Annotated in this window: 47 protein-coding genes and 3 tRNA genes (2 of these 50 running past the window's edge); 21 read left to right on the forward strand and 29 right to left on the reverse strand. The window is 66.5% G+C overall.

Going from position 1 to position 56,841, the window contains the following annotated elements:
- Positions 1-203, forward strand: the 3' portion of a protein-coding gene (locus tag LPA45_RS06095) for a hypothetical protein (RefSeq protein ID WP_116317736.1). Its footprint begins 175 nt before the window's first position; the window shows 203 of its 378 coding nt (coding positions 176-378); its start codon lies beyond the left edge, outside the window; it ends in the stop codon at positions 201-203.
- A 51-nt stretch (positions 204-254) separates the two neighbouring features.
- Here LPA45_RS06095 and LPA45_RS06100 read toward each other — a convergent pair whose 3' ends face one another.
- On the reverse strand, positions 255-5,123 hold the full coding sequence (locus LPA45_RS06100) for an NAD-glutamate dehydrogenase (protein ID WP_367394989.1): 4,869 nt from the start codon (positions 5,121-5,123) through the stop codon (positions 255-257).
- 207 nt (positions 5,124-5,330) lie between these two features.
- Complete coding sequence (locus LPA45_RS06105) at positions 5,331-5,924, reverse strand: MarR family transcriptional regulator (protein WP_317921248.1); 594 nt, start codon at positions 5,922-5,924, stop codon at positions 5,331-5,333.
- Between the two features lie 411 nt (positions 5,925-6,335).
- On the opposite strand from LPA45_RS06105, the gene LPA45_RS06110 reads away from it, so the two are divergent.
- Positions 6,336-7,853 carry an acetyl-CoA hydrolase/transferase family protein gene (locus tag LPA45_RS06110; protein WP_317921249.1) on the forward strand — a complete coding sequence of 506 codons (1,518 nt, stop codon included), beginning with the start codon at positions 6,336-6,338 and terminating at the stop codon, positions 7,851-7,853.
- 66 nt (positions 7,854-7,919) lie between these two features.
- On the opposite strand, the gene LPA45_RS06115 is transcribed toward LPA45_RS06110, so the two are convergent.
- The 3 genes from LPA45_RS06115 to LPA45_RS06125 all read right to left on the reverse strand — a co-directional run bounded on the left by LPA45_RS06115 (position 7,920) and on the right by LPA45_RS06125 (position 10,040).
- Positions 7,920-8,282, reverse strand: coding sequence for a hypothetical protein (locus LPA45_RS06115; RefSeq protein WP_116317740.1), 363 nt, complete (start codon positions 8,280-8,282; stop codon positions 7,920-7,922).
- Between the two features lie 321 nt (positions 8,283-8,603).
- Positions 8,604-9,584, reverse strand: coding sequence for a tripartite tricarboxylate transporter substrate binding protein BugE (locus tag LPA45_RS06120; RefSeq protein WP_116317741.1), 981 nt, complete (start codon positions 9,582-9,584; stop codon positions 8,604-8,606).
- Between the two features lie 380 nt (positions 9,585-9,964).
- Positions 9,965-10,040: transfer RNA gene (locus LPA45_RS06125), tRNA-Lys, on the reverse strand.
- 131 nt (positions 10,041-10,171) lie between these two features.
- Between LPA45_RS06125 and LPA45_RS06130 the strand changes: the two genes are divergently transcribed.
- Together LPA45_RS06130 and LPA45_RS06135 are read left to right on the forward strand one after the other, a co-directional pair.
- Positions 10,172-11,080, forward strand: coding sequence for a LysR family transcriptional regulator (locus tag LPA45_RS06130; RefSeq protein ID WP_317921991.1), 909 nt, complete (start codon positions 10,172-10,174; stop codon positions 11,078-11,080).
- Positions 11,081-11,201: 121 nt separating this feature from the next.
- On the forward strand, positions 11,202-12,590 hold the full coding sequence (locus tag LPA45_RS06135; RefSeq protein ID WP_317921993.1) for an 8-oxoguanine deaminase: 1,389 nt from the start codon (positions 11,202-11,204) through the stop codon (positions 12,588-12,590).
- A gap of 132 nt (positions 12,591-12,722) precedes the next feature.
- On the opposite strand, the gene LPA45_RS06140 is transcribed toward LPA45_RS06135, so the two are convergent.
- Positions 12,723-12,798: transfer RNA gene (locus LPA45_RS06140), tRNA-Lys, on the reverse strand.
- Positions 12,799-13,024: 226 nt separating this feature from the next.
- Here LPA45_RS06140 and LPA45_RS06145 point away from each other — a divergent pair.
- The gene (locus tag LPA45_RS06145; protein ID WP_029047712.1) at positions 13,025-13,288 is read left to right on the forward strand and encodes a DUF1488 domain-containing protein; all 264 of its coding nucleotides are present in this window, start codon (positions 13,025-13,027) and stop codon (positions 13,286-13,288) included.
- A 206-nt stretch (positions 13,289-13,494) separates the two neighbouring features.
- Here the strand turns inward: LPA45_RS06145 and LPA45_RS06150 are convergent, their stop codons facing one another.
- The 4 genes from LPA45_RS06150 to folD form a co-directional block, all read right to left on the reverse strand.
- A complete protein-coding gene (locus tag LPA45_RS06150; RefSeq protein ID WP_376790634.1) occupies positions 13,495-15,339 on the reverse strand; it encodes a SulP family inorganic anion transporter in 1,845 nt (614 codons plus the stop codon).
- Positions 15,340-15,509: 170 nt separating this feature from the next.
- Positions 15,510-16,340 carry an exodeoxyribonuclease III gene (gene xth, locus LPA45_RS06155; RefSeq protein ID WP_199414510.1) on the reverse strand — a complete coding sequence of 277 codons (831 nt, stop codon included), beginning with the start codon at positions 16,338-16,340 and terminating at the stop codon, positions 15,510-15,512.
- A complete protein-coding gene (locus tag LPA45_RS06160) occupies positions 16,337-18,451 on the reverse strand; it encodes a M3 family metallopeptidase (RefSeq protein ID WP_116317744.1) in 2,115 nt (704 codons plus the stop codon). Before LPA45_RS06160 ends, xth begins: the two co-directional genes overlap by 4 nt.
- 133 nt (positions 18,452-18,584) lie before the next feature.
- Complete coding sequence (gene folD / locus LPA45_RS06165) at positions 18,585-19,436, reverse strand: bifunctional methylenetetrahydrofolate dehydrogenase/methenyltetrahydrofolate cyclohydrolase FolD (protein WP_116317745.1); 852 nt, start codon at positions 19,434-19,436, stop codon at positions 18,585-18,587.
- A gap of 184 nt (positions 19,437-19,620) precedes the next feature.
- On the opposite strand from folD, the gene LPA45_RS06170 reads away from it, so the two are divergent.
- Entirely contained in the window at positions 19,621-20,301 is a 681-nt protein-coding gene (locus LPA45_RS06170; RefSeq protein ID WP_116317746.1) for an energy-coupling factor ABC transporter permease, read from the forward strand.
- Between the two features lie 102 nt (positions 20,302-20,403).
- Here LPA45_RS06170 and LPA45_RS06175 read toward each other — a convergent pair whose 3' ends face one another.
- Positions 20,404-21,036, reverse strand: a complete 633-nt coding sequence (locus tag LPA45_RS06175; RefSeq protein ID WP_116317747.1) for a response regulator transcription factor — start codon at positions 21,034-21,036, stop codon at positions 20,404-20,406.
- 149 nt (positions 21,037-21,185) lie between these two features.
- The gene (locus LPA45_RS06180; RefSeq protein ID WP_317921995.1) at positions 21,186-23,771 is read right to left on the reverse strand and encodes a PAS domain S-box protein; all 2,586 of its coding nucleotides are present in this window, start codon (positions 23,769-23,771) and stop codon (positions 21,186-21,188) included.
- A 422-nt stretch (positions 23,772-24,193) separates the two neighbouring features.
- On the opposite strand from LPA45_RS06180, the gene aceE reads away from it, so the two are divergent.
- From aceE to lpdA, 4 genes are all read left to right on the forward strand, one after another.
- Complete coding sequence (gene aceE, locus LPA45_RS06185) at positions 24,194-26,881, forward strand: pyruvate dehydrogenase (acetyl-transferring), homodimeric type (RefSeq protein WP_116317749.1); 2,688 nt, start codon at positions 24,194-24,196, stop codon at positions 26,879-26,881.
- Between the two features lie 166 nt (positions 26,882-27,047).
- A complete protein-coding gene (gene aceF, locus LPA45_RS06190; protein ID WP_317921997.1) occupies positions 27,048-28,715 on the forward strand; it encodes a dihydrolipoyllysine-residue acetyltransferase in 1,668 nt (555 codons plus the stop codon).
- A 59-nt stretch (positions 28,716-28,774) separates the two neighbouring features.
- Positions 28,775-29,404 carry an MFS transporter gene (locus LPA45_RS06195; RefSeq protein ID WP_116317751.1) on the forward strand — a complete coding sequence of 210 codons (630 nt, stop codon included), beginning with the start codon at positions 28,775-28,777 and terminating at the stop codon, positions 29,402-29,404.
- 33 nt (positions 29,405-29,437) lie between these two features.
- On the forward strand, positions 29,438-31,216 hold the full coding sequence (gene lpdA / locus LPA45_RS06200; protein ID WP_317921998.1) for a dihydrolipoyl dehydrogenase: 1,779 nt from the start codon (positions 29,438-29,440) through the stop codon (positions 31,214-31,216).
- 501 nt (positions 31,217-31,717) lie between these two features.
- On the opposite strand, the gene phaP1 is transcribed toward lpdA, so the two are convergent.
- Entirely contained in the window at positions 31,718-32,296 is a 579-nt protein-coding gene (gene phaP1, locus LPA45_RS06205) for a TIGR01841 family phasin PhaP1 (protein ID WP_063238608.1), read from the reverse strand.
- A 363-nt stretch (positions 32,297-32,659) separates the two neighbouring features.
- Here phaP1 and LPA45_RS06210 point away from each other — a divergent pair, with 363 nt between their 5' ends.
- From LPA45_RS06210 to pbpG, 5 genes are all read left to right on the forward strand, one after another.
- Positions 32,660-33,580, forward strand: coding sequence for a histone deacetylase (locus tag LPA45_RS06210; RefSeq protein WP_116317753.1), 921 nt, complete (start codon positions 32,660-32,662; stop codon positions 33,578-33,580).
- Entirely contained in the window at positions 33,577-34,503 is a 927-nt protein-coding gene (locus LPA45_RS06215) for a DMT family transporter (RefSeq protein WP_317922000.1), read from the forward strand. Before LPA45_RS06210 ends, LPA45_RS06215 begins: the two co-directional genes overlap by 4 nt.
- A gap of 97 nt (positions 34,504-34,600) precedes the next feature.
- Complete coding sequence (locus LPA45_RS06220; RefSeq protein ID WP_116317755.1) at positions 34,601-35,047, forward strand: thioesterase family protein; 447 nt, start codon at positions 34,601-34,603, stop codon at positions 35,045-35,047.
- 25 nt (positions 35,048-35,072) lie between these two features.
- A complete protein-coding gene (locus tag LPA45_RS06225) occupies positions 35,073-35,786 on the forward strand; it encodes a nitroreductase (RefSeq protein WP_116317756.1) in 714 nt (237 codons plus the stop codon).
- Between the two features lie 251 nt (positions 35,787-36,037).
- On the forward strand, positions 36,038-37,252 hold the full coding sequence (pbpG, locus tag LPA45_RS06230; RefSeq protein ID WP_317922001.1) for a D-alanyl-D-alanine endopeptidase: 1,215 nt from the start codon (positions 36,038-36,040) through the stop codon (positions 37,250-37,252).
- A gap of 65 nt (positions 37,253-37,317) precedes the next feature.
- Here pbpG and LPA45_RS06235 read toward each other — a convergent pair whose 3' ends face one another.
- From LPA45_RS06235 to LPA45_RS06245, 3 genes are all read right to left on the reverse strand, one after another.
- Complete coding sequence (locus tag LPA45_RS06235; RefSeq protein WP_317922002.1) at positions 37,318-38,730, reverse strand: FAD-binding oxidoreductase; 1,413 nt, start codon at positions 38,728-38,730, stop codon at positions 37,318-37,320.
- Positions 38,731-38,745: 15 nt separating this feature from the next.
- Positions 38,746-39,474 (reverse strand): FadR/GntR family transcriptional regulator, encoded by a 729-nt coding sequence (locus LPA45_RS06240; protein WP_317922003.1) that lies wholly within the window; start codon positions 39,472-39,474, stop codon positions 38,746-38,748.
- A gap of 146 nt (positions 39,475-39,620) precedes the next feature.
- On the reverse strand, positions 39,621-40,406 hold the full coding sequence (locus LPA45_RS06245; protein ID WP_029047693.1) for an IclR family transcriptional regulator: 786 nt from the start codon (positions 40,404-40,406) through the stop codon (positions 39,621-39,623).
- A gap of 233 nt (positions 40,407-40,639) precedes the next feature.
- On the opposite strand from LPA45_RS06245, the gene LPA45_RS06250 reads away from it, so the two are divergent.
- The 3 genes from LPA45_RS06250 to LPA45_RS06260 are packed head-to-tail and all read left to right on the forward strand — an operon-like array spanning position 40,640 to position 43,061.
- Positions 40,640-41,365, forward strand: coding sequence for a (Fe-S)-binding protein (locus tag LPA45_RS06250; RefSeq protein WP_317922005.1), 726 nt, complete (start codon positions 40,640-40,642; stop codon positions 41,363-41,365).
- 17 nt (positions 41,366-41,382) lie between these two features.
- Positions 41,383-42,795: a LutB/LldF family L-lactate oxidation iron-sulfur protein gene (locus LPA45_RS06255; RefSeq protein ID WP_317922006.1), complete on the forward strand. Its 1,413-nt coding sequence runs from the start codon at positions 41,383-41,385 to the stop codon at positions 42,793-42,795.
- Positions 42,792-43,061, forward strand: coding sequence for a hypothetical protein (locus tag LPA45_RS06260; RefSeq protein WP_116317762.1), 270 nt, complete (start codon positions 42,792-42,794; stop codon positions 43,059-43,061). The genes LPA45_RS06255 and LPA45_RS06260 overlap by 4 nt, the downstream gene beginning before the upstream one ends.
- Positions 43,062-43,109: 48 nt before the next feature.
- On the opposite strand, the gene LPA45_RS06265 is transcribed toward LPA45_RS06260, so the two are convergent.
- Complete coding sequence (locus LPA45_RS06265) at positions 43,110-43,997, reverse strand: LysR substrate-binding domain-containing protein (RefSeq protein ID WP_317922007.1); 888 nt, start codon at positions 43,995-43,997, stop codon at positions 43,110-43,112.
- A gap of 126 nt (positions 43,998-44,123) precedes the next feature.
- Here LPA45_RS06265 and LPA45_RS06270 point away from each other — a divergent pair, with 126 nt between their 5' ends.
- The 3 genes from LPA45_RS06270 (at position 44,124) to LPA45_RS06280 (ending at position 47,087) form a co-directional block, all read left to right on the forward strand.
- Positions 44,124-45,125: an ornithine cyclodeaminase family protein gene (locus tag LPA45_RS06270; RefSeq protein ID WP_317922009.1), complete on the forward strand. Its 1,002-nt coding sequence runs from the start codon at positions 44,124-44,126 to the stop codon at positions 45,123-45,125.
- Complete coding sequence (locus LPA45_RS06275; RefSeq protein ID WP_317922011.1) at positions 45,122-45,955, forward strand: phosphate/phosphite/phosphonate ABC transporter substrate-binding protein; 834 nt, start codon at positions 45,122-45,124, stop codon at positions 45,953-45,955. The genes LPA45_RS06270 and LPA45_RS06275 overlap by 4 nt, the downstream gene beginning before the upstream one ends.
- Before the next feature lie 97 nt (positions 45,956-46,052).
- Positions 46,053-47,087: a tripartite tricarboxylate transporter substrate binding protein gene (locus LPA45_RS06280; protein WP_317922012.1), complete on the forward strand. Its 1,035-nt coding sequence runs from the start codon at positions 46,053-46,055 to the stop codon at positions 47,085-47,087.
- Between the two features lie 72 nt (positions 47,088-47,159).
- Here the strand turns inward: LPA45_RS06280 and LPA45_RS06285 are convergent, their stop codons facing one another.
- The 12 genes from LPA45_RS06285 to boxA form a co-directional block, all read right to left on the reverse strand.
- A complete protein-coding gene (locus LPA45_RS06285; RefSeq protein ID WP_116317767.1) occupies positions 47,160-47,954 on the reverse strand; it encodes an ABC transporter ATP-binding protein in 795 nt (264 codons plus the stop codon).
- A gap of 1 nt (position 47,955) precedes the next feature.
- Positions 47,956-48,852, reverse strand: coding sequence for an ABC transporter permease (locus tag LPA45_RS06290; protein ID WP_116317768.1), 897 nt, complete (start codon positions 48,850-48,852; stop codon positions 47,956-47,958).
- 169 nt (positions 48,853-49,021) lie between these two features.
- A complete protein-coding gene (locus LPA45_RS06295; RefSeq protein WP_116317769.1) occupies positions 49,022-49,999 on the reverse strand; it encodes an ABC transporter substrate-binding protein in 978 nt (325 codons plus the stop codon).
- A gap of 275 nt (positions 50,000-50,274) precedes the next feature.
- Positions 50,275-51,333 carry an aldo/keto reductase gene (locus tag LPA45_RS06300; RefSeq protein ID WP_367394990.1) on the reverse strand — a complete coding sequence of 353 codons (1,059 nt, stop codon included), beginning with the start codon at positions 51,331-51,333 and terminating at the stop codon, positions 50,275-50,277.
- 30 nt (positions 51,334-51,363) lie between these two features.
- Entirely contained in the window at positions 51,364-52,398 is a 1,035-nt protein-coding gene (locus tag LPA45_RS06305; protein ID WP_116317880.1) for a quinone-dependent dihydroorotate dehydrogenase, read from the reverse strand.
- Positions 52,399-52,479: 81 nt separating this feature from the next.
- Entirely contained in the window at positions 52,480-53,277 is a 798-nt protein-coding gene (locus tag LPA45_RS06310; RefSeq protein ID WP_317922019.1) for an arginyltransferase, read from the reverse strand.
- 57 nt (positions 53,278-53,334) lie between these two features.
- The gene (gene aat / locus LPA45_RS06315; protein WP_116317772.1) at positions 53,335-54,087 is read right to left on the reverse strand and encodes a leucyl/phenylalanyl-tRNA--protein transferase; all 753 of its coding nucleotides are present in this window, start codon (positions 54,085-54,087) and stop codon (positions 53,335-53,337) included.
- Between the two features lie 46 nt (positions 54,088-54,133).
- Positions 54,134-54,718 (reverse strand): NUDIX hydrolase, encoded by a 585-nt coding sequence (locus LPA45_RS06320; RefSeq protein WP_116317773.1) that lies wholly within the window; start codon positions 54,716-54,718, stop codon positions 54,134-54,136.
- A 326-nt stretch (positions 54,719-55,044) separates the two neighbouring features.
- A tRNA-Met gene (locus LPA45_RS06325) sits at positions 55,045-55,120 on the reverse strand.
- A gap of 122 nt (positions 55,121-55,242) precedes the next feature.
- Complete coding sequence (locus LPA45_RS06330) at positions 55,243-55,995, reverse strand: RES family NAD+ phosphorylase (RefSeq protein WP_116317774.1); 753 nt, start codon at positions 55,993-55,995, stop codon at positions 55,243-55,245.
- The gene (locus LPA45_RS06335) at positions 55,955-56,344 is read right to left on the reverse strand and encodes an MbcA/ParS/Xre antitoxin family protein (RefSeq protein ID WP_116317775.1); all 390 of its coding nucleotides are present in this window, start codon (positions 56,342-56,344) and stop codon (positions 55,955-55,957) included. Before LPA45_RS06335 ends, LPA45_RS06330 begins: the two co-directional genes overlap by 41 nt.
- Before the next feature lie 184 nt (positions 56,345-56,528).
- A protein-coding gene (gene boxA / locus LPA45_RS06340) for a benzoyl-CoA 2,3-epoxidase subunit BoxA (RefSeq protein WP_317922025.1) crosses the window boundary here: on the reverse strand, positions 56,529-56,841 show its 3' portion. It continues 926 nt past the right edge of the window; 313 of the gene's 1,239 nt are visible here — the last part of the coding sequence; its start codon lies off the right edge, out of view; it ends in the stop codon at positions 56,529-56,531.

Below are 56,841 nucleotides of genomic sequence, written 5' to 3' on the forward strand. Positions count from 1 at the left end.
AGCGCGCCGCGCACCAGTCGATCTACGACATGCCCTATGCCAGCCTGCTGCCCCGGCAGAAGCACCTGTTGTCAGATGCCTTCGACCTGCTGGTGCTGCTCGGGCTGGAGTTGCGCGCCCGCGGGGCCGATGATGGCCTCGACACGGACATCGAAGAAGACAGCGACGACGATGCCGCGCATGCCGCGGACGCTGGCGAGTAAGCCCGGCGCGCCCGCCGCGCTCGCCGACTTGCCCGCCCCACGGCTGGCGCGCTAGCCGCGCTCCAGCATCCCGATCTCGCGCACCGCGACCGACAGCATCGACAGCCCCGCCGCGCCCGACGCGCGCTGGTCGGCCAGCATGCGCGTAAAGCGTTCCAGCGCACCATGGCGGCTGGTACGCCAGGCATCGATCATTGCTTCCGGAGACTCCAGCTCGCCGGGCTGCGACAACACGCTGACCGTCAATGCACGCTTGAGCCGGCCCAGGTCTTCCAGCGTGGTCGTGCGCGCCAGCAGGTCCCAGTGCGTGTCCGAAGGCAGCGCCAGCGCACGCTCGCGCAGCCAGCTGAAGCTCAGGTGGCTGTCCAGCGCGAAATACACCCCCGCGACCAGGTCGAGGCTGCGCTCGCACGCATTCGCCACTTCGGCGATATCCAGTGCCGCCGCGGAAATCTCGCTGCCGGCCACGCGCAAGGCCAGCACCTCGTCGACACCGGCATCGGAGAAGGTCCTGGCATGTTCCGCCAGCGCCGCCGCATCGGCCGGCGGCAGCAGTTGCGGCAACTGCGGCACCAGCCACTGCGCCGCCTGCGTAAAGCGCGCCAGTTGGGCGCCGGCCTGGCCGCCGCCGCGCAGATAGCGGATAAACCACAGGCAGGCTCGCTCCAGCAGCACCGCCACCTCGCCGAACATGCGCGCCTGCTCGGCATCGGGCACGCGGTTGTCCAGCGCATCGATCTCCTGCCACAGTGCGGTCAGCCCGAACACGTCGCGCGCAATCAGGCAGGCCCGCACGATGTCGGCCGGGCGCGCGTCGGTTTCTTCCATGATCCGGTGCACGAAGGTCGCGCCGATGCGGTTGACCAGCATATTGGTCAGGTGCGTCGACAGGATCTCGCGCCGCAGCGGATGGCGATGCATGGCTTCGCCATGGCGCTGGCGCAGCGGCACCGGGAAGTAGTCGGCCAGCAGGCCGCCGACCAGCGGGTCTTCGGGTACGTCGGAATCGAGCAGCGCGTCGTACAGCCACATCTTGCTGTACGCCAGCAGCACCGCGCGCTCGGGCGACGTGAGCCCTTCGCTGGCCAGCTTGCGCTCGGCGATCTCTTCGTCGGACGGCAGGAATTCCAGCGCGCGGTTCAGCCGCCCGGCGCGCTCCAGCCAGCGCACCAGCCGCGCCTCGCCATCGAGCAGCGGCGCGGCGTGGCGCCCGGCCACCGACAAAGCCTGGGTCTGGTAGTAGTTGTCCTGCAGCACCAGCAGGCCGACCTCGTCGGTCATCTCGGCCAGCAGCTTGTTGCGCTGCTTCTCGGTCATCTCGCCGTCGGCCATCACCAGGCCCAGCAGGATCTTGATATTGACCTCGTGGTCGGAGCAGTCCACGCCGGCGGAGTTGTCGATCGCATCGGTGTTGATGCGGCCGCCCTTGCGCGCGAACTCGATGCGCCCCAGCTGGGTAAAGCCCAGGTTGCCGCCTTCGCCGACCACCTTGCAGCGCAGTTCGTTGCCGTTGACGCGCACCGCGTCGTTGGTGCGGTCGCCGGCCTGCAGGTGTGTTTCCTGGCTCGACTTGACGTAGGTGCCGATGCCGCCGTTGTAGAGCAGGTCGACCGGCGCCATCAGGATGGCGTGGATCAGCTCGGCCGGCGACAGCGCGCTGGCCGTGATGCCGAGCACCGCCTGCACCTGCGGCGTCAGCGCGATGGTCTTGGCCGTGCGCGGGAAGATGCCGCCGCCAGCGGAGATCAGCGTGGCGTCGTAGTCGGCCCAGCTCGAGCGCGGCAGGCTGAACAGCCGCGTGCGTTCTTCCAGCGTGCGCGCGGGATCCGGATCGGGGTCGAGGAAGATGTGACGGTGGTCGAAGGCGGCTACCAGCTTGATATGCGGCGACAACAGCATGCCGTTGCCGAACACATCGCCCGACATGTCGCCGACGCCGGCCACGGTGAAGTCCGTGGTCTGGATATCGACGCCCATCTCGCGGAAATGCCGCTTGACCGACTCCCACGCGCCGCGCGCGGTGATGCCCATCTTCTTGTGGTCGTAGCCGACCGAGCCGCCGGAGGCAAAGGCATCGTCCAGCCAGAAGCCATACTCGGCGGAAATCGCGTTGGCGAAGTCGGAGAACGTCGCGGTGCCCTTGTCGGCGGCGACCACTAGGTAGGGATCGTTGTCGTCATGCCGCACCACGTCGGGTGGGGGCACCAGCTGGCCGCCGACAAGGTTGTCGGTCAGGTCCAGCAGCCCGCGCAGGAAGGTCTGGTAGCAGGCGATGCCTTCCTGCAGGAACGCATCGCGGTCGGTCGGCGGAGGCGGGCGCTTGACCACGAAACCGCCCTTGGAGCCCACCGGCACGATTACTGTGTTCTTGACCATCTGCGCCTTCATCAGCCCCAGCACCTCGGTGCGGAAGTCTTCGCGGCGATCGGACCAGCGCAGCCCGCCGCGCGCCACGCGGCCGCCGCGCAGGTGCACGCCCTCGACGCGCGGCGAGTAGACCCAGATCTCGAACATCGGCCGCGGCTCGGGCAGCCCCGGCACCAGCGCCGGGTTGAACTTGAACGACACATAGGGACGCGGCTGGCCGTCCTCGCTGCGGTGGAAATAGTTGGTGCGCACCGTGGCCTGGATCACGCCCAGAAAGAGCCGCAGGATGCGGTCCTCGTCGAGGTTGGGCACCTTGTCGAGCGCGGCTTCGATATCCGCCAGCAGCTTGTCGCAGCGTGCCTGGCGCGCGGTGTCGGCAGCCACCTGGCTGACGGTGTCGAAGCGCGCGATGAACAGCGCGACCAGCATCGCCGCGATGCCCGCATTGCCGGTCAGCGCGCGTTCGATATAGGCATCGCTGAAGGTCGAGCCGACCTGGCGCAAGTAGCGCGCGTAGGCGCGCAGGATGGTGACATCGCGTGCGGCCATTTCGGCGCGCAGCACCAGCCGGTTGAGGTCGTCGTTCTCGATTTCACCGTGCCAGGCGCGCGCAAAGGCGTCTTCGAACAGTGCCTTGACGCGCGCGATATCGAAATCCGCCGCGCCGCCGCTGTCCGCGATCTCCAGCCCGAAGTCATGCACCCACACCGGCGCGCCGGTATCGGGCTCGATCAGGTACGGACGCTCTTCGTCCACCCGCACGCCCAGGTGTTCGAGCATGGGCAGGCTGTGCGATAGCGCGATCGGCTCGCCTGCGCGGTAGACCTTGAAGCGGAAAGCGCCCGGCGCGGCCTCGATCGGCCGGTACAGGTTCATGGCCATGCCGCACGCGCTGTCGTTGGCGCGCAGCGCGTGCTCCATCAGCTCGATGTCGCGCACCGCGGTCCGGGCAGGGTAGTCTTCGCGGTAGCCTGCGGGAAACGAGGTGCCATAGCGCTGCAGCAGCCGGTTGCCTTGTTCTTCGCCGTGGCTCTCGTGCAGCGCTTCGGCGAGGTCGTCCTGCCAGCGGCGGCTGGCGTGGACGATACGCTGCTCCAGTTCGGCGGTATCGACATGCGGCATCGTGCCGGGCTCGCCGCGCACGGTCAGCTGGATGCGCGCCAGCGGCGATTCCGACAGCAGCGGCGTGAATTCGCAACTGGTGCCGTGGAAGGCCGCGGTCAGCAGCTTCTGGATCTTCTGGCGCAGGTCGGTGTTGTACTTGTCACGCGGCACGAACACCAGGCACGAGACAAAGCGGTCGAAGCGGTCGCGTCGCACGAACAGCCGCGTGCGCTGGTGTTCCTGCAGCCGCAGGATGCCGATGGTGATGTCGAAAAGTTCGTCCTCGCTCGCCTGGAACAGTTCGTCGCGCGGATATTGCTCGAGGATCGTGACCAGCGACTTGTACAGGTGACCCTTGGTGAGGAAGCCGGCGCGTGCCAGGATATTGGCGCACTTGCGCCGCACCAGCGGAATCTCGGCGATCGGCGCCATGTAGGCGGTAGACGTGTACAGCCCCACGAAGCGGCGCTCGCCGAACAGCTGGCCCTGTGCATCCAGCAGCTTGACGCCGACATAGTCGAGATAGCCCGGCCGGTGCACGCTGGCGCGCGAGTTGGCCTTGGTGACGAAGATAGGCGAGGGTCCCTCGATGATGGCGGTGGCCGCGGCGGGCAGCGGCGTCAGGTCCTGCGCGTCCGGCTCGCGCAGGCTCTCGCGCAGGATGCCCGCGCCAGAGCCCGGCACGCCGCGCAGGAAATAACGCCCTTCCTGCGCCACCAGCTGGTAGTCGCGCTGGCCGAGGAAGGAGAAATGGTCGTCCATCATCCATTCCAGGAAGGCGCGGGCCTCGGTGCTGTCGGGCGAGGCGGCATCCGGTGCCTGCGCCAGCGCGGCGATGGTGGCCTGGGTGATGTCGCACATTGCAGGCCAGTCTTCGACCGCGGCCCGCACGTCGCCCAGCACGCGCGCGATACCGCTGCGCAGCGCTTCCAGCCGCGCGGCCTCGCCGCTGCGGTCGACCTCGAAGTGGATGAAGGATTCCAGGCGTGAATTGTCGCCGGGCTCGCCGGCGCCGCCCAGGGCGATGCGCTCGATGCCGCCGGTGGCGCTACGCCAGACGCGGAACACCGGGTGGATCGCCGAATGCAACGCCAGCCCTTGCCGGTTGATCTCCATGGTCACGGAGTCGACCAGGAAGGGCATGTCATCGTTGACGATCTCGACCACGGTATGGTCGGAATGCCAGCCATGCTCTTCCAGGGTGGGATTGTAGATGCGGATGCGCGCGCTGCCCGGGACGAACTTCTGCGCGGTCTGCCAGTGCGCCATCACGGCGCCATACAGGTCGTCGACCTCGCGGTGCAGCAGGTCGTCGGCGTCGGCCTGGTCGTAGTAGTGCCGCAGGAAGGGCTCGGCAGCGCCAAACGTGGCCGCCGGCAGCCGCTCCCGAGCGAAGGCAAGCAGTTCGTCCAGCAGGTGCGCGACTTTGTCTTCGTTCTCCTGCGGCATGATCCCTCCTCGCGGTATCGATGGACGACGCGGCCAGTGCGGCCCGCGCGGCAACAACGCCGCCCGGTCCGGCATGTGCCGGGGCATGCTCATACTTTAGGAAAAATCAGCGGACCTGGCGGGACAAAGTCGCGAAGAAAGCGAACGATCCGGACAGTTCGGCCGGTCCACCTGCAAGGGAGGCGGCAACCGGCCCTGGCGCGCGCGTCAGAAGCGTGCGCTGGCGAGGGTAGGACAGGACGCCGGGCGATGCGCAACCGGCAACAGTCCCGTGCAGGGAACGACGGACGCCGGCACGCCGGCCGGCGTGGCGGTCCCGGCGGCATTGGCCAGCTTGTCCTGGCGCGCGGCTTCGCCGCCCACGCGGATCTGGCGCGTGGTGTGATCGTTCAGCCGGATCTTCATCCGTTCCAGCAGGCTGCCCAGCGCCACGCGCTCCTGCGGGCTGAACGGTGCCACCGACACGCTGTGCAGCGCGCTGAGCGCCTGCGAGGCGCGTTCGAGGCGGCTCACGGCGGTGTCGGCGATGCGCGGCGTAATGGCCTCGGCATACTCGATCCAGCCGTCGCGACGCAGTTCATGCAGCAGCAGTTCAGACTGCGGGACATCGATCGGCATGGCGCCCGGCAAGGGGGCGCCGCGCACGAAGTCGCCACGCCGGACCGCGCGCAGCAACAACCATTTGGCGTAAGTCAGGCCAGAGGCGGAGAGGGTCTGCTCCAGGGCGTCTTGCCAGGCGGTAACGGCGTCGACCAGTGCAAGGACGACCGGCTCGTTGGGTTCGAGAGGTCTCGGCTGCATGAATGGCGTCTCCTGATTTTTAAAAATGCCGCCACTACGATGCTGCGGGCACCCGTCACGCTGTTGCAACGGGTTGCTGGGCCGAGCATGGCCGGCCCGGGCGGCACGGTTGCAGGACCTCTCTGGCGGGCCCGTTCAACCGATGAGGCGAGACACTACCAGAAACTTTTGCCATTTTTGTGACATTGCGGGTATGTCCTGAGGCACCAGGCGCAGTGAGTGGTGCGCGCGCCCCCGGTAGCGGCAACTGCCATGAAGAAAGTGACTGGAATCCATGACTTTAAATCGCAGCCGGAATATAGGCAGCTGGCTACACTGCCAGCCGGAGACCCCGCAAGCCAGCCTGCAGTGACGCGAGGCACGGGGCGAGCGGCACGGGCAAGGGCCTGCGCCGCCAGACCGGAGATCACGATGGACAAGGAACGCATTCGCCTGGCCAGGCTGCATGACAAGGTAGTCTCGGCCGACGAAGCCGCCGCGCTGATCCGCGACGGCATGACCGTAGGCATGAGCGGGTTCACCCGCGCGGGCGACTGCAAGGAAGTCCCGTTCGCGCTGGCGCGGCGCGCGGCGACCGAGCCGCTGCGCATTACGCTGATGACGGGCGCCTCGCTCGGCAACGACATCGACCGCGTCCTGGCCGAGGCCAACGTGATCGCGCGCCGCCTGCCATTCCAGTCCGATGCCACGCTGCGCCGCAAGATCAACGCCGGCGAGGTGATGTTCATCGACCAGCACCTGTCCGAAACCGTCGAGCAGCTGCGTTCCGGCCAGATCGCGCCGGTCGACGTCGCGGTGGTCGAGGCCGTCGCGATCACCGAGCAGGGCGGCATCATCCCCAGCACCTCGGTGGGCAATTCGGCCAGCTTTGCCATGCTCGCGCGCAAGGTGATCGTCGAGATCAACATGAACATGCCGCTGGAGCTGGAAGGCCTGCATGACATCTATTTCCCGGTCCAGCGCCCGTACCGCCAGCCGATCCCGCTGATCGCCACCGAGCAACGCATCGGCCTGCCGTACATTCCGATCGATCCGGAGAAGATCGCCGCCATCGTCATCACCGCCAGGGACGACAGCCCGTCGAACGCGCTGCCGCCGGACGACGAGACGCGCAACATCGCCGGCCACCTCAATGACTTCCTGCTGCGCGAAGTGCGCGCGGGCAAGCTGTCGCCGTCGCTGCAGCCGCTGCAGGCCGGCATCGGCACCATTGCCAACGCCGTGCTGCATGGGCTGGTCGATTCACCGTTCCGCGACCTGAAAATGTATTCCGAGGTGCTGCAGGACAGCACCATCGAGTTGCTCGATGCGGGCCGGCTGTCGTTCGCCTCGGCATCGTCGGTGACGCTGACGCGCGAGGTCTACCAGCGCTTCCTGTCGAACCTGGACCGCTACCGTTCGCGGCTGCTGCTGCGCCCCCAGGAAATCAGCAACCATCCCGAGATCCTGCGCCGGCTGGGGCTGATCACCATCAACACGGCGCTGGAGTGCGACATCTACGGCAACGTCAATTCCACGCACGTGGGCGGCACGCACATGATGAACGGCATCGGCGGCTCCGGCGACTTTGCGCGCAATGCGCACCTGTCGGTGTTCGTGACCAAGTCGGTGGCCAAGGGTGGCGATGTCTCGAGCATCGTGCCGATGGTGGCGCACGTGGACCACACCGAGCACGACGTCGACATCATCGTCACTGAGCATGGCCTGGCCGACCTGCGCGGGCTGGCGCCGCGCGAGCGCGCCTGCACCATCATTGCCAATTGCGCCGATCCGCAATACCGTGAGCTGCTCGGCGACTATTTCCGCCGCGCCAGCGCCCACGGCGGCCAGACGCCGCACCTGCTGGAAGAGGCGCTGTCCTGGCATGTCGGCTTCCGCGATCGCCGCACGATGCAGCCCGCACGGCCGGCGCAGGCGCTGGCTGCCTGACAGAGACCGCCAAGCCAAAGTAAAACAGCCCGCCGAAGCGGGCTGTTTTACTTGGCAACTGCAGGCTTACTGCGCCTTGCTGCCCTGGCTGGCGGGCGCCTTGGCGCCATCGGTGTACGTGTCGAACTTGCCGGCCTTGGCACCGTCGGTGTACGGATCATACTTGCCGGCCTTGGCACCATCGGTGTTCGGGTCGAACTTCTTGCCCGAACTGGTCAGGTCGGAGCGGGTCGACTTCTTGGCGCCGTCGGTGTAGGGGTCGAACTTGCCCGACTTAGCAGGGTTCTGGTTCGGACTGGCCTGCTTCTTGGTGTGGCTGCCGCCGTAGAGGTCGCCGCCCTCGGTGTAGTTCTTCTGCGCATAAACCTGCGTCGCGCCCACAGCGGCGAGTGCTGCAATGATCAGGGTCGAAACGGTCTTCTTCAGCATCTGTCTTATCCTCGCGAATATCGGCAGCGCAGCGCCTGTGCGATGCCGGGTTTGGGGCCGAGCGTGGTCCGGCATGCGGCCGGCCGTGTGGCGGATCACCCAGCTAATGTACCGAGTTGGCGCGTGTCCGCAAAGTGAAAGTTTCTTCCAGGGATATTGAAACGCTTGGGTGGGCGTAGCGTCCTGTCCTGGATCAAGATCCGGCCGATGGGTCAGAACTTTCGAGCCAGGCAGTGTCGCTATCGGCACCTTTGGTGGCGTCCGGATGAAAAAACGGCTGCCATGCGGCAGCCGTTCGATGGCCCCTCGTCCTGGCGCCGGTTATTCCAGCGTGATGTTCTGGTCATGCGCAATCTTCTTGCGCAGGTCGAGTTCGCGCTTGATCTGCGCGGTGTACTGGGCCGAGGTATTGCCGTCGGTGTAGGCGCCGCTTTCAGCCAGGCGGCGCTTCACGTTCGGGTCCTGCAGTGCCTTGACCGCGGCAGCGTGCACGCGCGTGAGGATGGCCGCGGGCGTGCCGGCCGGCGCTACCAGGCCGTACCAGGCCATGTTGTTCATGTCCTTCATGCCGGCTTCGGCAAAGGTCGGCACGTCGGGCAGGCCCTCGACGCGCTTGGGTGCCGCCACCGCCAGCGCACGCAGCTTGCCGGCCTGGATATGGGGCATCGACGACGGCAGGTTGTCGAACTGCGCGTTGACCTGGCCGGCCAGCGTGTCGTTCAGCGCCGGGCCCGATCCGCGATAGGGGATATGGACCATGTCGGTCTTGGTGATGTCCTTGAACAGCTCGCCATCCAGATGCGAGATGCTGCCCTTGCCGGCGGAAGCGTAGCTGTATTTGCCCGGGTTGGCCTTCAGCAGCGCAACGAATTCCTTCAGCGTCTTGGCCGGCACCTTCGGGTTCACCGTCAGCACGTTTGGCACGTTGACCAGGTTGGTGATCGGCGCGAAATCCTTGAGCGGGTCGTACGGGTTCTTCGGATTGGTGGCCGGGTTGGTCGCCATGGTGCTGACCGTGGCGATGCCCAGCGTGTAGCCGTCCGGTGCGGACTTGGCCAGCGCGTCGGCACCGATCGCGCCACCGCCGCCGCCGCGGTTTTCCACCACCACCGGCTGGCCCAGTTCACGGCCCAGGGCGTCGGAGACCGAGCGCGCGACGATGTCGGTGGTGCCGCCGGCCGCGAACGGGACGATCAGGCGGATCGGCTTGGTGGGGTAGGACTGCGCCTGGGCAAAGCCGGCGTACGCCAGGCCGATGGCTGCGACGCAGGCGGCTGCGCCTGCTTTGTTGACTGCTTTCAAGGATGCCTCCGTTCTTCTTTCACTGATTGCTTGCCAGGCGGGCTGCAGGCGTTTTCTCGGGCGCAGATTTATCGCGCGCCCCGCGCCGTCAGTCTTCCCGCGCCGGCCGACCCGGCCGCGCCAGGGTGCGGCAGCGGCCTGCACGCCGCCATCGTTCCGCGATACGGAACTATGTTCCACGACGTGTGCGGGAGCGATTCAACCGGGAAAGCGCGCGCAATGGAATTGGTGACAACCCGCGTATCAAGAAAACGGCGGCCGTGCCGTATGGGTGAACCCGGCTTGCACAAGCGTAGGTGGGGCCTGGAACGGACTGGCGAGCGGAAACAAAAAGAAATGAAAAAAGCCGGAAGCAAGCTTCCGGCTTTTCATGAATTCGCTGGTGGGGCGTGAGTGACTCGAACACTCGACCTACGGATTAAGAGTCCGCTGCTCTACCAACTGAGCTAACGCCCCAACGAAGAAAAAGATTGTAGCAAGGTATCTGATGCGACGCAAGACCCTTTCGCCATTTTTTGCGAAGGCGGGCTGCGGCAGGGCACACGCCCGCCGCTACAATGCGGCACGTCCCGATACCCTGCCAGCCCATGCACGCCAGAGTCCTGCGCTACCTCGACGAGGTTGTCCGCCGCGGTTCGATCCGCAAGGCGGCCGAGCACCTGCACGTGGCGCCGACGGCCGTGAACCGGCAGATCCTCGACCTCGAAGCCGAACTGGGGGCGCCACTGTTCGAACGCATCAACAAACGGCTGCGCCTGACGCCGCTGGGCGAGATGGTGCTGGCCCACGTCCGTCAGACGCTGCGCGAGCATGATGCCCTGCGCGAGCGCATCGAAGAGTTCAAGGGCGCTCGCCGCGGCGACGTCACCGTGGCGGTCACCGCGGGGCTGGCCGGCTCGCTGATGCCGTCGCTGGTGCATGCCTTCCGCCAGCGCTACCCGGGCATCGTCGTGCGCGTGAACGACCTGCCGGTTGCCGATATCGTCGCGGCGGTCGAGCAGGGCGATGCCGATCTCGGGCTTGGCTACGATTTGCCGGAGCTGCCCGCCTTTCGTGCGCTGGCCACCAGCGACTGGCAGATCGGCGCGGTGGTGCCGCCAGGCCATGCGCTGGCGGCGCAGCCGTCGGTGCTGCTGAGCGAGTGCGTCGGCTATCCGCTGATCCTGCCCGCGCCATCGCTGTCGATCCGCGCGCTGCTGGACGCCGCCTTCTCCCGCAATGCCATCGAGGTGTCGCCGGTGGCCGAATCGACCTCGACCGTGCTGATCCGCCAGCTGGTCATGCTCGGCACGGGCGTGGCGCTGCTGAATCCGCTCGATGTCATGGAGGAGCGCGCGCGGCAGGCGCTGGTGTATGTGCCGCTGCGCGACCGCCACTTGCAGGGCCAGACGCTGACGCTGGTGGCGCGTGCGCGCGGCACGCTCAGCGCGGCCGCGGAGCTGATGGCCGAACGCATCGGCGATGCACTGGCCACGTTGTTCGCCCAGGCTCGTTAGTGAGGGTGGTGCCGGTGTCCACTTTTTGTGGACACGGTGGTCGGAATTCCATGCTTAGGCGCGAGCAACCCTTCGCCTTAGACTGGCGGCATCTGTCCCCACGAACCGAAGGAATGCCACCATGACCCTGATTGCCCTGAACGCCGACGTACTCGTCACGATGGATGCGCAGCGCCGCGAGATCCGCGACGGCGCGCTGGTCGCCGAAGGGCCGGCGGTGCAATGGGTTGGCCCTACCAACGAACTGCCGCCCCAATACCGCCGCATGGTCGACGACGGCAGCGCGCAGGTGCTCGACATGCGCGGCCGCGTGGTGACGCCCGGCCTGGTCAACACGCACCACCACATGTACCAGAGCCTGACGCGAGCCGTGCCCGCCGCGCAGGATGCCGAGCTGTTCTCGTGGCTGACCAACCTGTACATGCTGTGGTCGCACCTGACGCCGGAAATGATCGCCGTGTCGACGAAGACCGCGATGGCCGAGCTGATGCTGTCCGGTTGCACCACCACCAGCGATCACCTCTACCTGTTCCCCAACGGTTCGCGCCTGGACGATTCGATCGGCGCAGCGCAGGAGATGGGCATGCGCTTCCACGCCGCGCGCGGCTCGATGAGCGTGGGCCGCAGCAAGGGCGGCCTGCCGCCCGACGTGGTGGTGGAAGACGAGGCCGCGATCCTGAGCGACAGCCAGCGGCTGGTCGAGCAATACCACGACAGCGCGCGCCATGCCATGCTGCGTGTCGTGCTGGCGCCGTGCTCGCCGTTCTCGGTATCGCGCGACCTGATGCGTGAGTCGGCCGTGATGGCGCGGCACTACGGCGTGTCGCTGCACACCCACCTGGCCGAGAACGACAACGACATCGCGTACTCGCGAGAGAAGTTCGGCCTGACGCCGGCGCAATATGCCGAGGATCTGGGCTGGGTCGGACACGACGTGTGGCACGCGCACTGCGTCAAGCTCGACGAAGAGGGTATCGCGCTGTTCGCGCGTACCGGCACCGGCGTGGCGCATTGCCCGTGCTCGAACATGCGCCTCGCCTCCGGCATTGCGCCGGTGCGGGCGATGCGCGATGCCGGCGTGCCGGTCGGGCTGGGCGTCGACGGCAGCGCGTCAAACGATGGCGCGCACATGCTGGGCGAAGCGCGCCAGGCCATGTTGCTGCAGCGCGTCGGCTACGGCCCGGCTGCGATGAGCGCGCGCGAGGCACTGGAGATCGCCACGCTGGGCGGCGCACGCGTGCTCAACCGCGACGATATCGGCGCGCTCGCACCGGGCATGTCGGCGGACTTCGTCGCCTTCGATATGTCAGGAGTGGGCTTTGCCGGCGGCGGCCACGACCCGGTCGCTTCGCTGGTGTTCTGCACCCCGGCCAATGTCGCGGCGAGCGTGATCAACGGCCGCGAAGTGGTGCGCGATGGCGTGTTGCTGACGGCGGACCTGCCCAGCGTGCTGACGCGGCATCGCGCGCTGGCGCGCACGCTGTTCGAGCGCGCCAGCGTGGGTGCCTGACCGCGCCGGGATGGACTGCCGCGGGCATGCGTTGCCTGCCCGCGGCAGTTTTCGAAGCGATCGGAACGAAAAGCGGAGCGGGGAAAAGCAAAAGGCCGGAAGCATTGCTGCTTCCGGCCTTTCTGTATTCGCTGGTGGGGCGTGAGTGACTCGAACACTCGACCTACGGATTAAGAGTCCGCTGCTCTACCAACTGAGCTAACGCCCCAACGAAGAACGAGATTCTAGCATGATTTTCGGCGCTGTCAACAGTTGGAGCAAAACCAGGCGCAACGCTTTTCGCGCATGCCGATGCTGGCAGCCATCAGGTGAACGGAACCGAACGCCAGCCTTGCAGGTCATCCATTTGAGCGCAATCGCACAAGCCGGATCCGCACGATATCGCCGGAGCCATGTTAGGATTCTTCTCCACTTGCATATGGAGGGCTGCACCGATGGATATCAAATTCCAAGAGCAAGAGCGTTACGACATCAACAATGAAGGCTTGCTCTTCCAGGCGATCGTCAATGGCGAGAAAGTGACTTGCGTAGTGACACGCGAGGCACTGTGGGAAGGCTTCAGCGCCGACCAGGTGCTGTCGCTGGAAGAGGCATTCCGTGCCGGCCGCGAAACCATTGAACGCGCCGCCGTGGTGCTGATCGAGCAGGGCGCGCCCCAGCCAATCGTCGTCAAGCGCGCCCACGTGGCGCCGATCTGATGAGGATGGATGCCCCGGCCAGCCGTCGGCATGTCGCGGGCGCCCATCCACCATCAGGCATCACCGCGTAGGGCCGTCCGGCCTTGCGTACCTGGTCCGGCAACGCCGGCGCAGGCACTACCGTCATCCCCGCTGTTTCAATTTCCGTTTGTTTAACACTGTCCTCGGCAGATTTTTATTGCTGAAGGGACGTTGTGCGCGACGCGTCAGCGTGCCGCCGTGGTGGCGCATGCCTTCGGCTGCGGTGCGCCCGCCGCATCCGTGCTGGCGGCGTCGTGCATGGATGCTCCCGGCCGTGACGCGCATTCTTCGAAGATCCTGGCGCGGCACTGTGCACAGATCTCGGGCGACAGTTTGCCAATGATCGTGTGCAGCGCCTGCCGCTTGGTCGGGAAGATATGGTCCGGCCCCAGCTTGTTGCTGAAGCCGGTCTGCTCCCATGTCTGCAGCACTTGCGTGCGCGGGCGGTGGAAGTAGAGGTCGCCACCCATGGCGCGGCGCTCGGCAAGCTCGTTTTCCCACATCTCCGCGCCCGCCAGGTCGATGAAGTTCATGCTCTTGGTCATCGCCAGCAAGTGCGTCTGGCCGGCATTGACCGTGCGCAGCCAGTGCAGGCGGTCGGTCACGTACTGCACGGCGCCGAAGTAGATCGCGCCTTCCATGCGCAGCAGCTTGAGTTGCGGGCATTCCGGCTGCGGACGGTGCAGTTCGTCCAGCGGCGTGAAGCGCCGGCCAGGGTCGTCGGCATCAGGCACCAGGCTGCGCACAGCCGGCCGGGAGGTGCGGTACAGGTAGGCCACCAGCGACAGCACGGTGCCGAGCAGCACGGCCATTTCGAGCCGGATCACCAGCGTCGCGGCGAACGTGCCGATGGCGATCGCGAACTCGGTACGGCTCAGCGTGAAGATGCGCCGCAGCCGCGCAATATCGAGCAGTCCCCACGCTACCAGCAGCAGCATGGCGCCGATCGCCGCCATCGGGATCTGCGCCAGCAGCGGCGCGCTGACAGCGACCAGCGCCACCAGCCACAGCGCCGAGAACACGCTGGCCAGCGGCGTGCGCGCGCCGGCTTCAAAGTTGGGTACCGAGCGGTTGAGCGAGCCGCACGAGATATAGCCGGAGAAAAAGCCGCCGGCGATATTGGACAGCCCCTGGCCGATGAATTCGCGGTTGGCGTCGATATGCTGCCCGGAGCGCAGCGCCACCGCCTTGGCGATCGAGATCGACTGGCCCAGCGCGACGATGGTCAGGGCGGAGGCGATGCCGAGCAGGTCGGGCAGCTTGCGCCAGTCGACGTCGGGCACGTGGAAATTCGGCAGGGCCGACGGGATCGGCCCGACCACGTTCACATGCTGGGCGAAGGTGCCGGCCTGGTTTAGCAGCAGCGCCACGCCATATCCGGCCAGCAGGCCCAGCAGCATGAACGGCAGCTTGCGCCACAGCCGCTTGCATAGCAGCGTGACCACCAGCGTCACGGCAGCGACGGCAACCGCGGACCAGTTGATGGTGTCGGCGTGTTCGGCCAGGTGGCGCAGCACGCCGAAGGCACTGGTGCCGGTCGGCACTTGCAGGCCGAACACATCCTTCAGTGCATAGAGCCCGATCAATGTCGCGGCGCCGCACGTGAAGCCGAGCAACACCGACGGCGAGATAAAGTTGGCGAGCGAACCGAGCCGCAACGTGCCGACCGCGAGCTGCATCACGCCGACCACGATGGTCACCGCCAGCGCCAGCCCGATATACGCGGGGCTGCCGGCGAATGCGAGCGGGCTCAGCATGGCGAACAACGCCAGCGAATTGGCATTGGTCGGCCCCGACATCACGTGCCAGCTCGAACCGAACAGCGCCGCGACGATGCAGGGCACCACCGCGCTGTAGATGCCGTACTGCGGCGGCAGTCCGGCCAGCGTGGCGAAGGCCACGCCTTGCGGCAGCACCAGCACCGCGCCGAGCAGGCCGGCGATCACGTCGGCGCGCAGTGTGGTGCGGTCGACGCGCTGGCGCCACGGGAACATGCGGTGCAGGAAAGAGCCTTGCGTGGATACGGACATGGGGAACAGGACAGCCTCGGCGCCCCTGTCAGCGGTCTCGCCGCGTTCAGGGGTTCATGCCGGCAGTGTAGCGGGCAGGCCGCCGCGGGGCGAGCCGGGCATGCCCGGACTTGCGTGAACGCGTGGACTGGGGCGGCGCGTGCCGCGGCAGCCGCAGCCCCTGGCGGGCGTCAGCCGCAGTGCAGCGTGGCGACCACCGGCGTGTGATCCGAGGGCTGTTCCCAGGTGCGCGGCACGCGGTCGATCGCGCAGGCGGAGCATTGCTCCACCAGCGCCGGCGACAGCAGGATATGGTCGATGCGCAGCCCGGCATTGCGGCGGAACGCCATCATGCGGTAATCCCACCAGGAGAAGCTCTTCTCCGGCTGCTCGAACCTGCGGAAAGCATCGGCCAGGCCCAGTTCCACCAGTGCGGTGAAGGCGGCGCGCTCCGGCGGCGACACGAGGTTCTGGCCCACCCACTTGGCCGGGTCGTGCACGTCACGGTCTTCGGGCGCGATATTGAAGTCGCCCAGCAGCGCGAGGCGCGGATGGCGCTGCATTTCCTCGCGCAACCACGCTGTCATCGCTTCCAGCCACTTGAGCTTGTACGTGAACTTTTCCGACTCGGGCGACTGGCCGTTGGGAAAGTAGGCGCAGACCAGCCGCAGGTCGCCATAGGTGGCGGCGATCACGCGCTGCTGCGCATCCTCGAAGCCCGGGATGTTGCGCACCACGTCAGCCGGCCCGGGCATGCTGGCGTCGCGGGCGACGATGGCCACGCCGTTGTACGTCTTCTGGCCGGTGTAGATGCTGTGGAAGCCGGCATTTTCCAGTTCGGCCAGCGGGTACTTGTCGTCCGGCAGCTTCAGTTCCTGCAGGCACAGCGCGTCGATCGGCGCGCCGGCCTGGTCCTGCTCGGCCAGCCATTGCAGCACCTGCGGCAGGCGCACCTTGAGCGAGTTGACGTTCCAGCTGGCGATGCGCAGCGGACCACTGGTGGGCAGTGCAACCGCGCTCATGCCGCCATCCCGCCGTGGCGCAGCAGCGCATCGATCTGCGGCGCGCGGCCGCGGAACGCGACGAAGGATTCCATCGCCGGGCGGCTGCCGCCCACCGACAGGATCTCGCGCTGGTAGCGCGCGCCGGTCTCGCTGTCGAGCACGGTGCCCGACAGCTGCGCCGCTTCTTCAAACGCCGCATAGACGTCGGCCGACAGCACCTCCGCCCACTTGTAGCTGTAGTATCCCGCCGCGTAGCCGCCGGCAAAGATATGGCTGAAGGTATTCGGCCAGCGCGACAGCGGATGCTGCGGCACCACGTGCACGCGGTCGTTGATCTGGCGCGAGAGCTCGAGCACCGAGGTGGCGCCGGCCGGGTCGAAGTCCGTATGCAGGTGCATGTCGAACGACGAGAACACGATCTGGCGCAGCGTCATCATGCCGTTCTGGAAGTTCTTGGCGGCCAGCATGCGGTCGAACAGCGTGCGCGGCAGCGGCGCGCCGGTGTCGACGTGCTGGGTCATGCCGGTCAGCACTTCATACTCCCAGCAGAAGTTTTCCATGAACTGCGACGGCAGTTCCACCGCATCCCATTCCACGCCGTTGATGCCCGACACGCCCAGCTCGCCCACCTGCGTCAGCATGTGGTGCAGGCCGTGACCGAACTCATGGAACAGCGTGATCACTTCGTCGTGAGTGAACAACGCGGGCTTGTTGCCCACCGGCGCGGAGAAGTTGCAGGTCAGGTACGCGACCGGCGTCTGCACGCCGCCTTGCTCCAGCACCTTGCGGCCGCGCGCATCGTCCATCCACGCGCCGCCGCGCTTGCCTTCGCGCGCGTACAGGTCGATGTAGAACTGGGCCAGCAGCGTGCCGTCGGCGGTGGTCACGCGGAAGAAGCGCACGTCCTTGTGCCAGGTCTGCGCCGGCTCGGCCTCGATACGCACCGAGAACAGCTTCTGCACCACGCCGAACAGACCTTCCAGCACCTTGGGCTCCGGGAAGTACTGCTTGACCTCGTGCTCGGAGAACGCATAGCGCTGCTGGCGCAGTTTTTCCGAGGCGTAGGCCACGTCCCAGGGCTGCAGGTCGGACAGGCCGAGTTCGGCGGCGGCGAAGGCCTTCAGTTCGGCCCAGTCCTTCTCGGCGTACGGGCGTGCCTTGACGGCGAGTTCGTCGAGGAACTTCAGTACTTCGGCCGGCGACTCGGCCATCTTCGGCACCAGCGAGACTTCGCCGTAGCACTGGTAGCCGAGCATCTGCGCTTCTTCACGGCGCAGCGCCAGCTGGTCGCGCATGTTGGCAGTGTTGTCCCAATCCGCCTGGCCCTGGCCGTACTGCTGGCCGAGTTCCGAGGCGCGCGTGACATTGGATTCGTACAGCGTCTGGCGCAGCGCGCGGTCGTCGGCGTACTGCAGCACCGGGAAGTACGAGGGGAAGTGCAGCGTGAACTTCCATCCGGCCTTGCCGTCTTTCTCGGCGGCGTGGCGGGCGGCTTCCTTCGCATCGTCGGGCAGGCCGGCGAGCCGTGCCTCGTCCTCGATGATCAGTGCGTAGGTGTTGGTGGCGTCCAGCACATGATCGGAGAAGGCCTTGGACAGCTGCGCCTGCTGCTCCTGGATTTCGGCAAAGCGCGGTTTCCGGTCTTCAGGCAGCTCGGCGCCGCCCAGGCGGAAGCCGCGCAGTTCGTTCTCGATCAGCTGGTGGCGTGCCGCGCTCATACCGGCAAACTCGGGGCTGGCGGCCAGCGCCTTGTACTTTTCATACAGCGCCAGGCTCTGGCCGAGCGACGACCAGAACTCGGTCATGCGCGGCAGGTTGTCGGCGTGCGCCTTGCGCAGCTCCGGCGTGTCGGCGACGGCGCTCAGGTGGCTGACCACGCCCCAGGCGCGGCCCAGCGGCTCGGTGGCGACTTCCAGCGCCTGCACGGCGTTGGCCCAGTCGGCCGGCGTGGCCGGATCCTCGGCGCGGGCGACGGCCTGCTGCGCGTGTTCCAGCAGCACGTCCAGCGCCGGGCTGATGTGCTCGGGCCGGATTTCGGCAAAGCGGGGCAGGTCGGAAAAGTCCAGCAGCGGGTTGCTGGTCGCGTTGGTCGCGTTGGTCGAGGTGGTGGCGTCGGCAGCTTGGTCCATGGCGTGTTCTCGGTTGGCTGGCCTCAAAGGTCGATGCCCCGCAGATGGGGGCGGGGTGCGGGCATTTCCAGCACCCCGTGTGGCGTACTGTACGTCGGATGCAAGTCCAATGTACGCCGAACGCGCAGGGGCTTCAGCCCGCGGCGCGTTCCGCTGCTTCCAGCGTGTTGACCAGCAGCATGGTGATGGTCATCGGGCCGACGCCGCCCGGCACCGGCGTGATGTAGCCGGCCACCTCGCGCACGCCGGCGAAGTCCACGTCGCCGCACAGCTTGCCGTTGTCGTCGCGGTTCATGCCGACGTCGATCACGACGGCGCCCGGCTTGACCATGTCGGCGGTGATCAGGTTGCGCCTGCCGACCGCGGCCACCACCACGTCAGCCTCGCGGGTATGGGCGCCGATATCGCGCGTCTTGCTGTTGCAGATGGTGACGGTGGCGCCAGCCTGCAGCAGCAGCATCGCCATGGGCTTGCCGACGATGTTCGAGGCGCCCACCACCACGGCACGCGCGCCGCGCAGCGGGTACTGGATCGATTCCAGCATCTTCATGCAGCCGTACGGGGTGCACGGGCGGAACAGCGGGGCGCCGGTCATCAGCGCGCCGGCGTTGGCGACGTGGAAGCCGTCGACATCCTTTTCCGGGGCAATCGCTTCCAGCACCTTGTGGCTGTCGATGTGCTTGGGCAGCGGCAGCTGGACCAGGATGCCGTGGATGCTCGGGTCCTGGTTGAGCGCGTCGATGCGGGCCAGCAATTCCGCCTCGGACAGGTCGGCCGGGTAGCGGTCGAGCGAGGAGTGGAAGCCGTTGTCCTGGCAGGCCTTGACCTTGTTGCGCACGTAGACCTGGCTGGCCGGGTCTTCACCGACCAGGACCACGGCCAGTCCGGGGCGGTGGCCGCGTTCGGTCAGGCTGGCGGCGCGCTGGGCGGCTTCGGAACGGATTTGTTTGGCAAGGGCGTTGCCGTCGATCAGTTGGGCAGACATGGGGGAAAAGACCGGTTTAGGCGGGTTTAGGCGGGTTTTGGCAGATTCTTGGCCGCGAGTGGCGTGTGCCCGGCATGCAGGCATGCGGATCAAAGGCGAATTATAAAGGGTCAGTGCGGGCTGGCGCGCGCAGCTTGACCGGCGGCAAGGGTTGGCCGGGTGCGGCGCTGGTAGCATCGGCCGCATGCACACCGCGCTCCCGTCCCTGCTGTCCGATCCGCTGCTGATTGTCGTGTCCCTCGCCGGGCTGCTGTGGGCGCTGACGCGGCGGCCGTGGCAGCTGCTGCGGCGCAATGCGCTGCAGCACGCCTGGCTGGGCGCAATGGTACTGGTGGCGCTGCTGTGGACGGTGCGTGCCACGCTGGTCGGCGGCCTGGTGATCCAGTTGATGGGCGCCACGCTGATGGTGACGCTGTTCGGGCTGCCGCTGGCGCTGCTGTCGCTGTTCGTGGTGGACCTGGTGTCGCTGTTTGGGCTGGAGTACCTCGCCGGGCACGGCTGGGAGCTGTTCGACTGGCCTTCGCTATGGGTGCGCTATACCTGGCTGGCGCTGGTGCCGGCGCTGCTCTCGGCAGGCCTGCAGGCGCTGATGCGGCGCTGGCTGCCGCGCCATCCGTTCGTCTTCATCCTGGGACACGGCTATTTCACCGCGGGTCTGGCCGCGCTGGGCGCCGGCGGGGTGCAGGCGGCGTGGCGGCACGTGATGGCGCCGGGGCTGCCGTTCACCGTGGCCGAAACGCTGACGGCAACGCTGATCCTGGCGTTTGGCGAGGCTTTCCTGACCGGTATGCTGGTGGCCATCTTTGTGGTCTACCGGCCACAATGGGTGGTCACCTTCCGGGACGAGGAATACCTGAAGAACTAGGAAGGGACCGGGCGCCAGGGAGGGACTGGACGCCTGGGTGCGCCCGGCAAGCGGCCGGCCACATGACGGAGCCAGCCTGCACGGTGCTGCCGGCCCGTCGGGTCAGCTGTTGCGCGACAGCGCCAGGCGCAGCAGGTCGGCGACCGTGTTGACGTTGAGCTTTTCCATGATGTTGGCGCGGTGCGCCTCCACCGTCTTGATGGAAATGCCCAGGTCGTCGGCGATCTGCTTGTTCAGGCGACCGGCCACGATACGCTCCAGCACCTGCTGCTCGCGCGTGGTCAGCTTGCCCAGCAGGTCCTTGGCGGCGCGCTGCTCGCGCGCGGCGGAATGGTCGGTGCGGGCCTTCTGCAGCATGCGCTCGACCAGCGCGCGCAGTTCGGATTCGTCGAACGGCTTCTCGATGAAGTCGATCGCGCCGCGCTTCATGGTCGTGACCGCCATGGGCACGTCGCCGTGGCCGGTGATGAAGACGATCGGAATATTGATGTTCTCGGCGATCATCCGCTCCTGCAGTTCCGGGCCGCTCATGCCGGGCATGCGCACGTCGAGGATCAGGCAGGACACCTGGCCGGCGTCGTAGGCGGCGAGGAACTGCTCGGCGCTGGTAAAGCTGCGAACCTGGTAGCCATTGCCCTCCAGCAGCCAGGTCAGCGAGTCGCGCATGGCTTCATCGTCGTCGACGATGAACACGGTCTCGCCGCGGTGGGGCGTGGGGTTTGGCGTTGCGGTCATGTAGTCTCCTCGGGACAACAATTCATTGCTGCGAAGTGTAACCGCCCCGGGGCCTCTGTGGCGAGACGGATCCCCCACCTGCGTAGGGGGTCTGGCGCCGGCCTTGCGGGGGTGTCCGGAATGAATCGGACAGCGGTGGAATGCGGGGATTATTGCTCGGCCATCACGGGATGCAGCGGCAGCATGATCTTGAAGGTGCAGCCGACGCCGTCGATATTGTTCTCCACCCACAGCCGGCCCTGGTGCGACTCGATGATCGAGCGGCAGATGTTCAGCCCCATGCCCATGCCGTCGGACTTGGTGCTGAAGAAGGGCTCGAACAGGCGCTCCTTGGTGGCCTCGTCGACGCCCGGGCCCTGGTCGATGACGTCGATATGGATGTTGTCACCGATCTCGCCCGGCTCCACGCGCGCATGCAGGCGCACCACGCCGCCGGCGTGCAGCGCCGGCAGGCCGGCCATGGCCTCGACCGCGTTCTTGAGCAGGTTCACCAGCACCTGCTCGATCAGCACCGGGTCGACATAGATGGTCATCGGCGGTGCCGGCAGCCGGGTCAGGATGGTGACGCGGCGCCGGGTCGCCTCCAGGTCGGCCAGGCCCACGGCATCGGCGACGATGTCGTGCAGCGACGCCTCGCGCCGTTGTGGCTGGCTGCGCTTCACGAAGCCACGGATGCGGCTGATGATGGTGCCGGCGCGCACGGCCTGCGCCGACGTCTTCTCCAGCACCGGGATCAGGTCCTCCGGCGTGCTGCGGCCCGAATGCAGTCGCGCCACCGCGCCCATGCAGTAGTTATTGATTGCGGCCAGCGGCTGGTTCAGTTCATGCGCCAGCGACGACGCCATCTCGCCCATGGTGGTCAGGCGGCTGGTGAACTGCAGGCGTTCTTCATGCTGGCGTGCCATTTCCTCGGCGGCCTTGCGCACCGTGATGTCGGTGGCGATCTGCATCTGCGCCAGGTGGCCGTCGACCCACTGGATATAGCGGCGGCGCACCTCGAACCATTTCTGCATGTCGGGTACGAACACCTCGCGCGCGTCCGACGCATAAGGCATCAGTTCCGAAGCGGGCAGGCCGGCGTAGGCATCGACATAGTCGGCGTTGTCGCTCGAGACCTGTTCCTTGTCGAGCTCGTCGCCGGCCAGCTTGAGGTGGCCCTCGGCCTCCCAGCCGAACAGCTGCCGGTAGTAGCGGTTGGCGAACAGCAGCTCGGCCTTGTCGGTGGCAAGCACCGACACCGCCGCGTCCAGGCTCTCCAGCACCGTGGTGAAGCGGTCATGCGCGGCGGCCAGTTCCTCGCGCGCGCGCTTGGGCTCGGTGATGTCCGTCATCGAGCTCATCCAGCCGGTATGGCGGCCGCGGCTGTCCACCAGCGGCGACACGTACATGCGTGCGTAGAAGCTGCTGCCGTCGCGGCGCATCGTGCGCATCTCATAGCCGCCGGCGGGCGACTTGCCCTGCAGCGTCAGGTCGATCTGCTTCTGCATCTCCTGCTGGTCGTTGGGCGGCCAGTAGGGGAAGGGCGGCAGGCGCCCGACCAGGTCGTTCTCCTGCCAGCCGGTCATGCGGCAGAAGGCGGGGTTGACGTAGGTGATGCGGCCGTTCAGGTCGAGCGCGCGCAGGCCGATCAACATCGAGTTTTCCATCGCGCGGCGGAACGAGGTCTCGGCCAGCAGCGCGCGCTGCGCCTCGGAGCGGCGGCTGGTGTGGCGCCACATGCTCCACAGGCTCCACAGCAGGAAGCAGGACAAGCCCACCACCAGCCACAGCAGCATGTTGTTGGGCAGGTTCGACGGTGGCGGGTAGGCGTCGGCGCGCAGCGACAGCGAGTGGCCCGGCGGATCGAGCAGCACCTCGTACGACAGCGCGTTGCCCGGGACCGGCCGCAGCGAGGTGCTGGCGCGGGTCTGGTTGTTCTTGTCGATCAGCGAGAAGCGGTAGCGCTCGGTCAGCTCAGGCGGCAGCAGGTGCGTGAGGATGCCGTTGATCGAGTAAAGCGCGCCGAGCGTGCCGAGGAACTCGTTGTCGCGCACGATCGGCACCTGCATCAGCATGAAGCTGTCGCCGCGGTCGTTGACCAGCGGGCGCGAGTAGACCACGCGCTGGGTCTCGCGCGCGGCATCGAAGGTGTCCAGCACTTCGGGTTCGAGCGGCTGGTCCTGGTTCTCGCGCAGGCGCACCGCGAACTCGGACGTCGACGGCAGCGACCAGCGGCCGCGCTTGGTGGCGTCGAGCCAGTTGATGAAGACGATCTCGGGGTTCTCGCGCAGGATTTCCTGCGCCGCGGTGCGGTAGGCGCCTTGCTCCAGCTGTGCCGCGGCGATGTCGCGCGCCAGTGAGGCCAGCTGGTCCTGGTTGCTGAGCAGGGACAAGCGTACGCGCTGCTGCGCCCAGGCGGCGTCGCGGTACAGCGCGTCGCGCTGCTGCTGGCGCTCGGTCTCGTGCAGCGACCACAGGATCACGCCCATCGCCACCGTGAACAGCACGATCGCGACCAGCGGGATGAACATGAACCAGCTGGTGGCGACCAGGTTGCGCCAGCGCAGCCACCACAGGCCGCGGGGCGCCGCTACCGGCGCGCCGTCGTCGGGGCCGAGCGTGTCGATCGGACCAAGCCCGGCCGCCGGGGAGGGGGTGTGGCCGGGATCGCCACCGGCGGCCTTGGCTGTACCCGAGGCATCGGGTGAGAGCATGGCTGCGCGCAGGCGGGAAAGGAAGCGATCGAGGAACGGCATGGGAGGGATTGACGGCTGACCTGCCAGTGTACCGAGATTATTGCGGTGCGTCGCTTGGGGAAAGCGCCAATGAAATCCCGGCTGCCGCTGCCCGTGCCGCCGCCCTTGTGGCTGGCGGCAGGCCGGCCGGGACATGATTGTTGGTGCACCGCGTCATTATTTCACATTGCAAAAAACGATATCGCAATTTGAAAATTTCACTTGTGTTGGCAAATGGGCTTCCATAGAATCGGTTCGACCCAAGAATGCGGGCGGTAGCCATGCGCCTGCCGCGCGGAGGGACCGGAACAGGTTCCCCGGCGGCGGCCCCGATGCAAGGCGCGGCAGCGCTGAACCCGCAACGGTGCGAGTCAACCCGTAAAGCCCCCAGGCCGGCGCCGGAAGCGCAGGCACGGAAGCACGAATTCACCCAGGAGACAGTCATGTCCGCCGTACCAGAGCAGATTCTCGGCGCATCCAGCGCCAACGACGCCGATCCCCAGGAAACCCATGAATGGCTGGATGCCCTGCAGGGCGTCCTCGCCGCCGAGGGCCCTGCGCGCGCCGCGTTCCTGATCGACAAGCAGATCGAGTACGCACGCGTGAACGGCGTGACCCAGCCGTTCCACGCCGAGACGCAGTACATCAACACCATTCCGGTGGAGCAGCAGGCCCGTATCCCCGGCGACCAGGACATCGAGCACCGCATCCGCTCGTACACCCGCTGGAACGCCATGGCGATGGTGCTGCGCGCCAACAAGCACACCAACGTCGGCGGCCATATCTCCTCGTTTGCCTCGGCGGCCACGCTGTATGACGTCGGCTACAACCATTTCTGGCGTGCCCCCTCGGAACAGAGCGGCGGCGACCTGGTCTTCGTGCAGGGCCACTCGGCACCGGGCGTGTACTCGCGCGCCTTCCTGCTGGGCCGCCTGAGCCAGGACCAGCTCGACAACTTCCGCCAGGAAGTCGACGGCAAGGGCATCTCGTCGTACCCGCACCCGTGGCTGATGCCGGATTTCTGGCAGTTCCCGACCGTGTCGATGGGCCTGGGGCCGATCATGGCCATCTACCAGGCCCGCTTCATGAAGTACCTGGACAGCCGCGGCCTGGCCAAGGCCGGCGACCGCAAGGTGTGGGCCTTCCTGGGCGACGGCGAGACCGACGAGCCGGAATCGCTGGGCGCGATCGGCATGGCCGGCCGCGAGAAGCTCGACAACCTGGTTTTTGTCATCAACTGCAACCTGCAGCGCCTGGACGGCCCGGTGCGCGGCAACGGCAAGATCATCCAGGAACTGGAATCCGAGTTCCGCGGCGCCGGCTGGAACGTGATCAAGGTGGTGTGGGGCAGCAAGTGGGATTCGCTGCTGGCCCGCGACACCAAGGGCCTGCTGATGAAGCGCATGATGGATTGCGTGGACGGCGAATACCAGACCATGAAGGCCAAGGGCGGCGCCTACGTCCGCGAACACTTCTTCAACACGCCTGAGCTGAAGGCGATGGTCGCCGACTGGTCCGACGAGGACATCTGGCGCCTGAACCGCGGCGGCCACGACCCGCACAAGATCTACGCCGCCTACAAGGCCGCCAGCGAGCACAAGGGCCAGCCCACGCTGATCCTGGCCAAGACCATCAAGGGCTATGGCATGGGCGACGCCGGCCAGGCCATGAACGTGGCCCACCAGCAGAAGAAGATGCCGGTGGACGCAATCCGCAAGTTCCGCGACCAGTTCAACCTGCCCGTTGCCGACGACCAGCTGGAAGAGGTGCCGTACATCACCTTCCCGGAAGGCTCGAAGGAACTGGAGTACATGCGCCAGGCGCGCCTGAACCTGGGCGGCTACCTGCCGGCCCGCCGCCAGAAGGCCGAGGCGCTGCCGGTGCCGCAACTGTCGGCGTTCGACGCGCTGCTGAAGGCCACCGGCGAAGGCCGCGAAGTGTCCACCACCATGGCCTTCGTCCGTATCCTGAACACGCTGCTGAAAGACAAGCAGATCGGCAAGCACGTGGTGCCCATCGTGCCGGACGAGTCGCGCACCTTCGGCATGGAAGGCCTGTTCCGCCAGGTCGGCATCTGGAACCAGGAAGGCCAGAAATACGTGCCGGAAGACCATGACCAGCTGATGTTCTACAAGGAATCGCAGACTGGCCAGGTGCTGCAGGAAGGCATCAACGAAGCCGGCGCCATGTGCGACTGGATCGCCGCCGCCACGTCGTACTCGACGCACGGCGTGCAGATGATCCCGTTCTACATCTACTACTCGATGTTCGGCATCCAGCGTATCGGCGACCTGTGCTGGGCCGCTGCCGACATGCGCTCGCGTGGCTTCCTGCTGGGCGGCACCGCCGGCCGCACCACGCTGAACGGCGAAGGCCTGCAGCACGAAGACGGCCACTCGCACGTGTTCCACGCCGCGATCCCGAACTGCATCTCGTACGACCCGACCTTCCAGTACGAACTGGCGGTGGTCATGCAGGACGGCCTGCGCCGCATGTACGCCGAGCAGGAAGACGTCTACTACTACCTGACGGTGATGAACGAGAACTACGAGCATCCGGAAATGCCGGCTGGCGTAGAGCAGGACATCGTCAAGGGCATGTACCAGTTCCGCAAGGGCGTCGAGAACAGCAACGCGCCGCGCGTGCAGCTGCTGGGCTCGGGCACGATCTTCCGCGAGGTGATTGCCGCCGCCGAACTGCTGAAGAAGGACTGGGGCGTCGAGTCCGACCTGTGGGGCTGCCCGAGCTTCACCGAACTGGCCCGCGAAGGCCAGGCCGCCGAGCGCTACAACCTGCTGCATCCGTCCGAGACGCAGCGCGAGTCGTTCGTCACGCAGAAGCTGAAGTCGGCCCGCGGTCCGGTGATCGCCTCGACCGACTACGTGCGCGCCTTCGCCGAGCAGATCCGCCCGTTCGTGCCGCGCCGCTACGTGGTGCTGGGCACCGACGGCTTCGGCCGCTCGGATACCCGCGAGAAGCTGCGCCACTTCTTTGAAGTGGATCGCCACTGGGTCACGCTGGCCGCGCTCAAGGCGCTGGCCGACGAGGGCGCCATCAGCCGCGACAAGGTGGCCGAGGCCATCAAGAAGTACAACCTCGACCCGAGCAAGCCCAACCCGATGTCGGTCTGATCCGGCAGCCAGCACCCACACCCGCAGTACGGCTACGCCGTGCCGCGGGCGCCCCGGCCTGACGCCGAAGGCGCCTTGCGGCACGGCGGCGTGACAGAAGCGGGCGGCGAAGGTAATCTCGCCGCTTGCGGATGTCATGCGCGCTGGCCTGCCCAGGAGACACTGAATGAGTCAAGCGATTGAAATCAAGGTGCCGGATATCGGCGACTATGACGCCGTTCCCGTCATCGAAGTGCATGTGAAGCCCGGCGACACCATCAACGCGGAAGACGCGCTGGTGACGCTGGAATCGGACAAGGCCACCATGGACGTGCCCTCGCCGCAGGCCGGCGTGGTCAAGGACGTCCGCATCAAGGTGGGCGACAACGTATCCGAAGGCTCGGTCCTGGTGATGCTGGAAGCGGCCAACGAGGCTTCCGCGGCACCGGCCCCCGCTGCCGCAGCGCCGGCACCGGCGCCAGCCGCCGCGTCCCCCGCACCGGCTCCCGCTCCGGCCGCAGCGCCGGCTCCGGCCGCTGCCGCCAGCGGCGGCACCATCGAAGTCAAGGTGCCCGATATCGGCGACTACGATGCCGTGCCGGTCATCGAAGTCCACGTCAAGCCGGGCGACACCATCAGCGCCGAAGACGCGGTGGTGACGCTGGAATCGGACAAGGCCACCATGGACGTGCCCTCGCCGCAGGGCGGCGTGGTCAAGGAAGTCAAGGTCAAGGTCGGCGACAACGTGTCCGAAGGCACGCTGCTGCTGATCCTGGAAGGCGCCGGCGCGGCAGCAGCACCGGCTCCGGCCGCTGCGGCGGCTCCGGCACCGGCCGCTGCCAGCGCGCCCGCCCCGGCACCCGCAGCCGCGGCTGCCCCGGCTCCGGCAGCAGCGCCTGCCGCCGCGCCGGCCGTCGCTGGCGTCAGCGGCAAGGCCGCACACGCCAGCCCGTCGGTGCGCAAGTTCGCGCGCGAGCTGGGCGTCGACGTGTCGCGCGTGGCCGGCACCGGCCCCAAGGGCCGCATCACCCAGCAGGACGTGCAGAACTACGTCAAGGGCGTGATGACCGGCCAGGCCGCTGCGCCGGCCCAGGCTGCCGCGGCTGGCGGCGGTGGTGGCGAGCTTGGCCTGCTGCCGTGGCCGAAGGTCGATTTCACCCGCTTCGGCGAGGTCGAAAGCAAGGCCCTGTCGCGCATCAAGAAGATTTCCGGTGCCAACCTGCACCGCAACTGGGTCATGATCCCGCACGTCACCAACCATGACGAAGCGGACATCACCGAGCTGGAAGCCTTCCGCGTGCAGCTGAACAAGGAAAACGAGAAGTCCGGCATCAAGGTGACCATGCTGGCTTTCATGATCAAGGCCACGGTCGCGGCGCTGAAGAAGTTCCCGAACTTCAACGCTTCGCTCGACGGCGACAACCTGGTGCTGAAGAAATACTTCAACATCGGTTTCGCCGCCGACACCCCGAACGGTCTGGTCGTGCCCGTGATCAAGGACGCCGACAAGAAGGGCGTGCTGGAGATCAGCCAGGAAATGGGCGAACTGGCCAAACTGGCGCGCGACGGCAAGCTCAAGCCCGACCAGATGCAGGGCGGCTGCTTCTCGATCTCCTCGCTGGGCGGCCTGGGCGGCACGTATTTCACGCCAATCATCAACGCGCCGGAAGTTGCCATCATGGGCGTGTGCAAGTCGTTCCAGAAGCCGGTGTGGGACGGCAAGCAGTTTGCGCCGCGCCTGACGCTGCCGCTGTCGCTGTCGTGGGACCATCGCGTCATCGACGGTGCCGAGGCCGCGCGCTTCAACACGTACTTCGCGCAATTGCTGGCGGATTTCCGCCGTATCCTGCTCTAACGCGGCGGCGCGCACCGGTTCTGCCGGTGCGCGCGCAAGCCGGACGATAGGAGCGAGCCATGACTACCTGTGTTGTCGTCAAGAAGGGCGCCGAGGTGGCGATCGCGGCGGACGCGCTGGTCACCTTCGGCGATACGCGGCTGTCGCGCGCGTATGAGCGCAACCAGAAAGTCTTTCCGGTCGGCGACGGATTTATTGCGCTGGCCGGGACGACCGCGCACTTCCCGGTCATGCGCACGCTGCTGGCGGGCATGGGCGAGGAGTGCCGGCTGGGCTCGCGCGATGACGTGTTCCGCACCTTCCTGAAGGTGCATGAGAAGCTGAAGACGGACTACTTCGTCAACACCAAGGAAGACGAGGACGATCCCTACGAGTCGTCGCAGATCGTGTGCCTGATCGCCAATCCGGCAGGCATCTTCGGCGTCTACTCGTATCGCGAGGTGTTTTCGTTCGACCGTTTCTGGGGCATCGGCTCGGGCCGCAACTACGCGCTCGGCGCGATGCATGCGGTGTATGACCGGCCGGACCTGGATGCGGGCGAGATCGCGCGCATCGGCGTCGATGCGGGCGTGGAGTTCGACAAGAGTTCATCGGGACCGATCGAAGTCCATGCGGTGCGGCTGCACGAAGCAGGCAATGGCGCAGCGCCGGCAGCGGATGCGGCAACCAACAACGACGGCGCGCCCTGAAGCCGAAAGGCGGGCGCGCATTGAGGAGCAAACATGAGTGTGATCGAAGTCAAGGTGCCGGATATCGGCGATTTCGACGCGGTGGAAGTGATCGAGGTACTGGTCAAGGCCGGCGATACGGTCGAGACGGAACAGTCCCTGATCGTGCTGGAGTCCGACAAGGCGAGCATGGACGTGCCGTCGTCGGCCACCGGCAAGGTGGTGGAGGTCAAGGTCAAGGTGGGCGACAAGGTCGGCCAGGGCGCGGTGATCTGCACCGTCGAAGCCCAGGCCGCCGCCGCTGCCCCGGCGCCCGCGCAAGCTCCGGCTCCGGCCGCTGCACCCGCGCCGGCTGCCGCTGCCCCGGCGCCTGCCGCCGCCACGCATAGCGGCAGTGCCGACATCCAGTGCGACATGCTGGTGCTGGGCGCTGGCCCCGGCGGCTACTCGGCCGCATTCCGCGCCGCCGACCTGGGCATGAACACCGTGCTGGTCGAACGCTACAGCACGCTGGGCGGCGTCTGCCTGAACGTGGGCTGCATCCCCTCCAAGGCACTGCTGCACAACGCCGCCGTGATCGACGAGGCCAAGGCGCTGGCCGCCCACGGCATCCTGTTCGGCGAAGCCAAGATCGACCTCGACGGCCTGCGCCACTACAAGAATCAGGTGGTCGGCAAGCTGACCGGCGGCCTGGCCGGCATGGCCAAGGCGCGCAAGGTGCAGGTGGTGCGCGGCATCGGCAACTTCCTCGATCCGCATCACCTGGAGGTCGAGCTGACCGAGGGCGAGGGCAAGCGCAGCACCGGCAAGAAGACCGTGATCCGCTTCGAGAAGGCCGTCATCGCCGCCGGCAGCCAGGCGGTGAAGCTGCCCTTCATCCCGGAAGACCCGCGCATCGTCGACTCGACCGGCGCGCTCGAACTGCCGGAAGTCCCCAACAAGATGCTGGTCATCGGCGGCGGCATCATCGGCCTGGAAATGGCCACGGTGTACAGCACGCTGGGCGCCGAGATCGATGTCGTCGAAATGCTGCCGGGCCTGATGGGCGGTGCCGACCGCGACCTGGTCAAGGTCTGGGAAAAGAAGAACAAGGACCGCTTCGGCAAGGTCATGCTGAATACCAAGACCGTCGGGGTGGAAGCCAAGCCGGACGGCATTTACGTCAAGTTCGAGGGCGAGCAGGCGCCGGCCGAGGCGCAGCGCTACGACCTGGTGCTGGTATCGGTGGGCCGCGCGCCCAACGGCAAGCGCATCGGCGCCGAGAAGGCCGGCGTGGCCGTGACCGACCGGGGCTTTATCAACGTCGACAAGCAGATGCGCACCAACGTGCCGCATATCTTCGCGATCGGCGATGTCGTCGGCCAGCCGATGCTGGCGCACAAGGCGGTGCATGAAGCCCACGTGGCCGCGGAAGCCGCGCATGGCGAGAAGGCTTTCTTCGATGCCAAGCAGATCCCGTCGGTGGCCTTTACGGATCCGGAAGTGGCCTGGGCCGGCCTGACCGAGGACGAATGCAAGGCGCAGGGCATCAAGTACAGCAAGGGTGTGTTCCCGTGGGCCGCTTCGGGCCGCGCCATCGCCAATGGCCGCGACGAGGGCTTTACCAAGCTGATCTTCGACGAAGAAACGCATCGCGTGATCGGCGGCGGCATCGTCGGTATGCACGCAGGCGACCTGATCAGCGAAGTGTGCCTGGCGATCGAGATGGGCGCGGATGCGGTGGATATCGGCAAGACCATCCACCCGCACCCGACGCTGGGCGAATCGATCGGCATGGCAGCGGAGATTTACGAAGGTACGTGTACCGACGTGCCGCCACCGCGCAAGCGCTGAGAATTGCTGCCGTAGTAGAAGAACCCGCTGCAATGGCGGGTTCTTTTTTGCCCGATAACGCAATTAACCGCCAGGAGCTACTTGCGTCCGCAGAGATAGCCAGCAGGGCGCGGCTCGGCTTGGACGGTACGCAACTATGCGCGATCTTTGACAAACCTGTACGCGGTCCCAGGCCGAGGCGGTGGGGACCATGTTGTGGGTACTGTCGCAGGCGGAGGGCCGGAAGCCGGAGGCAACCGGGACAGCAGGCTGGCCAGGCGCTTGAGGCGAGGCAGGCGCAGGTGACGAGCAAAAAAAAGCCCGGCCATCAGGCCAGGCTTTAACGATACCTTTGGACAAGGAGACCGCGGTACCGAGGAGACATCGGCAGACTAGGCAGTGCCGCTATCCTCGGTCGGGACACCACCATCATCGTTGGCAAAACGCACCGGCAAGATGCCGCATCGATGCGCTTTGCCAACGGACCGGCCGGAGCCGGTCCATCGTCAAGACAAACTGCTATCAGGCAACAGTCGTCTTCTTCGCCGTGGCCGTGCGGGCCGTGGCGCTGGCTTGCTGGGCAGCCTTGGTCGCGGCGGACGCAGCAGCCTGGAAGTTGGTTTCAGCGATTTCGACAGCTTGCTTGGTCGCCTTCTGCACCGACTCGTAGGCGTTGTTGGCAGCCGAGATCGCCGACTTCACGATGGCCACGGTCGATTCCGAACCGGCCGGGGCGTTCTTGGCGAAGTTCTCGACCAGCGCCTGAACGTTCTTCGAGCCTTCGGCCAGTTGGGCCTCGGCCACCTTGGTGAATTCGCTCTGGGTTTCCGAAGCGATTTCGTACAGGTGACGGGTGTAAGCCAGGGTCTTCTCGGCGACCGGCTGCACGGCTGCGGCCTGCAGGGCCAGCAGTTCTTGTGCGTCCTTGGCCGACAGGGCCTTCTTGGCGTTTTCCACGTTCTCGGCGAACGTGGTCTTCACGACCTGCAGGTTCAGTTCGACAAGCTTCTCGACGCCTTCAAATGCCTTGGTAGTCAGGCCGAACAGCGTTTCCAGGTTTGCTTTTTGTGCTGCTGCGACTTGTTCCGGGGTCAGGATCATTGCTGGTCTCCAGTGGTGAACTTCAAGGTCAAGCAAAATTAAGCCGCCTAGATGTCAGGGCCGTGACGGTGTGTGTCCCGTTTCGGCCAGCCCAAGGCGTATGTGGGTGGTTATGTGCCGCGCCCGATGCTTTGATGCGCCGCAACAATTCCAATTTTAGGGGAGCCGGGTTTAATGTCAAGCGCATTTTGTGCGTTGCACAAAAAAGATCGCGGCGGCGCGGCAAATTGTGGTGCAACCGGCATCCCCCCGCGTCCGGCGTGCCCCGGGCAGGGGTGCTACCATCGCGGATTGCCTCGCTGTACGGCTGGCCGCCGCCTGCGAAACCGATAAGACGTGAACAGAACCGCACAGGCCAAATCCATGCTTGCATTCTACGCCGACCATTTTGTGTTGCCGCTGCCGCCGGGACACCGTTTTCCGATGCGCAAGTACAGCATGCTGCGCGACGCGGTCGCCGCCCAGGTCCCTGGCCTGCGCCTGGCTGAGGCGCCGCGCGCCGGCGACGATGCGCTGCTGCTGGCGCATACGCCGGAATACGTGCAAGCCGCTTCCGCCGGAACGCTGGATGCGGCCCGCCAGCGCGAAATCGGCTTCCCCTGGTCCGAAGCCATGGTCGAGCGCTCGCGGCGCTCCGCCGGCGCCACCATCGCAGCGTGCCGGGCAGCATTGCGCGAAGGTGTTGCCGTGAACCTCGCCGGCGGCACGCACCACGCGTATGCCGACAAGGGTGGCGGCTTCTGCGTGTTCAATGACGCTGCCATTGCAGCGCGCGTGCTGCAGCGCGACGGCGACGTGCGCCGCGTGGCCGTGGTCGATCTCGACGTGCACCAGGGCAACGGCACGGCATCGATCCTGCAAGGCGACCCCTCCGTGTTCACGCTGTCGCTGCACGGCGAGAAGAACTACCCGTTCCGCAAGGAAGCCAGCGACCTCGACGTCGGGCTGCCGGACGGCTGCGACGACGACACCTATGCCGGGGCGCTGCAGGCGGCGCTGGATGCGCTGTTCAGCCGCTTCGCGCCCGACCTGCTGATCTACCTGGCCGGCGCTGATCCACACGAGGGCGACCGCCTCGGGCGGCTCAGGCTGACTTTCGCCGGCTTGGCCCGGCGCGACCAGCTGGTATTCGACGCCGCCATGGGGCGCGGACTGCCGGTGGCGGTGGCGATGGCCGGCGGCTACGGCAACCAGATCGAAGACACGGTAGCGGTCCACGCACAGACGGTGCGCCTGGCAGCGCAATACCATGCCCGCCACGGCGCGCTGGCGGCGGCGTCATGAGTACCGCGGCGGAACCCGGCCGCGCGGCTGAAGCCGGCACCCGCCCGACGCCGTGGGTGGCGGCGATGCCGTGGCTGTTCGTGCTGATCTGGAGCACCGGCTTCATCGTCGCCAAGTACGGCATGCCGTATGCGGAGCCCATGACATTCCTGTTCCTGCGCTTTGTCGGCGTACTGGTGCTGATGGTGCCGTTCGTGCTGCTGGCCGGCGTGCGGTTGCCACGCGCGGCGGGCACGGCGCATACCGACTGGCGCATGGTCGGCCATCTTGCCGTGGCCGGCTTGCTGCTGCAGGCCGGCTACCTCGGCGGCGTGTGGGCAGCGATCAAGCTTGGCATGCCGGCTGGCGTGTCGGCGCTGATCGCGGGCATGCAGCCGATCCTGACCGCACTGATCGCCGCGCGGCTGGGCGAGCGCATCAGCGGGCGCCAGTGGCTGGGCCTGCTGCTGGGTATTGCCGGCGTGGCGCTGGTGGTAGCCAACAAGCTCGGCACCAGCGCGCTGACGCCGGCAAGCCTGGCGCTGGCGGTCGGCGCGCTGCTCAGCATCACCGTTGGCACGGTCTACCAGAAGCGCTTCTGCCCGGTCTTTGACCTGCGCATGGGATCAGTGATCCAGTTCGGCGCCGCTGCGCTGGCTTGCCTGCCGTTCATGTTCCTGTTCGAGACCCGCGCAGTGCAGTGGACCGCTTCCATGATCGGTGCGCTGGCGTGGTCGGTGGTGGCGTTGTCGATCGGCGCCATCTCGTTGCTGTTCCTGCTGATCCGTCAGGGTGCGGCGACCAAGGTGTCGAGTCTCATGTACCTGACGCCGCCGACCACCGCCGTGATGGCCTGGCTTCTCTTCGGCGAACGCTTCCCGCCGCTCGCCGCCGCCGGCATGGTGCTTGCTGCGCTAGGGGTGGCACTGGTCATCCGCAAGTAGCACTGGTGCGTTCGTGTCGCAGTGGCGGACGCATCGACGGTTGCCTTACGGCACTCCGATTCCATTTTCCGTTCTTGCCCAGTTCCTTCCTCGCCCCATGAAACCACAAGCCGAGCCGCGCAGTGCCTATCCGTACTTCCAGCCGATCACGACGCGTTGGATGGATAACGATGTCTATGGCCACGTTAACAACGTTGTCTACTACAGTTATTTTGACACCGTGGTGAATACCTACCTGATCCGGCAGGGCGCGCTCGATATCGAGTCGGGCAAGACCATCGGGCTGGTGATCGAGACGCAGTGCAACTACTTCTCGTCGCTCAGCTTCCCGGAGACCGTGGTCGCAGGCTTGCGCGTCGCCAGGCTCGGCACGTCGAGCGTGCGCTATGAGGTCGGCCTGTTCAGCGGCGACAACGAGGTTGCCGCCGCGCAAGGGCATTTCATCCACGTCTATGTCGATCGCGCCACGCGCCGGCCGGTACCGCTGCCGGCGCCGCTGCGCGAGGCGCTGCTGCCGCTGGCGGCGGCAGGTGCGCAAGGGTAAGGGCGGGGCAATGGAGACGAACAAGATGTCCCTCGAGAGGCAACCGGGTTCGCCGGACACCGTGGAGTGCGTGGATCGCGCGATCCTGACGCGGCGGTCGGTGCGGGCCTTCCTCGATACGCCCGTGCCGCGCGAGACCGTGGAAGACATCCTGGCCGTCGCCAGCCGCGCCCCCTCCGGCACCAATACGCAGCCATGGCGGGTCTATGTCCTGTCGGGCGATGCCAAGGCAAAGTTGTGCGCCGATGTCCTTGCCGCTTACGCCGACCCCGAGCGCGACAGCAAGTACCTGGAGGAGTACCCATACTACCCCCGCGAATGGGCCAACCCCTACCTGGCGCGGCGGCGCAAGGTGGGCTGGGACCTGTACGGTCTGCTTGAGATCAGCCGCGAGGACAAGGCGCGCATGCATGAGCAGCACGCGCGCAACTTCCGCTTCTTCGATGCGCCGGTGGGCATGATCTTTACCATCGACCGCATCATGGAGCAGGGCAGCTGGCTCGATTACGGCATGTTCCTGCAAAGCATCATGGTCGCCGCGCGGGCGCGCGGGCTGGATACCTGTCCGCAGGCGGCATTTACGCAGTTCCACAAGATCATTGCCAGCCACTTGCTGTTGCCGCCGGAGGAAATGGTGGTGTGCGGCATGTCGCTGGGGTTTGCCGATCCGGACGCGCCGGAGAATCGCCTTGCCACCGAACGGGAGCCGGTGAGCGGATTTGCGCGTTTCCTCTCATAGAGAGGTTTGTATCAATGTGTAACGATTGCTGCCGATATAGAGAGCGAATTGCCGCATTGGCAGCCATTGTTACTGGGGTAAGCAAGGCGGAGCGAATGCAGTTCGTTTGCAAACGTGACCTCTGGTCAACTTTTTTCACCATGTGGAAATGTTTGCAAATCGAACTTTAAGGAGCGTCTGTAAGTCTTTAATCTTGCTAACAATTTCTTAATTTCCTAAACTAGCGCCATTCTTGATGCGCTGAACGAATCATGTTTCGGTCTGATTCCATTTTTTCCAGATTCTTCGGCTCTACGCCTGTGTCCGCCGTTGCCGCCGCGGTGCTGGTGTCGGTGTCGATGGTTGCAGCTCCCTTCGCTGAAGCTGCCAGCAAACCTGCAAGTACGCAAAAAGCGACAAAAAAGCAGGCAACCAACGCTAAAGTCACCAAAAAATCCACCTCTAAAGATGTGACCGCGAAGTCGCGCAGCAGCAGGGTCGCGAAGAGCGAAGCCCGTTCCGCGCGCAAGGTCATCGTGCTGAAGAACGGCAAGCGCCAGGTCGTGGCCGCCCAACGCGTGGCGCCGGTGCGCGCCGTGTTCACGCCTGCCAAGCCGTCGCTGGGCGAGGCGATGGGGCTGCGCGACACGGAAGACGCGCTTGCGCTGCGCTCCAGCGTGGCGCTGGTGATGGACCAGGGCTCCAACGAGGTGCTGTTCCAGAAGAACGCCTCCGCGGTACTGCCGATCGCCTCGATCACCAAGCTGATGACCGCGCTGGTGGTGATGGACGCGCGCTTGCCGATGGACGAGGTGCTGACGATCAGCGAGGAAGATCGCGACACCGAAAAGCACAGCAGCTCGCGCCTGCGCTTCGGTACGCAGCTGACCCGCCAGGAACTGCTGCTGCTTGCGCTGATGTCGTCCGAGAACCGTGCCGCCTCGGCGCTGGGCCGCAATTATCCGGGTGGCCTGCCGTCCTTTGTGCAGGCGATGAACCGCAAGGCGCGCGAACTGGGCATGAACGACAGCCACTTCGTCGACTCGAGCGGCCTGTCGAGCAGCAACGTGTCGAGCGCGATGGACCTGGTGCGCATGGTCAATGCCGCGTACCGCAACCCGACCATCCGCGAGTTCTCGACCCAGACCGAGCATGAAGTCAACGTGCTGGGCCGCACGCAGCACTATGTCAGCACCAACCGCCTGGTGCGCGGCGGCAACTGGGAGATCGGCCTGCAGAAGACCGGCTTTATCTCCGAGGCCGGCCAATGCCTGGTGATGCAGGCGCGCGTGCAGGGCCGCAATGTGGTGATGGTGTTCCTGGATTCGGCGGGCAAGCTGTCGCGCTTTGCCGATGCCAACCGCGTCAAGGATTGGCTGGAGCATTCGCCGTCGCAACAGCATGGCTTTCCCTCGTCCCCTAATTTGACGCAGCGTCCGGGCGGCGCGCACGCGATCCTGGCTTCGCAGCAGGCGCGCGGCATCTGATCGCTGACCTGCAATGAAAAACGCGCCGAATCCCGGCGCGTTTTTTTATTGCCGGCCGAGTACGCTCAGAGCAGCTTGCCGGGGTTCATGATCCCGGCCGGATCGAACACCGCCTTGATCTCTCGCATCAGCCGCAGTTCCAGCGGATCCTTGGCCGCCAGGAAGGCGTGACGCTTGAGCTGGCCGATGCCATGCTCGGCGCTGATGCTGCCGCCGTAGCGCATCACTTCATCCAGTACCGCGTCAGTGACCGCATCGCCCCGGGTCGCCGCCCAGTCCCTGGGGGCGCCCGCCGGGCGCGACAGGTTGTAGTGCAGGTTGCCATCGCCGAAATGGCCAAAGATAAAGGGCCGGATCGCCGGATCGAGCGCGCGCAGCCGGCTTTCCATTGACGTCATGAACGCCGGGATCTGCTCGATCGGCAGCGACACGTCGTGCTTCAGGTGCGGGCCATCGGCGCGCTGCGCTTCGGAGATCTCCTCGCGCAGTTTCCACATCGCCTGCAGTTGCGCCAGGGATGCCGAGACCGCCGCGTCCAGACACAGCTCGCGCTCCAACGCTTCGCCGATCACGCGCTCCAGCAATGCGTTGAGCGCGTCCTCATCCGTGGTGTCCGCCAGTTCCACCAGCACATAGGCGGGGTAGCGCTGCGCGAACGGTTCCTGCACGCCTTCCGCATGCGTCAGCACCAGGTCCAGGCAATCGCCGGTAAAAAACTCGAATGCCTGCAGGCGCGCGCCGCACTGCGCGAACAGCAGTTCATACAGCTCCAGGGATTGCGCCGGCGAAGCAACTGCCGCCAGCACCACGCTGCGCGTATCGGTGCGCGGGAACAGCCGCAACGCCGCCGCCGTGATCACGCCCAGCGTGCCTTCAGAGCCGATCAGCAGCTGCTTCAGGTCGTAGCCGGTGTTGTCCTTGCGCAGCGTGCGCAAGCCGTTGAACACCTCGCCGTTGGGCAGCACGGCTTCCACGCCCAGTACCAGTTCGCGCGTCATGCCGTAGCGCACCACGTTGACGCCGCCGGCATTGGTGGCAAGGTTGCCGCCGATCTGGCACGAGTCCTCGGCCGCCAGCGAAAGGGGCAACAACCGGTTGGCCTCTTGCGCGGCGCGGCGAAGGTTGCCCAGGATGCAGCCGGCTTCGGCCACCATGGTGTTGGCGATGGTGTCGAGCGAACGCACCTCGTTCATGCGGTCCAGGCTCAGCACCACATTGCCGGCCTGAGCGTCGGGCGTGGCGCCGCCGCACAGTCCGGTATTGCCGCCGCGCGGCACCACCGGCACCGCCGCCTGCTGGCACAGCGCCAGCGTGCGCGAAACCTGATCCACGGAACGCGGGCGCACCACGGCCTGTGCCTGCCCGCGATAGATGCCGCGCCAGTCAGACAGCCACGGTGCGATGTCGTCGGGGTGGGTCAGGACAGTGTCGGCGCCAAGTGCTTCGGTGAGGCGTTGAGCGAGTTGTGCGGTTTGCATGTCGGATACGTTCTCTCAGGGCTGTGCGAGGGAGGGGCTGGCGGTGCGTGCGCGCAGCGTCAGGCCAAGACGCCGTGCCGCGTTCAGCAGGTGGGTGACCGCGGCGGTGCGGGCTGCTTCGGCGTCGCCGCGGCGGATTGCGTCGACGATGGCTTCATGTTCGGCCTGCACGCCTTCGGCCAGCCCCGGCTGGCGCAGCGTATTGGCGCGCGCAGTGGCGACGGCCTGGTGCAACTGCAGGTTCAGGTACTGCAGCAACTGGCGGTAGTACGGGTTATGCGTCGCCGCGGCGATGCCGATATGAAAGGCCGCGTCGATATCGGTTGCCGGCTGCCCGTCGTAGAGGTGGGCATGCAGCCGCTCCAGCAGCGCCGCCAGCGCTGCGACGTCGTCATCGGTGCGGCGCACGGCCGCCAGCGCGGCCGCGGCACCCTCAATGTCGATGCGCAGGTCGTACAGGTCTGCCAGGCCGGCGGCGTCAATATCAGGCTCCCTCGGCAGCTGGAACCCCGCCGCGCCGGTGCGCGAGCGCACCGTGCAGCCGACTCCCTGGCGCGTCTCGACAAAGCCCTGTGAGCGCAGATGCTCCGTGACTTCACGGATCACCGCGGCGCTGACGCCGTATTGCTCGGAGAGCTGCTTGCCGGTGGGCAGCCGTGTGCCGACCGGGTATGCGCCGCTTTCGATATCGGCGCGCAACTGGCGGGTGACCTGTTCGGTAAGGGTGACGGCACGGGTTCGCATGGCCGTCGATTATAAGGTTTGCTGGTTATCTGAAAACTAAGGGTAAACGCTCAGAAGTAGATATGTCCGACGCCAGATGCAAAAACGCGCGGGGCGCCATCGCTGGCGGCCCGCGCGTCGTGGCGCAGAGGAACGAAGGCCGGCGGTCAGGCTGCGGCTTCGGACACGTAACCCATGCCGCGCGAGATCTGCAGCGCGGTTTCCTTCAGGTTCTGCAGCCAGCTGTCCTGGAGCCGGTCAGCCGGGGCCGACAGCGACAGGCCCGCCACCAGCCGACGCGAATCGTCGTAAATGCCGGCGGCAATGCAGCGCACGCCCAGTTCCAGTTCTTCATTGTCGCGGGCGTAGCCGTTGGTGCGTACCCAATTCAGTTCGCGCTCCAGCTTGGTCAGGTCAGTGATCGAGGTCCGCGTATGCCCGGCCAGCCCGGTGCGGGTGGCGTAGTTGCGCACGCGCGCCGACTCGTCGGCGGCCAGGAACAGCTTGCCGACCGAGGTCAGGTGCAGCGGCGCACGGCCGCCGATGGCGCGCACTACTTGCATCCCCGAGCGCTCGCTGTAGGCGCGCTCGATATACACGATCTCGTCGCCCTGCCGCACCGACAGGTTGACCGTCTGTCCCGTGACGCGGTGCAGCGCGCGCATCGGCGCCAGCGCCGCGTCGCGTACCGACAGGCGCGCCTTGACCAGATTGCCCAGCTCCAGCAGGCGCATGCCAAGACGATAGCTGCCCGGGTCGGAACGATCGACGAAACGGCAGGCCACCATATCGTTGAGGATGCGGTGGGCAGTGGAGGGGTGCAGGCCCGTGGCCAGCGACAGCTCTTTGAGGCTGACCGGGTCGGCGTGCTGGGCGAGGGCGTCCAGCAGGGTCATCATGCGCTCGATGACCTGGATGGACGTCTTGCCGGGTGACTTGTCTGCTTCGGACATAGGAAAAAGAGGAGAAATGTTGCCTTGCGGCATTTTTGAGTCTGCCTGATTCTATCTCGCATCGTGAAAATTTCAATAGGTGAAATGACATTACCGTAAGAATCACGTCGTGATGTTGTCCTGGAAAGTGATGTACGTTGCACCGGATTCACGCCCGCGCTGAACGGTTTGTGCGCCACGCGCGGCGCAAGGCGCGCATAATTGCGGGGTTTTGGGGTCTGGAGAAGCCAACAATGCGAGTCGGTCTGTTCGCCACCTGTCTGGTGGACCTGATGCGTCCGGAGATCGGGTTTTCGGTGCTGAAGCTGCTGGAGGCCGCTGGCTACGAGGTCATGGTGCCCGAGGCGCAGACCTGCTGCGGCCAGCCGGCGTACAACTCGGGCGAGCGCGCGGTGTCGCGGGACCTCGCCGAGAAATTCCTGCGCGAGTTCGAGATGTTCGACTACATCGTGGTCCCGTCGGGAAGCTGCGGCGGCATGGTCCGCCACCACTACGGTGACCTGCTGCGCGACGATCCGGAGCTGAACGGCCGCTATGAGCGCCTGCGGGAACGGGTGTACGAGCTGACCGAATTCCTGGTCAACGTGGCGCGCGTCGAGACGTTGCCATCCAGCTTCACCGGCCACATCACCTACCACGATTCCTGTTCCGGCCTGCGCGAGCTGGGCGTCAAGCAGCAACCGCGCGAACTGCTGTCGCGCCTGCCCGGCGTGCAGATGACCGAGATGAAGGACTGCGAAGCCTGCTGCGGCTTCGGCGGCACCTTCTCGGTCAAGTACGGCAATATCTCGACGGCCATCGTCGACGAGAAGTGCGCCAACATCAAGGCCAGCGGCGCCGACGCCGTGGTGCTGGGCGACCTCGGCTGCATCCTCAATATCGAAGGCCGGCTGCGCCGCACCGGCGACAGCCAGACCCGCGTGCTGCATATCGCCCAGGTGCTGGCCGGCGACGCCTGACAACGAGAGACGCCACGATGCAAGTCCACAGCATGGAATTCAAGGCGCGGGCCGGCCAGAAGCTGGCTGACCAGCGCCTGCAGCAGAACCTGAAGAAGCTCTCGACCAAGTTTGTCACGGCGCGCGCCGATGCCATCCGCGACATCGATTTCGACGCCACCCGCGAAGCGCTGAAGGAACGCCGCAACCGCGCGCTGGAAAACCTCGACGTCTGGCTGGCGGAGTTCGAGCGGAACGCGACCAGGCGTGGCGCCACGGTGCTGTTCGCGGAGACCACCGCCGACGCCGCGCGCCTGGTCGCCGAGATCGCGCAGAAGCATGGCGTGAAGAAGGTCATCAAGAGCAAGTCGATGGTGACCGAGGAAATGCGCCTGAACCAGGTGCTGGGCGAGATGGGCGTGCAGAGCATCGAGACCGACCTCGGCGAGTACATCCTGCAGATCAACGACTCGGAGCCGCCGTCGCACATCATTGCGCCGGTGGTGCACAAGGACAAGGACGAGATCGCCGACCTGTTCGCCAGGGTCCACCACAAGCCGCGGCTGACCGATATCCCGGAGATGACCCGCGAGGCGCGCGAAGTGTTGCGCCCCGAGTTCCTGTCCGCCGACATGGGCGTGACCGGCGGCAACTTCATCATTGCCGAGACCGGCTCGGTGGCGGTGGTCACCAACGAAGGCAACGAAGGCATGTGCACGGTGATGCCGCGCGTGCACGTGGCCGTCACCGGCATCGAGAAGGTGTTGCCGACGCTGGAAGACCTGGCCACGGTCATGCGCCTGCTGCCCCGTTCGGCCACTGGCCAGGCGATCTCCAACTATTTCTCGCTGCTGACCGGCCCACGCGCCGAAGGCGAACGCGACGGCCCGGAGCATATGTACTTCGTGCTGGTCGACGGTGGCCGCTCGGGGCTGATCGGCGGCGACTTCCAGGAGATGCTGCGCTGCATCCGTTGCGGCGCATGCATGAACCACTGCCCGGTCTACCAGAAGATCGGCGGCCATGCCTATGGCTGGGTCTATCCGGGGCCGATGGGCAGCGTGCTGACGCCCAGCTACGTAGGCCTGGCGAATGCGGTGGACCTGCCGCAGGCGGCGACCATGTGCGGCGAATGCAATCGTGTCTGCCCGGCATCGATCCCGCTGTCGGACCTGCTGCGCAAGCTGCGCGAGAAGCAGATGGAACGCGGGCTGCGTCCCTGGCAGGAGCGGTTTGCGCTGAAGGCCTGGGGCTACGTGGCGAAGCGGCCCGACCTCTATGCCTTTGCCACACGTATCGGCGCCTGGCTGCTGCAACGCATGGGCGGCGGCAACAAGTTGATCACCAGCCTGCCGATGGCCGGCAAGGGCTGGACCGAAACCCGCGACATGCCGGCCCCGCCGGGCCGCACGTTCCGCGAACTCTACAAGGAAAGGAGGGCGCGTTCATGAGCGCAGCCAACACGGAAACGCTGGCGCGCATGCGCGCCGCGCTGGACCAGCACGTCGCCGGATCGATGCCGGCGCAGGACCTCGTACGCGCATGGCGCGATGCCGGCGGCGGGCTGACGCTGCCGCCCGTCTATGGGCAAGCGATGGAAGAACTGCTGCGCAGGCTGGAGATGTCGGCGGTGTTTGCGCAGGACAGCTGCTCGTTCTCGAGCAGCGCGGTGACAGACCAGCTGGCGCGGTGGCTGGACAAGGCGGCGACGGCCTGAGGCCACTGCGCTTCCTCGCAGCCGCTTCCTCGCAGCCGCTTCCGCGGCTCAACGCTGCATCATCCCCGTCAGCGTCTCCACAAATTCCAGCGACAGGCGCGACAGCGGCTCCGTCTGCACATGGAAGATCTGCACCGAGGCATTGACCTTGGTGCGGATCGGCACGGCAACGATATTGGGCCAGTTCGCGCCGAAAACCGTCATGGCATCGACCAGCGCAATGCCGGCACCGGCCTGCGCCAGCGCCCGCGCCACATGGGCCTGCTCCACCTGTACCCGCATATCGGGCTGGTCGCCATCGTTGCCGAACATCTCGTGCACCAGGAGCGCGAACGGCACATCGGGTCCATAGCCGATCAGGTCTTCGCCGATCAGGTCGGCGGGACGCACCCATTTGCGCGTGGCGAACCGGTGTCCCACCGGCACCAGTGCCACGATCTCGTTCTTCACCAGCAGGCGTGCCTCCAGGTTGGGGTGCGTCAGCGGCATGTTCGATACCGCCAGGTCTACCTGTCCCGATAGCAGCGCCCGCAGCATGTTGCCGGGAATCTGCGTGCGCACCACCACGCGCACCGCCGGGTGCGCGGCGCGGAAGCTGGCGATCGCACGCGGCAGCACGGTCTGCCCCAGGTTGGGGCTGCATGTGATGCGCAGGCTACCAGTCCGGTTGGTGGCGAGGTCCTCGGCGATCTCGTTGACGCGCTCGATCCCTTCATACACGGCGTTCACTTCGCCAAGCAGCCGCCGCGCTTCCGGCGTGGGGTAGAGACGCCCCTTGGTGCGGCGGAACAACTCCAGGCCGAGGCGTTGTTCGGTGTGCGACATCAGCCGGCTGATCGCCGGTTGCGACACATAGAGCAGCTTCGAGGCGCCGCTGATGGAACCGGTCAGCATCACCGCGCGGAAGACCTCGATCTGGCGCAGGTTCATTTTCATGGCATTAACCTGATGTTAAGGCAGGCGGACATATAAGCATATGACAGTCAATGCCGCCCACCCTACACTGAATTCCAGCGACACACGACCCACACGACACACATTGATCTGGAGAACGGGGACCATATGGCTGATATTCATCTCACCTACCTCAACGGCCGGGATATTGCGCGCCTGGAAATGACCGACGCCGAAATCATCGACGCGGTGGAGCTGGCACTGATCGCGCAGGGCAACGGCGAGACCGTGATCGAGCCGCGCGTGCACCTGATGCCGGATCCTGCCTTCAACGGCCACTTCAACGTGCTGCGCGGCTACGTGGCGCCGCTGGGGCTGGCCGGCGTCAAGGTCGTCGGCGATTTCGTCGACAACTACAAGCTCGGCCTGCCTTCCGAGATGGCCATGCTGAACCTGTTTGATCCGCGCACCGGCATGCCGGTCGCGGTGATCGACGCTACCTTCATCACCGATGCCCGCACCGGCGCGCTGACCGCGCTCGGCGCCAGGCACCTGGCCCGCCGTGACAGCAAGGTGCTCGGCCATATCGGCGCGCGCGGCACCTCGTACTGGAACGTGCGCCTGCTCGACAGCCTGTATGACTTCGACGAGATCCGCGTGCATTCGCGCCGTCCGGAAAGCCGCAATGCCTTTGCCGCGCGGCTGGAGCGCGATCTCGGCAAGAAGATCGTGGTGACCGAGGACTGGGAATCGTGCGTGCGCGGCGCCGACATCGTGGTCGAGGCGTCGCGCCTGGAACGCCCGACGCCGATGCTCAAGACCGAATGGATCAAGCCCGGCGCCTTCGTCGTGCCCTACGGCACCATGAGCGCGGTCGAGCTGTCGCTGACCGACATCATGACGCGGATGGTGGTGGACGACTGGGGGCAGTGCAAGGGCGGCATGTTCGGCTCGCTGCGCGCGCATGTCGAAGCGGGCAAGCTGTCGGAACAGACGCTCTACGGCGAACTTGGCGAGATCGCCGCCGGCCGCAAGCCTGGCCGCCAGAGCGACGACGAGACCAACCTGTTCTGGCATCGTGGCCTGTCGCTGAGCGATATCGCGCTGGGACACGCCATCCTGAAGAAGGCCGAGCAGCGCGGAGTGGGCCAGAAGCTGGTGTACGCATGATAGCCAATGCCCGCATGTACGCGGTGACGCCGCAGGCCGAGGAGGCATGGCGCGCATTGCTTGCCCGCGTGTCCGAGCGCGCGGGCGTGGCGTTGCCATATGTCGAGCATCCCGCGCCGGCGCCGGTCAGCGCGTTGTGGGCACGGCCGGACTGCGGCTGCGTGTTCATGTGCGGCTATCCGTACGCGAGCGCGCAGGTGACGCCGCATTTGCTGGCGGCGCCGGTGCCGGCACTGGCGCGCTACGACGGGCAGCCGGTCTATTTCACGGAATTCATCGTGCGCGCGGATGCGCCGGTGCAGTCGCTGGCGCACACTTTCGGCCAACGGCTGGCATGCATGTTGCCTGAGTCCAATTCGGGCTATAACGCGCCGCGTCACTACCTGATGCGGCTGGCACCGGCGGGTACGCGGGCGCTGTACCGGCCCACCGCCATGCTTACGCCGACGCCGCGTGAGGTCATCGGTGCCGTGCTCGCCGGCCAGGCCGAGGTGGGTGTGATCGACAGCTTCGTGATGGACCTGCTGCGCCGCTATGACCCCTGGCTTGCCGAGCAACTGAAGACGCTGGCGCTGACGCCGCCCACGCCAATCCCGACGCTGGTCGCATCGGCGGGGGCCGATCCGCAGCAGTGTGCGCGTGTGCGCGCGGCACTGCTGGGCCTGCATGAGGATGCCGCGGGTACGGCGCTGCTTGCCATGTTGGGGCTGGCGCGCTTCGTCGCGGTGCAGCCCGCCGACTATGCCTGCCTGCCAGCGATGGCGAACGAAGCGGACCTGGCCGGCTTTGCGCTGACCGATGCCGCGGCCGGCGAGCAGGGCATGGGGTAAGCAACGCATTGGACCGCACACGGCCAAGGACGATAACAAGACTGCCGGCGCGGTGGAGGAGCCATTGCCTGATCACTGCCACATTGGGGAAACCGTCATGAAATCCGCTGTGAATGCCGCTGTGAATCCTTTCGTGAATCCTGACATCCGGCGCCTTGCCATGCATTGCCTGTTCGCTTGCGCGGCAGCCTGCGCGACATGGTTCAGTGCGGCTGCGGCCCATGCCCAGCCGCCGGCGTATCCCGCCAAGCCGGTGCGTATCGTGGTGCCGTTCGCCGCCGGTGGCCCTGCGGACGTGCTGGCCCGCGCCGTCGGCGAAGGCATCGCCAAGGCTACTGGCCAAAGCGTGCTGGTCGAAAACAAGGCCGGCGCCGCCGGCACCATCGGTGTCGACATGGTGGCCAAGGCCGCGCCCGACGGCTACACCATCGCGCTGGTGCCGGTCGGCAATATCGCGGTGAATCCCACCCTGATGCCGAACCTGCCTTACAAGCAGGCTGACCTGGCGCCGGTGGCAATGCTCGCCACCGCCGAAAACGTGCTGGTGGTCAACACGGCGATGCCGGCCAGATCGCTGGCGGAACTGCTCAAGCTCGCCGCGCAGAAACCGGGCGAACTGAGCTTCGCCTCGCCCGGCGCCGGCAGCCAGGCGCACCTGGCCGGAGAGCTGCTGCAGCTCGATGCCAACGTCAGGCTCAACCACGTACCGTACAAGGGCGTGAGCCCGGCAATGACCGATGTGGTCGGCGGGCAGGTGACGATGATGTTCGCGCAGCTCTCCGCGGCGCTGCCCTATATCAAGGCCGGCAAGCTGCGTGCATTGGGCGTGGCCAGCGCCAGGCGCTCGACGGTGCTGCCCGATGTGCCGACGATCGCGGAGCAGGGCTTCCCGAAGTTCGAGGCGGTGTCGTGGTATGCGCTGATGGCGCCGGCGGGGACGCCGCCTGAGGTCGTGCGCAAGCTCAGCCAGCATGTCGACGCTGTGCTGGCCGATGCGGCACTGAAGGAAAAGCTGGCGACACTGGGGATGGACGCGGCGGGCGGCACGCCGCAGCAGCTGGCGGCGACGATCCAGAAGGAAAGCGTGCGGTGGGCTGGGGTGATCAAGCAGCGGCGTATTACGATCGACTAGCCGTCTTCACGCTGCTGGCTTGCCAAAAAAAACGGGGAGCGAAGGCTCCCCGTTTTCTTGATGCCAGAGCTATCACCCCAGCAACAACGCATCATCATCCAGCTGCTCATGCCGCGTCTGCTCGAACATCTTCAGCAGGTCCGGCACATCCAGTCCCTTGCGCTTGTCGCCCGACACATCCAGCACCACCTGCCCCTGGTGCAGCATCACCGTGCGTTGGCCATAGTCCAGCGCCTGGCGCATGCTGTGCGTCACCATCATCGTGGTCAGCTTGCTTTCCTCGACGATGCGCGCGGTCAGTTCCAGCACGAACGCGGCGGTCTTCGGGTCCAGCGCGGCGGTGTGCTCGTCCAGCAGCAGGATGCGCGACGGCTGCAGCGATGCCATCAGCAGGCTGACCGCCTGGCGCTGGCCGCCGGAGAGCAGGCCGATGCGGTCGGTCAGGCGGTTTTCCAGGCCCAGGTTCAGCAGCCGCAGCTTCTCGCGGAACAGCTCGCGCGAGGCGCGGTTCAGCGCCGGGCGGAAGCCGCGCCTGGCGCCGCGGGCCATCGCCAGCGCCATGTTCTCTTCGATCGTCAGCGCCTCGCAGGTGCCGGCCATCGGATCCTGGAACACGCGCGCCACCAGCGGGGCGCGGTCCCATGCCGGCTGGCGCGTCACGTCGGTGTCATCGATGGTGATGCGGCCCGAGTCGACCATCTGGTCGCCGCTGATCGCATTCAGGAAGGTCGACTTGCCGGCGCCGTTGGAGCCGATCACGGCGACGAACTGGCCGCTAGGGATCTCCAGGCTGAGGCCGCGCAGCGCCCGCGTCTCGATCGGGGTGCCCGGGTTGAAGGTGAGCTTAAGGTCTTGTGCGCGCAGCATCTCAGGCACCTCCGTTCTTGCGGGCAAACAGCTTCTTGCGCGTGGCCGGCAGCACCAGCGCGATCGTCACCAGCGCGGCGGTGACCAGGTTCAGGTCCTGCGCCTTCAGGCCGATGAAGTCGCTGTTCAGCGCCAGCGCGATGAAGAAGCGGTACAGGATGGCGCCCAGCACCACGGCCAGCGTGGTCCAGATCAGGCGGCGCGCCGGCAGCACGGTTTCGCCAATGATCACCGCAGCCAGGCCGATCACGATGGTGCCGATGCCCATCGAGATATCCGAGCCGCCCTGGGTCTGCGCGAACAGCGCGCCGGCCAGTGCCACCAGCGCATTGGACAGCGCCATGCCGGCCAGCGTGGCGCGGCCGGTGGCAATGCCCTGCGCGCGGGCCATGCGCGGGTTGGCGCCGGTGGCGCGCATCGCCAGGCCCAGTTGCGAGCTGAAGAACCAGTCCAGGCCGAGCTTGGCGATCACCACCACCACGAACAGCACCAGCGGGCGCAGCACGTAGTCAGGCATCCATTCCGGCTGCAGGATGGTGAACAGGGTCGGTTCGGTGATCAGCGGCACGTTGGGGCGGCCCATGATGCGCAGGTTGACCGAGTACAGCGCGATCATCATCAGGATACTGGCGAGCAGGTCCATGATCTTGAGGCGCACGTTGAGCCAGCCGGTGATCCAGCCAGCGAGTGCGCCGGCGGCGATCGCGACCACGGTCGCCAGGAACGGGTCCTGGCCAGCGGCGATCAGCGTCGCGGCAACGGCGCCGCCCAGCGGGAAGCTGCCGTCAACGGTCAGGTCGGGGAAATTGAGGATGCGGAAGGAAATCAGCACCCCGAGCGCCACCAGGCTGAAGATCAGGCCGATCTCCAGGGCGCCCAGAAGGGAGAAAAGGGACATGGGGGAATCCTGTTGCGGGGGCCGGCGGCTACCCTGGCGCCGGTTTGGGGGCGGGGCGGCAGGGCGGCCCGTGTGGAGCCGTCCGCCGCCTCGCCCGGTCTGCGCCTGCCGCGCCGGGTAGGCGCGCCAGGGCGCCGCCGTGTTGCGACGGCGGCGGGCTGTGCCGTGATTACTTGATGACCGTCTTGGCTTCCTTGATCAGCTCCGGCGACAGCGTGGCACCTTGCTTGGCGGCGGCGCCCGTGTTCACGAACAGTTCCAGGTTGTCGCTGGTCTGCGAAGCGATCGCGCCCGGCTTCTCGCCCTTCAGGATGCGCACCACGACCTTGCCGGTCTGGTGGCCCAGGTCGCCGTAGTTGATGCCCAGCGCGGCCACTGCGCCACGCTTGACGCTGTCGGTATCGGCGGCCACCAGCGGGATCTTCGATTCGTTGGCGACCTTGACCAGCGACTCATACGCCGACACCACGTTGTTGTCGGTATTGGTGTAGATCACGTCGACCTTGCCGATCAGGCTCTTGGCGGCCGGGCCGATGTCCACGGTACGCGGCGCGGCGGCTTCCTTCAGCGTCAGGCCTTCCTTGGCCAGCAGCTCCTTCAGTTCCTTGACCACCACGACCGAGTTGGCTTCGCCCGGGTTGTAGACCATGCCCACGTTCTTGGCCTTCGGCACCACGCGCTTGATCAGGGCGACCTGCTTGTCCAGCGGCAGCTTGTCCGACACGCCGGTCACGTTGGTGCCCGAAGCGGCCCAGCTCTTGACCAGCTGCGCGGCGACCGGATCGGTCACGCCCGAGTACACCACCGGCACCGTCTTGGTGGCGGCGACCACGGCCTGCGCCGACGGGGTGGCGATGGCAACGATGGCGTTCGGGTTGTCGCCGACGAACTTGCGGGCGATCTGCGCCGCGGTGCCGGTGTTGCCCTGGGCGCTCTGGTATTCCCACTTCAGGCTCTTGTCGGCGTCATAGCCGGCCGCCTTCAGTTCGGCGCGCACGCCGTCGCGGATGGCGTCCAGCGCGGGGTGGTCGACGATCGACAGCACCTTGACGGTCTGGGCTTGCACGGCACCGCCGTACAGCAGGGCCAGCGCCACGGCGCCGCCCAGGATCGACTTGGTTGCTGCGAGACCCTTGATGGACTTCATTGTCTGTTCTCCCCCGAATGCTCGGTTCTGGATGAAAGCGGCCGCGGATGGTTCGGTCCGCTGTCCTGGCGCGCGTCCGCGCACTGGCGGACGGTGCCGGTCCGGGACGTGCGCGGCGGCTTCCTGCGGCGGGAGGGAGCGTGCGCGGGCGCGTCGGATGCGACAGCGATAAGCCTGCGAGGATACCACTTCTCGCGCACGAAATGCGTAGTCATCATGCCAAAGCGCGGCATCCGATGCTGTCAGACGCCCGCTATCGGCCATCCAGGCGCATATTATTGCGCGGGATTCGTGATTTCCTTGTGGATTACCCCGATTGCGGCGATCACATCTTCATGCAATTGCGCATCCCAGGCGTCGAGGTTTTCCTCGAGCTGGGCCAGGGTGGTGGCGCCGATGATGGTGCTGGCCGCGAACCAGCGCGAGTAGCACCAGGCCAGGGCCAGCGTGGCAGGGGTCATCCCGGCACTTCTGGCCAGTTCGACGTAGCGCGCCGACGCTGCCATGGTCTCGGGGCGCATGTAGCGCGGGCTCCAGTCGGGCGAGAAGCGCGACAGCCGGCCCTTGGCCTCGGGATTGAACACCGGGCTGGCCATGTCGCCGGCCAAATACTTGCCGGTCAACTGCCCGAACGCCAGCGGGCTGTACACCAGCAGGCTGACGCCGGTGCGGAAGCAGGCCTCGTCCAGCCCCTGCTCATAGCTGCGGTTGACCAGGTTGTACGGGTTCTGGATGGTGGCGATGCGCGGCAGGCCATGCTGCCCGGCCAGGCGCACGAACTCGGCCACGCCCCACGGCGTTTCGTTGGACACGCCGACATAGCGGATCTTGCCCGCCTTGACCAGTTCGCCCATCACTTCGAGCTGCGCCTGGATCGAGGTGCATTCGCGCTCTTTCTGCGGGTCGAAGCTCAGCTGGCCGAAGATCGGCGCATTCCGTGCCGGCCAGTGGATCTGGTAGAGGTCGATGTAGTCGGTCTGCAGCCGGCGTAGCGATTCATCCACCGCGGCGCGGATGCCGGCCGGGGTCAGGTCGTCGCCGTTGCGGATCCAGGGCATGCGGCCCGGGCCCGCCACCTTGGTCGCGAGCACCACGCGGTCGCGTGGCTGGCGCTTCAGCCAGGTGCCGACGATGCGCTCGGTCTGGCCGTAGGTCTCGGCGCACGGCTTGACCGGATACATCTCGGCCGTGTCGATAAAGTTCACGCCGCGCGAGAAGGCGTAGTCGAGCTGGCTGTGGCCGTCGGCTTCGGTGTTCTGCTCGCCGAAGGTCATGGTGCCCAGGCAGATGCGCGATACCTGCAGGTCGCTGTGGCCGAGTCGGATGGTTTCCATGGCGTTTCCAGTGGGGGCGATGGAGAAGGCTTAGCGGCGCAGCGCCGCGGCGCAGTCGCGCACCAGCGCCGGGCCGCGGTAGATCAGGCCGCTGTAGACCTGCACCAGCTTCGCCCCGGCGTCGATCTTGGCGCGCGCATCGGCGCCGCTGAAGATGCCGCCCACGCCGATGATCGGCACCGCATCGCCGACCACGGCGTGCAGCGCGCGCACCACGCGCGTGGAGGCCTCGAACACGGGTCGCCCCGACAGGCCGCCGGCTTCCTCGGCATGCGGCAGGCCCTTGACCGCCTCGCGCGAGATGGTGGTGTTGGTGGCGATCACGCCGTCGATCTTGTGGCGCACCAGCGCGTCGCCGATATTGCCGACCTGGTCGGCATCGAGGTCCGGCGCAATCTTCAGCGCCAGCGGCACGTAGCGCTTGTGCTGGTCGGCCAGGCGCTGCTGCGCGTCCTTCAGCGTCGACAGCAGGCTGTCCAGCTCGCTGGCGCCTTGCAGCTGGCGCAGGTTCTTGGTGTTGGGCGACGAGATATTGACCGTCACGTAGCTGGCGTGCGGATAGACGCGCTCCAGGCAGTACAGGTAGTCGTCGTTGGCGCGCTCGATCGGGGTGTCGGCATTCTTGCCGATGTTCAGCCCCAGCACGCCACCCTCGGCCTTCCAGCGCGATGCCTTGACGTTGGCGACAAAGGCATCGACGCCGCCGTTATTGAAGCCCATGCGGTTGATCAGCGCATCCGCCTGCGGCAGGCGGAACATGCGCGGGCGCGGGTTGCCCGGCTGCGCGCGCGGCGTGACCGTGCCCACCTCGACAAAGCCGAAGCCGAGCGCGGCCAGCCCGTCGATATAGGCGCCGTCCTTGTCCAGCCCCGCGGCCAGCCCGACCGGGTTGGGGAAGCGCACGCCCATCACGGTGCGGGGATCGTCGGCGATCTTGTTGCCGATACAGCCGCCCAGGCCCATGCGGTGGGCGCGCAGCAGGTTGTTCAGCGTGAAATGGTGGGCGTCCTCGGCATCCATCGAGAACAGGGCGGGGCGAAACAGGGGGTAGAGCGCGTTGAGCACGGGGCAGCCGGCCGGCGGGGCCGTCACAGAGTGAATTCCAGCCCGGCATTGTAGCGGCTGGGCCGCTTGCCCGGTGGCGGGCTACTCCTGTGCGGGAGGTGTGTCGGGGGCGTCGGGGGCCGCAGCGGCGGCGTCCTTTTCCTCGAAGGCCTGCCAGTGGTTGCCGGTCAGCACCTGCAGCGGCTGGAAGCGTGCCTTGTAAGCCATCTTTCGGCTGTCGGCGATCCAGTAGCCGAGGTACAGGTGCGGCAGGCCGAGCGCATGGGTCTGGCGGATCTGCCACAGGATGTTGAAGGTGCCATAGCTGGCGTTGCGCTCGAGCGGATCGTAGAAGGTGTAGACCGACGACAGCCCGTCGTCGAGCACATCGATCATGCTGACCATGCGCAACCGGCCTGCCTCGGGCGAACCCGGCGGCTCACGGAATTCCACCAGACGTGAATTGACGCGGCTTTGCAGCAGGAACTGCTCGTACTGGTCGCGGCTGTCCTGGTCCATGCCGCCGCCGGCGTGGCGCATCGACTGGTACAGCAGGTACAGCGAATAGTGCTCTTCGACGTAGGTCAGTGGCGCCACCAGCGCCTGCAGGTGCTCGTGCCGGCGCCACGCGCGGCGCTGGGAGCGGTCCGGCGTGAACTGGTCGACCAGCACGCGGCAGGGCGTGCAGGCGTGGCAATCGTCGCAATATGGCCGGTAGGTGAAGATGCCGCTGCGCCGGAAACCGGCTCGCACCAGCCGCGAATAGACGTCGGCATTGATCAGGTGCGCGGGCGTGGCAACCTGCGAGCGCGCCATGCGGCCTTCCAGATAGCTGCAAGCGTACGGCGCCGTGGCGTAGAACTGCAGCGCAGAGAGCGGTAGTTCCTTCAGCTTGCTCATGACTCTGGGGGCTCCGGGCGGGCGGACGGTGAGCGAGGGCGGCGTCCTTCCCTGGATTCAGCCGGCTGGCGCGGCTGGCGTCCCGGCCCAGCGCTCCAGCACCGATTTATCGAACCGCCACGGGTTGATCGCGGGCTGCGCCGCCGCCGCGCGGACATGTGCCACGAACTGCGCGCGGGGGATCGGGCTGGCGCCCAGCGAGGCCAGGTGATCGGTCTCTTGCTGGCAGTCTATCATCGCCACGCCGTGGTTGCCGAGGAAGGCGCACAGCGCCGCGAGCGCAATCTTGGAGGCGTCGGTGCGGTGCGCGAACATCGACTCGCCGAAGAACATGCGGCCCAGCGCCACGCCATACAAACCGCCGACGCGCTCGCCGCGATACCAGCTCTCCACCGCATGCGCCATGCCGTTGCGGTGCAGCGTGCCGTAGGCGGCAATGATGTCGTCGGTGATCCAGGTGCCGTCCTGGCCGTCGCGCGGCGTGATGGCGCAGGCGCGCATCACTGCCAGGAAATCGTCATCGACCCGGATTTCCCAGTCCGCATCGCGCAGCACGCGGCGCAGCGTCTTGCGCAGTGTCGCCGACACGCGCAACGCGTGAGGCGCCAGCACCATGCGCGGGTCGGTGCTCCACCACAGCACCGGCTGTCCGCTCGAATACCAGGGAAAGATGCCTTGCCGGTACGCCAGCAGCAGCCGCTGGGGCGACAGGTCGCGGCTGGCCGCCAGCAGCCCCGGCGCATCCGAATCCGCGCCGAGCGCCTGGTCCACCGGCGGAAAGGGGTCGTGCGGGTCCAGCCAGGCGATCATGCGGGGCTGTGCCGGAAAGGCTGTCGGATGAGCGCCGGTCGGGCGCTCAGGGTGTTACCGTGGCCCGGCTGGTCAGCGGGCGCATGGGCTTGTCGATATCCAGGCTATGCAGCCGGAAGCTGCCGTCCTGCAGCCGGCCGGCGGCGCGGTCGGCAAAAAAGCAGCGCAGCGTGTGGATGACGGTCGGGAACGCGAGTTCGTCCCACGGCACGTCGGCTTCTTCCACCAGCTTGACCTCCAGGCTTTCCTCGCCCGGCGCGATGTCCAGGTCGTCCAGCGTGGCTAGGTAGAACAGGTGGACCTGGTGCACATGCGGCACATTCAGGATCGAGAACAGCTCGCCAACCTGCACGCGGGCGCCGGCTTCTTCCAGCGTCTCGCGGGAGGCGGCCTGCGCTGTCGTCTCGCCGATCTCCATGAAGCCGGCGGGCAGGGTCCAGAAGCCGTAGCGCGGCTCGATCGCGCGCTTGCACAGCAGGATCTTGTCTTCCCACACCGGAATCGTGCCCACGACATTGCGCGGGTTGACATAGTGGATCGTGCCGCAGCTGTCGCAGACGCTGCGCGGGCGGTTGTCGCCGTCAGGCACACGCAACACGACCGCATGGCCACAGTTCGAGCAGAATTTCATGAGGGGCGTCCGGGAGGAATGGCGAAAGTGTATCACCCTCGCGGAGGCGACCGTGGGGCAGTCCGGGGTGCTTGCCGCGCCGTCGGTTGCCTGCCACACCGTGCTGCGAAGGGGCGTGCCAAAAGGCACTCGCTTATCGGCAGGCACCGGCAAGTTCCATCACCGCATCCCGTCTGCGGCAGTGCCTGGTGCTCAGCGCCAAAGTCGGAAAACGCGGGCAGCGGCCGACAGCGCCCTGGCGGCCGAAAAACAAAAAGCCCGCATGCGCGGGCTTTTGTCACTGCCAACCGCCACTTGGAGGTGTAGGCGATTGGTATCGAATCGGTTGGTTGCGGGGGCAGGACTTGAACCTGCGACCTTCGGGTTATGAGCCCGACGAGCTGCCAACTGCTCCACCCCGCGTCCGTCGAAGAAAAGATTATAGGGCAGGCGGTTGCGCATTGCAACACCTGTTTAAAAATAATCCAAAGTGCCGCGCACATCCGCTTGCCTTAACGATTAGAGCGGCGCCAGGGGGTCGAGGTTCAGCCGTTGTCAGGGCTTTCGCTTGTGCGCTGCCACAGGGAGGCTTCGAACTCGAAGCTGTCGCGCTGCTGCAGGTCGTCGCGCTGCCAGATCACGCGGTCGCGGCGTACGGTCAGCATCCAGGTGGTGGTCGCGAGCGGCAGCGGGTGGGCGAAGGCGCGCGGTGTCAGCACGGCGCCGCAGGGTCCATGGAGCGGGTCGCGTACCGAGGTGTAGCGAATCATGCCGAGGCCGGCTTCGCGTGCGACGCGGCCGAAGGCCTGGCAGGGTTCGTGGTGGTCGGGATTGGTCCAGGCGTCGCGGTCGCGGTCGAAGGGCGGGGCGTCGAGCGCGATGCCGTCGGTGGCGATGCGCACTTCGAACAGCGTCTGGGCGCGTGCGTCGATGCGCGGCAGTGCCGGGCTGTCGTTGAGGAAGCGCCAGCGCCAGTAGCCCAGTTCCGCGCAAGCGGTGCGGATCTCCGCCGCACCGTAGAACACGCCCGGGTCCTGGGCGGCGCGGAAACGCGAACCCCAGGGTGACGGCGGGTAGCGAAAGGGGGTGAACAGCAGGTAGTGGAGGTGGCGTGCCTCGATCGGCACGGCGGGTTTGCCGGCATCGAGCACGGCTTCGAGCACAGCCTGTTCTTCGAGGCTGTCGACCAGCGGCATGGTGGAGACAACGTGCTGGGCTTCCACCGCCCGCCACAGCGTGAGCGCGAACTGCCGGCGCTCAGATGCGACCGCGGGTGGCGTCCAGGTAGTGAACGACACGGACCAGGCCTTCCGTTGTGCGGATCATTTCGATGGGCTTGCCGCCCAGTGCCAGGTTTTCATGCGTCAGCCACAGCCGCGCCTGGTCGCCATGGCCGAGGATTGCGTCCAGCGAGCGGAACAGGCGTACGAACAAAACACCGAATTCCCACTCCTTGCGGTGCGCATCGAGCACATAGCCGCCCGATGCCATCCGCGAAACCGAAGCCGTGCTGATGCCCAGTACGCTTGCCACCAGGGCCTGGCTGATGCCAAGGAAGCCGGCGGCGCGCATTACCGCCTTGGTCAGCGTGGTGCCGGGGTCGGGGCCGCCGGCGGGGTCTGTTTCAGGGATCCGCCTGGATTGCATCGCCTTGCTCCTGTTTCTTGGGAAAGATTATAGGCGAACGATTTCAGAAGGGAAGGTATTGACGGAAAAAGAACCCGGCCCGCCGGATGCGGGCGGGCCGGTACTGGTTAGACAGGCGTGCAGGCTGATAGGTCTCGGGCCCTGATGGTCTCGAACTAACAGGTCCCGGCTAGTAGGTCCCGGGCTAGTAGGTCTCGATATGCAGCCGGCCTTCGGCTTTCATGGTGGCTTCCAGTTCAGCCCAGCTGCGGCCGGTGGCGGCACAGATTGCGTCGAAAGCGGCCAGCACGCCTTCCTCCATCCCTTTCAGTCCGCAGATGTAGACATGGCCGTTCGGATCCGCCAGCAGGGCAGCCGCGGCATCGGCGGCCTCGCGGATCGCGTCCTGTACATAGCGGCGCGGGGCATCGGGGTCGCGCGAAAAGGCGAAATGGATGTCGAGGAAATCCTTGGGCAGTTTGAGCAGCGGGCCGAAGTAGGGCAGCTCGTTGGCATTG

This window comes from Cupriavidus sp. Agwp_2 (assembly GCF_040784895.1).
Classification (GTDB): domain Bacteria; phylum Pseudomonadota; class Gammaproteobacteria; order Burkholderiales; family Burkholderiaceae; genus Cupriavidus.

Bases quoted from the DNA above. Each gene is read 5' to 3' on its own strand.
- LPA45_RS06100 (WP_367394989.1), bottom strand. From the start codon at position 5,123: ATGCCGCAGGAGAACGAAGACAAAGTCGCGCACCTGCTGGACGAACTG.
- LPA45_RS06105 (WP_317921248.1), bottom strand. From the start codon at position 5,924: ATGCAGCCGAGACCTCTCGAACCCAACGAGCCGGTCGTCCTTGCACTG.
- LPA45_RS06110 (WP_317921249.1), top strand. From the start codon at position 6,336: ATGGACAAGGAACGCATTCGCCTGGCCAGGCTGCATGACAAGGTAGTC.
- LPA45_RS06115 (WP_116317740.1), bottom strand. From the start codon at position 8,282: ATGCTGAAGAAGACCGTTTCGACCCTGATCATTGCAGCACTCGCCGCT.
- LPA45_RS06130 (WP_317921991.1), top strand. From the start codon at position 10,172: ATGCACGCCAGAGTCCTGCGCTACCTCGACGAGGTTGTCCGCCGCGGT.
- LPA45_RS06135 (WP_317921993.1), top strand. From the start codon at position 11,202: ATGACCCTGATTGCCCTGAACGCCGACGTACTCGTCACGATGGATGCG.
- LPA45_RS06145 (WP_029047712.1), top strand. From the start codon at position 13,025: ATGGATATCAAATTCCAAGAGCAAGAGCGTTACGACATCAACAATGAA.
- LPA45_RS06150 (WP_376790634.1), bottom strand. From the start codon at position 15,339: ATGTCCGTATCCACGCAAGGCTCTTTCCTGCACCGCATGTTCCCGTGG.
- xth (WP_199414510.1), bottom strand. From the start codon at position 16,340: ATGAGCGCGGTTGCACTGCCCACCAGTGGTCCGCTGCGCATCGCCAGC.
- LPA45_RS06160 (WP_116317744.1), bottom strand. From the start codon at position 18,451: ATGGACCAAGCTGCCGACGCCACCACCTCGACCAACGCGACCAACGCG.
- folD (WP_116317745.1), bottom strand. From the start codon at position 19,436: ATGTCTGCCCAACTGATCGACGGCAACGCCCTTGCCAAACAAATCCGT.
- LPA45_RS06170 (WP_116317746.1), top strand. From the start codon at position 19,621: ATGCACACCGCGCTCCCGTCCCTGCTGTCCGATCCGCTGCTGATTGTC.
- LPA45_RS06175 (WP_116317747.1), bottom strand. From the start codon at position 21,036: ATGACCGCAACGCCAAACCCCACGCCCCACCGCGGCGAGACCGTGTTC.
- LPA45_RS06180 (WP_317921995.1), bottom strand. From the start codon at position 23,771: ATGCCGTTCCTCGATCGCTTCCTTTCCCGCCTGCGCGCAGCCATGCTC.
- aceE (WP_116317749.1), top strand. From the start codon at position 24,194: ATGTCCGCCGTACCAGAGCAGATTCTCGGCGCATCCAGCGCCAACGAC.
- aceF (WP_317921997.1), top strand. From the start codon at position 27,048: ATGAGTCAAGCGATTGAAATCAAGGTGCCGGATATCGGCGACTATGAC.
- LPA45_RS06195 (WP_116317751.1), top strand. From the start codon at position 28,775: ATGACTACCTGTGTTGTCGTCAAGAAGGGCGCCGAGGTGGCGATCGCG.
- lpdA (WP_317921998.1), top strand. From the start codon at position 29,438: ATGAGTGTGATCGAAGTCAAGGTGCCGGATATCGGCGATTTCGACGCG.
- phaP1 (WP_063238608.1), bottom strand. From the start codon at position 32,296: ATGATCCTGACCCCGGAACAAGTCGCAGCAGCACAAAAAGCAAACCTG.
- LPA45_RS06210 (WP_116317753.1), top strand. From the start codon at position 32,660: ATGCTTGCATTCTACGCCGACCATTTTGTGTTGCCGCTGCCGCCGGGA.
- LPA45_RS06215 (WP_317922000.1), top strand. From the start codon at position 33,577: ATGAGTACCGCGGCGGAACCCGGCCGCGCGGCTGAAGCCGGCACCCGC.
- LPA45_RS06220 (WP_116317755.1), top strand. From the start codon at position 34,601: ATGAAACCACAAGCCGAGCCGCGCAGTGCCTATCCGTACTTCCAGCCG.
- LPA45_RS06225 (WP_116317756.1), top strand. From the start codon at position 35,073: ATGTCCCTCGAGAGGCAACCGGGTTCGCCGGACACCGTGGAGTGCGTG.
- pbpG (WP_317922001.1), top strand. From the start codon at position 36,038: ATGTTTCGGTCTGATTCCATTTTTTCCAGATTCTTCGGCTCTACGCCT.
- LPA45_RS06235 (WP_317922002.1), bottom strand. From the start codon at position 38,730: ATGCAAACCGCACAACTCGCTCAACGCCTCACCGAAGCACTTGGCGCC.
- LPA45_RS06240 (WP_317922003.1), bottom strand. From the start codon at position 39,474: ATGCGAACCCGTGCCGTCACCCTTACCGAACAGGTCACCCGCCAGTTG.
- LPA45_RS06245 (WP_029047693.1), bottom strand. From the start codon at position 40,406: ATGTCCGAAGCAGACAAGTCACCCGGCAAGACGTCCATCCAGGTCATC.
- LPA45_RS06250 (WP_317922005.1), top strand. From the start codon at position 40,640: ATGCGAGTCGGTCTGTTCGCCACCTGTCTGGTGGACCTGATGCGTCCG.
- LPA45_RS06255 (WP_317922006.1), top strand. From the start codon at position 41,383: ATGCAAGTCCACAGCATGGAATTCAAGGCGCGGGCCGGCCAGAAGCTG.
- LPA45_RS06260 (WP_116317762.1), top strand. From the start codon at position 42,792: ATGAGCGCAGCCAACACGGAAACGCTGGCGCGCATGCGCGCCGCGCTG.
- LPA45_RS06265 (WP_317922007.1), bottom strand. From the start codon at position 43,997: ATGAAAATGAACCTGCGCCAGATCGAGGTCTTCCGCGCGGTGATGCTG.
- LPA45_RS06270 (WP_317922009.1), top strand. From the start codon at position 44,124: ATGGCTGATATTCATCTCACCTACCTCAACGGCCGGGATATTGCGCGC.
- LPA45_RS06275 (WP_317922011.1), top strand. From the start codon at position 45,122: ATGATAGCCAATGCCCGCATGTACGCGGTGACGCCGCAGGCCGAGGAG.
- LPA45_RS06280 (WP_317922012.1), top strand. From the start codon at position 46,053: ATGAAATCCGCTGTGAATGCCGCTGTGAATCCTTTCGTGAATCCTGAC.
- LPA45_RS06285 (WP_116317767.1), bottom strand. From the start codon at position 47,954: ATGCTGCGCGCACAAGACCTTAAGCTCACCTTCAACCCGGGCACCCCG.
- LPA45_RS06290 (WP_116317768.1), bottom strand. From the start codon at position 48,852: ATGTCCCTTTTCTCCCTTCTGGGCGCCCTGGAGATCGGCCTGATCTTC.
- LPA45_RS06295 (WP_116317769.1), bottom strand. From the start codon at position 49,999: ATGAAGTCCATCAAGGGTCTCGCAGCAACCAAGTCGATCCTGGGCGGC.
- LPA45_RS06300 (WP_367394990.1), bottom strand. From the start codon at position 51,333: ATGGAAACCATCCGACTCGGCCACAGCGACCTGCAGGTATCGCGCATC.
- LPA45_RS06310 (WP_317922019.1), bottom strand. From the start codon at position 53,277: ATGAGCAAGCTGAAGGAACTACCGCTCTCTGCGCTGCAGTTCTACGCC.
- aat (WP_116317772.1), bottom strand. From the start codon at position 54,087: ATGATCGCCTGGCTGGACCCGCACGACCCCTTTCCGCCGGTGGACCAG.
- LPA45_RS06320 (WP_116317773.1), bottom strand. From the start codon at position 54,718: ATGAAATTCTGCTCGAACTGTGGCCATGCGGTCGTGTTGCGTGTGCCT.
- LPA45_RS06335 (WP_116317775.1), bottom strand. From the start codon at position 56,344: ATGCAATCCAGGCGGATCCCTGAAACAGACCCCGCCGGCGGCCCCGAC.